The sequence below is a fragment of the Flavicella marina genome (assembly GCF_009193215.1).
In the GTDB taxonomy this organism is placed as follows: Bacteria; Bacteroidota; Bacteroidia; order Flavobacteriales; family Flavobacteriaceae; genus Flavicella; species Flavicella marina.
This window is the reverse complement of the sequence record NZ_VYVA01000001.1, coordinates 1,153,428-1,200,080: the sequence shown is the minus strand read 5'-3', so window position 1 is coordinate 1,200,080 and position 46,653 is coordinate 1,153,428. Positions and strand designations below refer to the sequence as shown.

Sequence of the window (46,653 nt, the reverse complement as noted above, 5' to 3'; positions counted from 1 at the left end):
CACAATTGATGGAGAAATACGGATTGAACGACAAAGCAATCGTTGAAGCTGTTCAAAAGGTTATCAAAAGAAAATAAAAAATACAATTGTATGATTATGAGTACCCTTTATTTAATGAAGGGTACTTTTTTTTATTTATCTTTTTATCGTTGACTCTCTTTCCATAATACTGGTCTTAACCGTCTTTGTTCTGGGATGCAGCGTTAATTCTTTATCCATTGCTTCCAACCGTTCAATCAAGAATTGCATCGCTTGTTCACCCATATAAACTCCATGCTGACTAACGGTGGTGATTTTAGGAGTAACATTTTGTGCCAATTCACCATTTGTAAAACCTATCATTGAAATATCCTTTGGCACCTGATATTTTTGTTTCTTTAGAATGGCTAAAGTTTCAATAGCGGCCGTTTCTTCAAGACAAAGTATAGCGTCTACTTTTCTACTTCCTAAAACAATCTTCAACAAAGTTTCTAAATCATCGTGTTTTCCGACTCTCAAAATCAAATTTTCATCGATCAACATTTCGTGCTCTTTTAAAGCATTTTTATAACCTTGAATCCTGAGTTTTCCAACACTCGTATGACTAATAATAGAAATTAAAGCAATGTGTTTTCTATCGTTCTCAATGAAAAAATTCGTAGCTTTTTGCGCAGCTTCCATGTCATCAACAATTACCTTATCACACAAGACCTCATCCGTAACTCTATCCATCATTACCATTCCTACCCCATATTTTTTAGCATCTTTAAAATGATCATATTTCTGTAGCTTTTGAGTTTCTTCTGCCAGTGAAACTATAAACCCATCAACAGTTCCTTTTAAAAAAAAATGAGTAGCTTCAACTTCTTTTTCATAACTATCGTGCGAAATAGAAATAATTACATGAAAACCTAATTGGTTTGCTATCTTCTCTACTCCACTAAACACTTTCGCAAAATACCTATTCAATATATTCGGCAAAATAAGTCCTATTGTTTTGGTTTTATTATTTTTCAACCCCAACGCATAAATGTTAGGTTGATAGCCCTTATCATTCGCATATTTTTGAATTTTTTCACGCGTAGCTCTTCCAATATCATGACTGTCTTTCAACGCTTTAGATACCGTTGCTATTGACACATTAAATTCTTGTGCTATTTCTTTAAGTGTAATTCTTTTATTCATAAATGATGGTGCTATTGCCGGTTCTAAAATAATCAATTCCTATCGAACTTAAGAAGTTTAACGAACAAGTTGAAAGCTGATATATCTCAGTATTACACCTAAAATGAGTTTGTAATTTAGTGCGAAACTAAAAAAACCTACTAGAAAGTTATTCAATAACTTTTATCAATACCGTCACATGAAAAACAAACAAGAGCATTCGTATCGTCAAAAACGAAAAAAATCTAAAGAATTTAAAAACAGAGAAGAATACCTAAATCACGAACTATTAATAATGCACTTCCGCAGATGGAGAATTCATTTACCTTTTAGAGATTTTAGGATAGAAATAGAAGATTTGGTACCTGCATTGGCAGCTACAATTGGTAAAGTAGTAATGGTAACCGCGATGGTTGCTGCTTTTGCCGCTCAGTTTGGATTAACTCCTGAATTTGTAGCAGAAAACGTAAGATATGAATTGCTTATCGCCGGAGGTATATTTGTAATTCTATTTTCAGCCATATTAAATCCTAAAGCAAATCTAGCCGGTACACATGGTCCAATGATACCGCTGATTCCTATCATTGCCATGGCAGGCGGGCATCCGTTGGCTTTAGGTATACTCATTGGAGTTTTCGGAATAATTCTGAGTATCACTAAAGGAGGTTCTAAATTAATGGCATTAACAGGTGTTGGTGTTCGAGGAGGCTTATTGATTTACCTTGGAGCGGTGGGACTCGTCGGACAAATAGGCAAATTTAGGTTATGGGCAGAAGCTTCTAATGCTAGTCGCGTTTCTTTTGTGGTAATTGGTCTGACCATACTCGTTTATGCTTACTTAGCAAGAATTAAAAAAAGATGGTTGGCCATCCCTCTTTGTTCGGGTATTGCAGGAATAGTAAGCTATGTAATGGGTGTACAATTCGAGTTTAGTACGGCTCCGGGTCTACCCCATATGAATCCGCTCTGGTGGTGGGGAGAAAATACAGGTTGGCAATTAGGATTACCAAATATTAATCATTTTGTGGCAGTAATTCCATTTGCGATTTTAGCAGTTGCCATGTGGTCACCCGATTATTTAGGCCATCGTGTTTTCCAAGAATTGAATTATCCTGAAGAGGCAAAAGACGTTTTGATGGATGTTGATGATACCATGACCGTTGCTTCCGTTCGTCAAATTATTGGTACGGCTTTGGGAGGTGGAAATATAGCCTCTTCTTGGGGTACATATATGATTCCCGCCGCAATTGCTAAACGTCCTATTCCAGGAGGAGCTGTTCTTACAGCCATTCTCTGTGTATTAGCAGCAATTTTTGGATATCCGATGGATTTGGCTATGTGGGAACCTGTTCTAAGAGTAGCATTAATTGTAGGCGTTTTTCTTCCTTTATTAGAAGCAGGTATGCAGATGATTCAAAAAAACAAAGATTCGTTGAGTGCTGGTACTTGTATATTTGCATGTGCCTTTGTAAATCCAGTGTTTGGTTGGGCATTGACCATGTTGCTCGACAATTTAGGGTTGATCGGGGACAGAGAACGTGCGAAAGAACTTAGTTTAAAGGAAAGACTCATTATACCAGGTGTTATGTTTCTAGTTTGTGTTGTATCTCTTGCTTTGGTCGGGCAACTACCGGGCATACCAGCACTATTATAAGAAAACTAGACTCTAATTGATAATTGACTTGCACAGCAACTTTCTGTATCTTTAAAAGAAAAACTGCTTTTCATATCTAAATCAAGAGATTGATTGGCTAATTGCTAAAAAAAGATGCTATGTTGACAAAAGTCTATGGGGCTGCCGTGTTCGGTATTGAGGCCACCACCATTATCGTTGAAGTAAATATTGACAAAGGAATCGGTTACCATTTGGTTGGGTTGCCGGACAATGCCATTCGAGAAAGTAGTTACAGAATTTCCGCTGCGTTGAACAACATCGGTTACAAATTACCCGGTAAAAAAATCACCATCAATATGGCTCCTGCAGATTTACGCAAAGAAGGATCTGCATATGACTTAACCTTAGCGATTGGAATTTTAGCAGCCTCTAATCAAATAAAATCAACATCTATCAATGAATACTTGATAATGGGAGAGCTTTCTTTAGACGGAAGTCTTCAACCCATTAAAGGAGTACTGCCTATTGCTATCAATGCAAAAAACGAAGGTTTTAAAGGAGTTATTCTTCCAAAACAAAATGCAAACGAAGCAGCAATCGTCGAAGGATTAGTTGTATATGGTGTAGAAAACATAAAAGAAGTCATTTCATTTTTTGACGCGAAATTACCCTTAACACCCCACACAATTTCTGAAACGGATGATGCCAACATCAATGCTGAAAATCTCGAATTTGATTTTGCAGATGTCAAAGGACAAGAATCCATCAAACGATGTATGGAAATTGCAGCCGCTGGTGGGCATAATATTATACTAATCGGACCTCCAGGTTCTGGTAAAACTATGCTGGCGAAAAGATTACCTGGTATTTTACCTCCGATGTCACTAAGTGAAGCTCTTGAAACGACAAAAATCCATTCAGTAGTTGGTCGTATCAAAGAGAATTACGGATTGATGCGTGAACGCCCATTTCGGTCTCCGCACCATACCATATCAGATGTCGCTTTGGTAGGCGGTGGTCAATATCCACAACCAGGTGAAATCTCAATGTCACATAATGGAGTGCTTTTTTTAGATGAACTACCAGAATTCAAACGCAGTGTTTTAGAAGTAATGAGACAACCTTTGGAAGATCGTGAAGTAACCATTTCACGTGCAAAATTTACAATTACCTACCCGAGTAGTTTTATGTTAGTAGCAAGTATGAACCCAAGTCCGAGTGGTTTTTTTAACGACTCTGATAGTCCCATGACTTCTTCACCTCACGAAATGCAACGATATTTAGGAAAAATATCAGGACCGCTATTGGACAGAATTGACATACATATAGAGGTTACTCCTGTTCCTTTTGAAAAACTATCTGAAGAACGAACAGGAGAAAAAAGTTCTGTAATTAAACAACGAGTTATAAAAGCAAGAGAAATACAAACCATACGATTTAACGCTACCTCGAAAACACATTACAATGCGCAAATGAGTGTAAAACAAATACAAAAGCACTGCGTATTAGACACCACATCAAAACTAATGTTGAAAACAGCCATGGAAAAATTGAATTTATCGGCTAGAGCTTATGACAGAATTTTAAAAGTAAGCAGGACCATAGCCGATTTAGAGAATTCTAAAACTATAGAACCCCATCATATTTCTGAAGCGATACAATATAGAAGTTTGGATAGAGAGGGTTGGTTGGGTTAACGTTGGTTCTTTTTTAAATATACGTTATAGATTAGTCCTATCATAATCATTACAACTCCCAACAGGGTCCATAAATTATAAATCTCACCAAACCACATTGCACCAATAGCAATCATAAATACAACCTCTAAATACTTTAAAGGAGCAATAACAATTGTCTCGTCTGACTGAAATGCTTTGGTTAAATAGAGCTGTCCAACATAACCAAATACACCCAAGCTTAACAAAAGCAACCATTCTTCTGGATTTGGACTTTTCCAAATGTTTATGGACATGAGACCACCAAAAGTAAAAGCCATCACCATAAAATAATTAACAATTACCAAGGGATGCTCTGTATTTCCCATTTTTCGGATCAGCACAAATATCAATCCAAGAGAAATAGCCGACATCAAGATAAACAATAAACCAACCGTATTGACATCACCGCCAAAACCTTTGATCACCAAAACTCCAGAAAATGCAACAAAAAACAAAAACCATTGGATGGGTTTTATTTTTTCCTTCAAGAATAAAAAAGCAAATATGGCTGCAAATATAGGTGAAGAATATCTCAAGGAAACGGATGTTCCTAAGGCCAAATAATTCAAAGATTGAAAAAAGCAAGTAAGCGATACGACACCAGCTACTCCTCTTAAGAGCAATAGTTTTTTATTATTCCCTAACATAGAAACTTTGGCTTTTATCAAAAGAGGTATTGTAAAAAATAGCGTTCCTATAGATCTAAAAAAAAGTAATTGGTATGCACTAAAATCATTCAAATATTTCACAAGTGTATTCATCAATGAAAATGCAATAACACTAAATATCATGTATAAGATTGGTTTTGTATTCTTCATCAAGGAACTATTTGAAATTTACTCACATAAAAATTCAAAAATAACATTAAAAAACGACCTGTATACACTGAAGCCTAGATAATTAAAAAGCAAATAATCCAACAATGATTGTAAAGAATTATTAAAATATTGAACCTCATCATATATCTGAAATCATACAACCTAGCTTTTTAGATATAGATGATTGATTGGTTTTACATACAAGATTTGGATAAAATAGTTTCGAAACTATTTTATCCTAAAAAAGATCAAAATCATATACAGAAAATCACTAATTAATTTAAATTTGTGAAAAAAAAATGAAAATAAGAACACTCTTACTAGCCTTGTTTACTGCAGCATTCTCATTTGCACAAAATACCGAAACAGTTACCACTACTACAACCACAACTACTAGAACTTACCAACTAAACCAAGATGAATTTGGATTCGCTAAAGACAATATCTATATTTCCGGAGGTGTGAGTTTCAACTCAATAAACTCTGGGTCAGATGAATCAAATAAAGACACTTTTGAATTAACAACTAAATTCGGTGGTTTTCTCTCTGATAATTTTTCACTTGGTTTAAATATATTAGTTAGCAGTGCTCCTTTTACAATATATGCAACTTACTACACCCTGAAAACTTTTGAAATAGGATTGCTTTCTAGATACTATTTTAATAAAAAAAGTAAGTTTTCAATCTATTTGGAAGGCTTAGTTAACAAAAATTTTTCTACTCTAGAATATGAAACAATTGACTACTATTCTTCAAGTTATGGGACTACGAAAACTACAAAAAATGAAGCTGAAGGCTATAGAATTGCTTTTTCTCCAGGAATAAATTACTTTCTAAACAAACATTTTGCGCTTGAAGCGAGTTGGGGAATATTGAGCTATGAAACAAGCAAATCAGATGAAGAAAATGCTGAATCAAGAAGCGCTTTTTCTGTTGGACTTGGTTTCGAAAACATCAATTTCTCACTTTTGTACAAGTTTTAAACTAATTTTTCACACTGCTATTCTTCGTCATCTTTTTGATATTTTATTGTTAGCTATAGAACGTTGTCTTGAACATTTAAAACGTTTTATTTCTACAGATCTTTTTTTCAAATGTTTACTACTAACCCCACTATGTACTCTCTTTCTCCATCTTTTAAAACTGCTTTCTTTTAAATAAGAACGCATTATTTTAACCACATCTTTTTCTGGAAGTTCGAACTGAATATAAATAGCTTCAAATGGAGTTCTATCCTCCCAAGCCATTTCAATAATTCTATCAAATTCCCTATCTGTTAGTTTATACACTTCCTGTAAACTCATATGTTTTTGAACTTTAGCATAAAGATAATTATTATGTTTAATACTAATGATATTTTATTAAACAAATTGATTTGACAGAAATATGAAATCATTTAAGGCGCAATATTTTTATGAAAACAAAAAAATAATAAGGCTTGTAATTTTTAATCAAAAATCTTAACTTAGGAAGGTTACAGCCTTGTAATAAATAGTATGAACTCTTAAATTTATTTGCCTATGTTACCATATAGATCTGAAATTAGAAACTCACCCAAAGAACAAACGATAAAAATATATTTAAGCGATACGTCATTGGATCAACAATTAAAGACTTTAATAGAGAAAATCGATGGGGTACGTATCGTTGAAGTCCAAGAAAGTTTAAGCAGGAATAGAGTAGAAGAAAACCTTACGGTGTTTAGAAAGGAAGCTATTTCAATAAATATTTTAAAAGAAAAAATCGACGACTTTTTAGAAAGTTATTTTGAACGTGTGGATATTTAAAAAAATTAGTACCCCATAAAAAAAGCACTCATAAATAATGAGTGCTTTTTTATTGCTATCTTATAATTATTATTTTATTGCTCAATTTCTATATCTAAATTTTTAGAATCTTCAAGCATCATTTCCTCAACACTTTGCTCTTCATGCTCATCAGGATTCGTAATTACAAACTCAATTCTTCTATTTTCTTGATGCTCGGCTTCAGAACACTGAACACCATCTTTACACTTATTAATAGGTTGCGTTTCTCCATATCCTTGAGAACTAATTCTATTAGCGTCAATACCACTTTGTATGATTCCTAACCTAAGAACAGCAGCTCTCCTATCAGACAACGTTAAATTGTATTCAGCCCTACCTCTACTGTCGGTATGAGCCTTAATATGCACCTTAATGTGAGGATATTTTCTCATTAATTGAACTACCCTCTTCGCAGCATTGAAAGAATCTGCCCTAATATTCGTTTTATCAAAATCATAATAAATAGGGTCTACACGAAGCATCATTTCTCCCCGTGTAATTATAATATCAGAAGGTGTTAAAAACAAATCTGCAACTATAGTATCATTATTGTTTTCTGTCGTCATAATGACATACTCAACATCTTCGTATTGTTCTTTTTCTGCCAAAACTTTATAATTCGTAATACATTCAACCGAGAATTGATATTCTCCATTTTCATTAGATACGACACTATCCAATTTCAAATTATTTGCATCGAGTAAATAAACCTTTACACTATCTAAAATTTTACTCGCCACTTGAGATTGATACATACTATCTTGTGCTTTATTAACTACCAAAGTCGTATCAATAGCTGACGCTTTTCCTTCACTATAAACTATAGTCTTATCCAACTCCTCATGGTCTTTGGTAAAAAGCTTCACCGTTGTAATGGTATCAACTTTAGTTTCTAATTCATAGGTTACACCTGCAATAATTTGATCACACTCAAATTCAAAAGTATAAATATCATCATCTCCTTTACCTCCAGGTCTATTAGATGAAAAGTAACCTTTGTTTTTAGTTTTATTAAATGCAATACCAAAATCATCACTGTAACTATTTAAAGGCCTAGCTAAATTTACAACAGATTTGGTAGGTAGAAAATCAACCAAATCTACCACAAAAATATCTAAACCTCCTTGTCCCATTTGATATCCATCACTAGAAAAATACAACTCATTCTTCCATACATACGGGAACATCTCTTTTCCTTTTGTATTCACATTTGGACCTAAATTTTTTGGCGTTCCATAACTTCCATCTAGATTGATATCCACCACATACAAATCCGTCTTTCCATAACCTCCAGGCATATCAGATACAAAATATAACTTGGTCTCATCATCACTCAACGAAGGATGACCCGTCTGATAATTCCTATTATTAAATGGCATTTCAAAAACTTCCCACTCTCCTACAGAATCTTTTTCCGCTCGATACAATTCGATCAAATTTCTTCCTAAAGTATCAGTAACATATTTGTTTTTGTAATAATTACTTCTAGAAAAATAAATGGTGTTTTCATCTTTTGAAAATACCAAATCAGCATCATGATACTTTGTATTTACTTTCTCTGAAAACCGAGCTACAGAATCAAAAGTCCCCTCTTTAGTCAATTTTGCTTTGTATAACTCCAAATAAGGTTGATTATTCCCACTCCATTTACGTTGCTTTATCGATCTATCTCTTCTCGAAGAAGAAAATAACACCAAAGAATCTGAAAAATGAATCATCCCAAAATCTTGATTCTTAGAATTTATATTTATGTTTTTTACAACACATTCTTGTTTCTGTCCCATTGAGCTCACAGAAACCATAATCAATAATAAAATAAAAATATTTTTTTTAAACATAGATGATTTTTTTAAAAGAATCTAGGGCTTTTCATATTACGTTTGCTGAATCCATATGTTAATATCAATTCGTGCGAACCAGAGTTATAAACTCCAAAACTACTTATTGAATAATCATAGGCATATCCAACCCTAAGTCTTTGAGAAGCTTGTAAACCAACCATTGCAGAAATTGAATCATCAATTCTGTAAGACAAGCCCAACTCTAAAACGGATTGCACCATTGCATTAAGTGATAAATCCACAGAAATAGGAGCGCCTGATGTTCCCTTAATCATCGTAGATGGTTTTAACTTAAATTCATCCGTGATTTCGAGTACATATCCCGAAGTCAAAAATATTGGCATCTTTTCTGAAGCCACACTTACTGTTCCACTATCGTCCCCTAAATGCTTTGTTTCTAAAAAATTTGGTGCAGACAATCCAACATAAAATTTATCTGTATAATAATATACACCAGCTCCAAAATTTGGTGATATTTGGTTTACCGGCACATTTAAAGGATCACCAGGAGTTACAGTAGACAACAAACCAATATCTAAAAAAGTTGCACCTGCTTTAATTCCAAATGCCAATCTACCTTCTTCTCCTGTAAAAACAGTAAAAGAAAAATCCCCATACACATTGTTTTCTTTCACAGGTCCTATCTCATCATGAATGACTGAAAAACCAAGACCTACCGCTCTACCTACCGGAGCATCCAACGACAACGTCGCTGTTCGTGCACCACCTTTTACACCTACCCATTGTGTACGACCTAATAAAGTTAGTGTTGGGATACCTCTTGATCCAGCATATGCGGGATTCACAACAGTCATATTGTACATATACTGGGTATAATGAGGGTCTTGCTGCGCAATAGAATCTAGACTACTTAACAGCAGAACACTAAAAATTAAAATTCTAAACTTTCCCATATATGATTATCTTCTTAAATACACCCAACCTGTTTGTGGAGCTCTATCATTATTATTAAATTCTATTGTGTAAAAATAAGTCCCATCAGGTACATCCCCTGAACCTAAATTAACACCACCATCTGAATATCCATCCCACCATTTGGCTGTCGAATTTGGATCTCCATTGTGTTTATATGCAAATACCTTGTTACCCCAACGGTTCACTATCACTATTTTAAAATCAGGATACAATACCGATAAATTGGTAATCTCAAATGTATCATTCAGACCATCTCCATTGGGAGTAAACTCTTCAGGAATAAAGAAACCTACCTTCACATCAACTTCAACAGTGTCTTGATCATCTTCATCAGGGTTATCATTTCCTGGTATTGAGTCAATATCTTGTTCATTACATGCTTCAACTTGCGCTGTATTGTCCCAATCACCTGTAGATTTAACTTTTACAACAATCGTCAAGTCCTCCTCAACACCAACTTGAAGGGTGCCAACATCCCAAATTCCAGAAGCATCATCATAACTACCTAAAGTAGCACTAGAAGAAACATACACATAACCACTTGGCAGAATATCTTCAACTTCCACACCCGTTGCTTCACTCGGTCCCCTATTGATTAATCTTACTAAAAACTCAATCTCTTCACCGGCCAACGGTTTGTTATCGCTAACTTCTTTTTTCAGTTCTAAATCAACTAATGAAACTGGAGCTACCAAAACACAACTTGTATTATCAGAAGCATCTGAATCCGTATTTGAAGACCCTATAATGGTAACACAATTTTCGTAATCACCTAACGCATTCACTGTTGCTGTAATTGTTAAAATTTCAATACTTGTTTTTGCAAGGGTATTAATTGTCCAAACACCAGTTCCAGAATCATATATACCAGCAGTAGCTTTGTATGCTACATAATTGAAACCTGTCGGCAATACTTCTGACAACTGAACTGTTGTTGCATCTAACTGACCGTAATTCGTAACTTGTATTTTAAATGTTATTTCATCACCAACATTTGGAGTCAGTTTATTGTTAACAACAGATTTTTCAACTCCCAAATTAAGCGATGATATATATGATATTCCGACACATGCATAATCATCTTCAGACGGATTGCCATTTCCAGGTGTCGAGTCTAGATCTGTTTCATTCATCGCTGTAATCTCAGCACAATTTTCATGGTCTCCAGTACCTAACACCAACACATCAATAGTCAATATTACGGTACTACTTGGAAGCACCTCTCCTACATTCCAAATACCTGTGTTATAATCATAAGTTCCCGTCGTTGAATTGTACTTTAAGAATTTATATCCTGAAGGTAATAAATCAGTTACTTCAACACCAGTAGCAAGAGATTTTCCTTCATTGGTTACACGCAACTCAAAAGTTTTTTGATTTCCGATAGCGGCAATATCAGTCCCATCAATAAATGTTTTCGTCAAGCTTAAATCCACATCCCTTACTGGTATCACAGTTACACTACCAATATTATTCGTTGTATTTAAATCGTGTTGATCAGCCGTAAGATTAGAAGTTGTATTTACAATAACATTTCCAACGGTTCCTACTCTTACGATGGCTTCAATATTCAACGTTTTTGTTTCTCCGTTTGCCAAATTACCAATTGACCAAACTCCAGATCCACTGTTATACATACCCGAACTATCATCACTCAGATACCTTAAATCAGCAGGTAAATTATCTGTAATGCTAACATTTGTTGCGTTATTAGGACCATCATTCGTTACAGAAATCGTATAATTTATCGTACTCAATTCAACCGGACTTGAATTATCAACAATTTTTGAAACCCTTAAATCAGCAGCTGAAACAATAATTGTAGCCTCAGTATCATCAGGGGTGTTGTTATTATCCAATTGATCTTGCGTATTACTAATCGTATTGGTATACATTTTCCCTGATGCCCCTGGATCTACTAAAACTCTCAACAACAAGGTATAAGTATCTCCGGCATTCAAGTTACCTACATACCAATTTGGAGCAGTCCATATTCCTTCTGTAGGTACTCCTGACACATATGACAATCCTGCTGGTAGCATATCTGTTACGACTACATTGGTCGCATCAATTGTACCATTATTCGTTACCCTAATTGTATAGATAATATGATCTCCCTCATTCGGAGTTGCATTATTTACTTCTTTTGAAAGAACGATATCCGTTTCATTATCCACATAAATAGATGCCTCTAAAACATCACCCACTGAACTTGGATCTGCTTGATCTCCACTAGCAGCTGTTGTTTTGTTTACGATAGTCGATCCCGCTGTACTAGCATCGACTACCGCACTAATTGTAAGAGTCTTAGAAGCTCCATTCAATAAATCCCCTATGGTCCAAACTCCGGAACCTACATTGTAAGCTCCTCCACCATTATCACTAGAATATGTTACTCCATTCGGCAAATTATCTACTAGACTTACACCCGTTGCATCATTTGCTCCATTATTGGTAACCGTTATGGTATATACGATAGTATCATTCTCATCAGGTGTCGTGTTGTCAACTGACTTGACTGTAACTATATCTGTTGAAGAAACAACAATCGACTCTTCTGCATCATCAGGAGTTGTATTCGTATCTAACTGATCTTGTGTATTGCTAATCGTATTAGTCAAGATCTGTCCTGCTGTACCTGATCCAACGTTCACCTGTAGCAATAACGTTTCTGTAGCTCCCACCTCAATAGAATTCAGCGACCAATTTGGATAAGCCCAAGTACCAGAAGTTGTTGTTCCTGCTACATAAATTAAACCTGTAGGCAACATATCTGTAACGACTACATTGGTTGCTCTAATACTACCATTATTTGTCACCTTAACACTATACAAAATAGAATCTCCTTCATCCGGTGTATTGTTGTTTACCGTTTTTTCTAAAACAATATCTGTCTCATTATCTATATGTATTGTTGCTTCAAGCTGGTCTCCATTAGTTGTTAAATCCGTTTGATCTCCAACAGCTGCAGTAGTTGTATTTGTAATAGTTTTTCCTGCGGTACCATTAGAAACTAATGCATCAATATTCAAACTAACAGAAACTCCATTTGCCAATGACCCAATCGACCAAACACCTGAACCGAAATTATAACTTCCTCCACTATCATCTGATTGATATACCACACCTTGAGGTAAATGATCAATCAAGCTAACATTGGTTGCATCACTACCACCGTTATTTGTAACTTGTATCGTGTATGTTATTACTTCTCCTTCATCAGGGGTTGTATTGTTAACTGTTTTAACTGTAACAAGATCAGCTGATGCGACAACAACCGTTTCATCTAAATCATCTGGACTGATATTTGTATCTAATTGATCTTGCGCATTGCTAATCGTATTAGTCAAGATCTGTCCTGCTGTACCTGGGTCAACATTTACTTTTAACGTTAAATATTCAATTGCTCCAGGCGCTAAAGTATTTATACTCCATATTGGAGAGTTCCAACTTCCAGCCGTTGGAGTTCCAGAAACATAACTCAGTCCTGCTGGTAATACATCTGTAATTTTTAAATTCGTTGCAGAAATACCTCCTTTGTTTTCCACTATAATTGTGTAAAACAAATCTTCTCCTTCGTTTGGTGTACTATTATTAACGGTCTTACTTAAAACAATATCCGTTTCATTCTCAACATAGACAGTTGCTGAAAGGACATCTCCATTTGTGGTTGGGTCAGCCTGGTCTGCTGTAGCCGCAGATGTCGTATTTACAATCGTAGAACCGGCTGATCCGGCATCAATAACACCCTGAATTAACAAAGTAGTCGTAGCTCCATTCGCCAACGCCCCAATATCCCAAAGTCCAGTTGCATTGTTATATTTACCACCTCCATTGTCGCTATCATAACTTACTCCATTAGGTAAAACATCTACTAAGCTAACACCTGTTGCATCACTTGTACCATTATTCGTTACTGTAATAGAATAAGTAATTGTTTGCGCTTCGGATGGCGTTGTAATGTCAACCGATTTTACAGTGATTAAATCAGTAGCTGTTACAACAATTGTTTCTTGCAAATCATCTTGAGTAATGTCAGAGTCAAATTGATCTTGCGTATTACTTACAGTATTGGTCAATATTTGTCCTGCTGTGCCAGCATCAACTGTAACAGTAACAAACAATCTTTCAGAGCTACCAGCTGCCAGTTTATTTATGCTCCATGTCTGAGCATTCCAATTTCCAGTAGTTGGAATTGCTGAGACGTATGTTAAACCAGCTGGAAGAACATCTCTAATTCGAACATTGGTTGCATCAATAACACCTTTATTTTCAACCTCAATGGTATAAATTACTGTATCTCCTTCATTTGGAGTCTGATTATTCGCAACTTTTGTTAAATAAATATCGGTTTCATTATCAATATAAATAGAAGCCTCTAAAACATCACCTATGAAAGAAGTATCTGCTTGATCTGCCAATGCTCTTGTTGTCTGATTTGTAATTGTCTTACCGGCGGTACCAGCATCAACAATTGTAGTAATATTCAATATTGCCGAACTTCCAAATGGCAACGATCCTATACTCCAAACTCCAGAAATTGGATCAAATGCACCACTACTATCATCACTTACATGTGAAACACCATTTGGTAAATGATCTACAACATACACTCCTGTGGCATTGCTCGGACCATTATTTGATACTTCAATTGTGTAAATTACTGTATCCCCTTCGTCTGGAGTAGAAACATCTACTGATTTCACCGTAATCAAATCCGAAGCAGTCACAACAATTGTCTCTTCCAAATCATCTGCTGTGGCGTTAGTATCTAATTGATCTTGCGTATTACTTATTGTATTGATTATTGACTGACCAGCGGTACCAGTGTCAACTCTCGCTCTTAGCAATAACGTTTCTGTTTCTCCAGCACTTAAAGAGTTCAAATGCCATTGAGGATTGTTCCAAACTCCTGTTGTAGGTGTACCTGAAAGATAGGTAAGCCCAACAGGTAAAAGATCTTCTACAATTAAATTTGTTGCTTGTATTGTTCCTTCATTCGAAACTCTAATCGTATAGAAAATTTCATCACCTTCATTAGGAGTTAGATTGTTAGCTACTTTTGTCAATACAATGTCCGTTTTATTTTCAACGAAAATTTGCGCAAATAAAACATCACCTGCCGTAGAAGGATCAGCCTGATCTCCAATCGCTGCGGTAGTAGTGTTAACAATGCTCGTTCCGGCTGTTCCAGCATTTACAGTGGCTACAATATTTAAACTCGCAGTATCTCCAAATGCAAGATCTCCGATACTCCAGATTTTTGTTGCATTTGAATAGGTGCCTAACCCATCGTCGCTCACATAAGTAACGCCAAAAGGAAGATGATCTATCAAGGATACACTAGTTGCATCATTCAATCCATTATTAGTAACTGTAATAGTATAAACAATAGTATCTCCTTCGTCTGGAGCTGGGTTGTCAACTGTTTTGATAGTCACTAAATCAGATGCGCCTACAATAACTGTTTCTTCAAGATCATCTAATGTATTGTTTGTGTCTAATTGATCTTGCGTATTACTAATTGTATTTGTTAAATTTTGACCTGCAGTCCCACTATCAACTATTGCATCAACAATCAACACAAGCGTTTCACCTGAAGCCAAAGTATTGATGCTCCAAATAGGATCGTTCCAGATTCCTTTCGAAGGAATTCCTGAAACATATGTCAACCCATTCGGCAGTACATCTGTTATTTTCACATTCGTAGCTGTGATTGGACCGTTGTTTGTCACTGAAATAGAATACCTAATAGTTTCACCTTCATTCGGAGAGTTGTTATTCACAACTTTCGACAATACAATATCTGTTTCATTATCAACAAAAACAGAGGCTTCAAGCATATCACCCGTTGTGTCAGGGTCAGTTTGATCAGAAACCGCAGCACTGGTTCTATTAATAATTGTACTTCCTGCTGTACTAGAATTGATGGTAGCTTCAATTTCCAATTGAGCCGAACCACCATTTGGAATTGCTCCTATTGTCCAAATACCTGAACCAGCATTATAATCTCCACCTGCATCATCTGACACATATGTAACTTCATTTGGTAAAAGATCTACTAAAGAAACATTCGTAGCATCGACAGGACCGTTATTCTCAACTTTTATCGTATAATGAATAGTTTCTCCTTCACTTGGAGTATTATTATCAACCGTTTTTACAGTTACTAAATTAGAAGAGGCAACTGTTAACGACTCACTTAAATCGTCTGGAGTTGCATCGGTATCTAATTGATCTTGTGTGTTATAAACATAATTTGTTATAATATTACCTGCGGTACCAGCATTTACTTTTGCATTCAATATCAGCGTTGCGGAAGCTCCATTTGCTAAAGATCCTATATTCCAAACCGGACTATTCCAGACTCCTTGATTTGGAACCCCAGACACCAATGTCAAATCTCTAGGAATGACATCAGTTAACTTTAAATTTGTAGCTTCAATTGGACCATTATTTGTTACTTCTATAGTGAATATCACAGTTGAACCCTCACTTGGAGTTTGATTATTTACAATCTTTGTAACTGCAATATCTGTTTCATTATCGACATAAATGACAGCCTCTAAATTGTCTCCAATAGGAGAATCTTTGGTTTGATCTCCTTTGGCTGCAGTGGTAGTATTTGTAATGGTAGTTCCACCTGTACCAGCATCAACAGTAGCTTTGATATTTAATGCTTCTGTTACTCCATTGTTTACTACCGGCAAGGTCCAAATTCCCGTAACTGGATCATAAGCACCTGAAGCATCATCACTCACATAAGTTACCCCAACCGGTAAATGATCAATTAAACTTACATTGGTAGCATTGTCTGGTCCAATATTTCGAACCGTAATGGTATAATTTATCTCATCTCCAACCTTAGGAGTAGCATTATCAACCACCTTTTGAGTAACTAAGTCGGCTGAAGCCACTAGAATCGATTCATCTAAATCATCCGCAGTGTTATTGTTATCGAACTGATCTTGCGTATTGCTTATGGTATTCGTCAACACCATTCCATCTGCCGTATCACTCACAAGAACTTCTAAAATTAAAGTTTCTTGTTCACCGACACTTAACGCACTCATTTTCCATTCCGAATTTGAATAAACACCTGAACTAGGAATACTTGATAACAAAGTCAAACCTGAAGGCAAGACATCAGTAATAACAATATTTGTAGCTTCGATTGGTCCTTTGTTTTCAACAACAATGGTATAATTTATTTTGTCTCCTCCATTTGGATTAGCGTTGTCAACCACTTTTGACAACACAATATCAGTTTCATTATCAACATAGATAATCGCATTTAAAACATCACCAACCGTCGACGTGTCGGTTTGATCACCTATTGCTGCTGTAGCAATATTTTCCACTGAACTTCCTGCAGTTCCATTATCAACAGATGCATGTATATTGATATTTGCTGTAGACCCATTTGCCAAATAACCTATATACCAAACTCCAGTTGCTGGATCATAAAAACCGCTTCTATCATCACTTATATAAGTTACACCATTTGGTAGTTTATCTATTACTGTAACATTTGTTGCAGCATTCGGTCCGTTATTCGTCACAACCAAAGAGTAGGTAACTATATCTCCCTCTTGAGGAGTATCGTTATTTACTGTTTTCACAGTTACTAGATCAACAGCCGAAACAACAACAGATTCATTATCGTCATCTGGAGTTGCATTGTTGTCTAATTGATCTTGTGTATTGCTAATTGTGTTTGTTAAAGTCTGTCCAGAAGTTCCTGTAGCAACAACAACCTGAACTAGCAAGGTTTCAGTCACTCCTGCGCCCAATGTTGTGAGAGTCCAAGTAGGAAAGTTCCATACACCTTCAGTTGCAACCCCTGAGACATATACCAAACCTGGATCTAAAACATCCGTAATCACAAGGTTTGTAGCATCAATTATTCCATTATTCGTTACTTCGATAGTGTATATAATCGCATCTCCTTCATTTGGCAATGAATTGTTCACTTTTTTCGATAATACGATATCTGTAGCATTATCAATATGAATGTCAGCTGAAAGAACATCTCCAGTATCTGTAGGATCCGTTTGATCTCCTACTGCTGCAGTTGTTGTATTTGTAACAACTGAACCTGCTGTTGAAGCATTTACAGTTGCTTTTATATTTAAACTAGTAGAGTTACCATTTGCCAAGTTCCCAATTATCCAAATTCCAGAACCGCTGTTGTAATCACCTCCTGAATCGTCAGAGACATAGGTTACTCCTGAAGGTAAATTGTCAACCAGACCAATTCCAGTTGCATCACTCCCTCCATTATTTGTAACTTCGATTGTATAGGTTATCTCGTCTCCTTCACTAGGTGCATTATCACTCACAGTTTTTACCGTAACCAAATCTGAAGAGGTTACAACCACCGTTTCTTCCATATCATCAGGAGTAACGTTACTATCGTATTGGTCTTGGGTATTTGAAACTGTGTTCGTAAGCGTTTTTCCTGCCGTTCCAGATTCAACATGAACTTGCAATGTCAATTCTTCAGTACCACCAGGTACGATCTGTGCCATCGACCAATTAGGTTCTATCCAAGTTCCTTCTGAAGGGTTTCCAGTAATATGTGTCAGGCCTGCCGGCAACATATCTGTTACAACTATGTTTGTAATATTTACGACACCTTTGTTCTCAGCTCTGATGGTATAAGTTACAATATCACCTTCATTTGGTGTAGGATTGTCTACAGTTTTGGTAATAACCACATCTGTTTCACTATCTACAACAACCTCTGCTTCTAAATCATCTCCATTGGTAGTTGGATCTGCTTGATCTCCTGTGGCAGCCGTAGTTGTATTCACTATTTTTTGGCCTTGTGTTCCTGAATCAATTTTTACAAAGATTTTAATCTCTGCTGATTTTCCATTTTCTATATCACCAATCGTCCATAATCCGTTTCCAGAATTATAAGTACCTCCTGAATTATCACTTACATAAATAACTCCAGCAGGCAGCACATCCACTAAAGAAACATTAGTTGCCAAATCAGGTCCATTATTTGCAACTTTTAATGTATACCAAATCGTCTCACCCTCAACAACCAAAGGTTTATTCACCGTTTTTGTCGTCACCAAATCAGAACTCGCCACGACAATAGTGGCTGTATCATCGTCTAAAGTGATGTTTTGATCTACCTGGTCTTGTGTATTTGAAATAACATTTGTGAGAGTCTGACCCGATGTCCCTGCATCTACTTGTACTTCTAAAATCAATTCTTCAGTTGCTCCAGGAAGCATCGTACCGATATTCCAAGTAGGTGGTGTCCAAACTGAAACAGTACCAATACCACTGATATATGTCAATCCTGCAGGTAAATTATCTGTGATAACTACATTCGTAATTTCGCTAATCGAGTTGTTGGTTACTTTTATCGTATAAAATATGATATCTCCTTCGTTTGGATTTGCATTCGAAACTTCTTTAGACAATACAACATCTGCGATTACAGACGGTGTTAAGGTTACAGAATCGCTATCATTTGTTGGGTCTGCATCTATTTCATTTACTTTTTCTAAACTCGCAGTGTTTTTGTATTCATCTGCACCCCCATTCGGATTGTTAACTACTGCTTTATAGTTTAATACCAATTGTTTTCCAGGAGCGATCATCAAATTACTCCAAATGATAGAATTTCCACCAGAATTATAAACACCTCCATTGTCAACAGAACCAGAAACCAAACTTACCCCCGAAGGCAATAAATCTTTTATTTCAACTCCTGTGGCTGTATTAATTCCATGATTTGTTAGCGTAACAGAATACGATACGGTAGACCCAACAACAGGGCTTGGAATATCGACATTCTTATCTACACCCACATCGGTAACCCCAACGACAGTAATTAAAACGGCATCCTCTTTTTGAGGACAAATTCCCAATCTCACCGTCCAATTGAATTCATAAACCCCAGGCACAACTCCTGTTATTTGAGTTTTAGGATCATTTTTATCTATAATGATTGGTGTTGAAGGTCCACTTTTAAATTGCCATTCACCTACTGCTGGTGACACATCATTGGCATCCATAAAAATATTATCAAATTGAGGTACAATCTGATCCGGACCAGCATCTAATACTCCCACGGCTGTATCATCATAAATAATTATCTCAACAGTATCTGTTGTGTTACAACCACCACTCGTGATGGTCCATCTAAATACATACGTACCAGCAATCATACCACTCACAGCTGTTTCAGAGTTGAATTGATTTGCAATAACGGCGGTATTAGGACCGGAATCCTGTGTCCATTGTCCTGAGCCAAAACTAATTGAATTTCCAAACAACGTACTACTCGTAACATCACATAATTCCTGGTCGGAACCTGCATTTGCATCACTAGCCGGTGGCGCAGTAAATTCTAAAATAACCTGATCTGATATATCTGAACAAACAGGATTTCCATTAGAAACTGTCCATGTAAACACATAATTTCCGATTGGCAAATTAAATGGATCATTAATTGTCAATGTCGATTTCGGGTCATTAGGACTATCAATAATAATTCCTGTTCCTAAAGATGGATCCGTTGTCAACGTCCAAGTACCTATTCCGTTTGTCGGAGTTGCAGCATCTAATTGAGGTAAAACTTGACAAGCTGCTGTACCACCAGTTTGATCTGGACCTGCATCTGCACCTAATGGAGGATCATACACGTTGATTCTAACAACATCTTTCAATTCTGTACATGGTAAACTTCCTACGTTCCACTCATAAACATACAACCCTTCTACTAAATTACTAATTACTGCAGCCTTGTCAGTACTGCTCGAAATTGTTGGAGTATTAGGTCCAGTTACTAAAATCCATTCTCCAGGCTCACCAATTGCCGCCATCGTAACTGAAGTATTGGTATCTGTACAAATACTTTGATCAGGCCCGGCATTCGGTGCATCTGGTAATTTTGTGTTTTTTATTTCTAATTCATCAGAACTTGTGCAAGAAACACTCGAAGAATTCGCTGTAAAAGTAAATACATAGGTATCTGAAATTGTTGGGTCTAATTCTACTATTGCCGTTTGATCTGAAGTAGTGGTAATAGATATAACAGCAGTATTAATTGGAGCTGTCTGAGTCCACACTCCCATTGCACCAGGATTCGCTTCAAGTAATACTTGAGAAGCGGCACATAAATCTTGATCTTTTCCATCTAAATTAATTTCAGCAGCAACGATAAAAGTAGTTGTCGCCTCTGAATTAGGGCAATTAATTCCATTACTACTTGTCCATTTAAAAGTATATTCCCCAGACACTAAGTTTGAAACCGCTGAAACAGGGTCATGAATATCTGCAATATTTGGATTATTTGGCCCTGCAACCACAGACCATGTTCCAACCCCTTCGGTAATAACATTTCCTGTAAGTACTGCTGTTGACCCATTACAAATATCAGAAATAGGACCTGCCGTTGCGGTAGTTGGTCCTGTACTTATTGAGAACTTCATCTCATCAGAAGCCGATTCACAAGTACCTTTTGAAACTACCCAATTAAACGCATAATTTCCATCTAATAAATTCGTAAAAATTGCTGTAGGGCTGTTGATATTATCTACAGTCCAACCAGCATTTCCAGAAGTCTGCTCCCATTTACCAACAAGTCCTGTTGCCGGTACATTCGCTGCCATTACCACTTGATCGCCACAAATTGTTTGATCTGGACCTGCGTCTAAATTTTGCCCAGCATTTGGAGCGACTGTTATCGTAGTTGTATCTTCTGTCTGAGCACTACACAGTAGTGTCGATACTGTCCATTTAAATTCATAATCCCCATCAGCTGTCATACCAGAAACATCAGCAGTGAAATCGCCAGTCTTTAAGATAGTTGGAGTAGCTGGACCTGAAACGAAGGTCCATTCACCAGTACCTCTAAAAGGAGATTCTGTTTCAATAGCCGTAAGTACTCCAATTGAAACATTAGAAGCCACACATTGATCTGGACCCGCATCTGCTATGGAAGGAGAATTCAAAGAATCTGTTGTCAGCACCACATCATCAGCATCATCACCACACTTTAAGGTACTAATAGTCCAAGTAAATGTATAGGCTTGATTTGATTTTAAACCTGAGACAATAGCATCTGGTACTGTATCGTCAACAAAAGAAACGCCGTCACTTGGAGTTACTGTCCATTTACCTGTTTGACCCGCCTCTAGAGCATTACCACTAAGCACATGCGTTCCTGCACAAATCGATTCACTTAAGCCAGCATCCGCAACAGGAGGCATTGCATAAGTCACATACGTATCTGAAAAAGAATCTTGTGCATTCGGACCTCCAGAAACTAAATATCTAAAAACATATTCCCCTGGAATCAATCCGGTAACTTCTGGATTGGGGATATTAACATCTGAGAAAATAGCTGTATTTGGCCCACTAACTTGTGACCAAGTCGCAGTTCCTACAGAAATAGGGTTACCTGCTAATGTAGTTGACGTCTGACCACAATTCAATACGGAATTTGAACCTGCATTCCCATCAGTAGGAGTAAGAGAAACTACAATATTGATTTGATCAGATGCCACATTACAATCTGTTAAAACCTCTCCTGAAGCATCTCTTACCAAGCGTAAAGTATAAGTTCCTTCACCTGCCAATAAATCTAAAGTTAAAGGGGAACTACCAGCTCCTTTTAACGAAACAAGTCCAGAAGGATCGGGAGCAGCGATTATTTCATACCTCGTTCTATTTCCACCAGATTGCATAAAAGGAACTACAGCCCTAGTTTGATCTTGATTCAAAATCATATCATTGCCATTGTTGACTATGATAGAAACATTTGGAGAACTAAAGTGGATTTTACCTTCATCTTTCGAACTACAATTCGGATTGATTGGCCCTCCTATTATCTTATATTCAAAAGTATAGGTTTTATTATGCGAGCCATCTAAATTTATTACCTGTGTTGTTGGGCTATTCGGACTTAAAATAGAACCCGCTGGAAGGGTTGGACCACTCACCTGTGTCCACTCTACAGTTTCTCCTGCATACGTAGGAGGCTCTCCTTTTAAAATAGCTGTTGTAATATTTGGATCACAAAAACGTTGATTCCCATTAAGTATTCTAGCATCTGTTATATCTTGTGTAGCAGCAGGCACAATAATCGTAACTTCATCTCTACCAGAAGCACATGGCCCATGGACTGTCCATCTAAAAACATAAGTTCCTTCGATCAATCCAGAAACTCGAGTTTTTTCATCATTTTCGTCTGCGATATTCGGAACATTTGGCCCTGATACAAAAGACCAAACACCAATTTGAGAACCTGTTCCATCACCTCCTATGGATCCATCTAAATTTGTTGCAGTGGAAGTAGTATAACATTGTGACAATGTCTTATCATTTCCTGCTATTGCGATTGGCTCACCACCAAAATTAGTAACAGATATTTCATCATAGGTACTACATAGCGTAGTTGTGTTTTCAATAGTCCAACGCAAAGTCGTGGTACCTATCGATGCATTGGAAAGCGTTATTCCGGAAGTAGGAGAAGACGAATCCGTCAAAGTTACTCCTGCATTATTTCCTCCTTCAATCGTCCATTTACCAACTACATCAACCAAACTTGCATCAACTGGAGTTGCGTTTAAGGTATATGACCCTGGACATCCCTCAATATCAGATCCAGCAACTGCATCAGGAATTTCATTGACAACTATTGTAACTGTTTGCGGGTTTGCGTCAACTGTATCTCCACATACGGCAGTCAACATAAAAGTATATGTATTTCCTCCTAAAGTACCTATTACATCAGTTACCTCATTTGTCGGATTTTCAATGATTACAGAGGGCCCACCTGTCTGAATCCAAAGCGAAGAGTCTATCGCTCCCCCTAAGACCCCTTCAAGAGTAAGAGTTTCTGTTTCACAAATAGTTCTATCGATCCCAGCATTGACCGTGCAGTTCTGTGCACTTACGGTTGATGAAAAACTTACAACAATAAATAATATCGACAATAATTGTAGTTTCAAATACTTGAAACTTTTGTATTGGTTCTTGGTACCCCCTACCATAAAATTCTTTTAATTGATCAATTTTTAACGAAGATATGCTTTTATAAAAAAATTAACAAGTTATTAACAATCTATCAACACTTTCTACATCTTTTATTACAATTATATAACATTTGTTAAAACAGCAACCAATAAAACCTACATATAGCAAAAAAAACGCCTTGAGAAACTCAAGGCGTTTTTTAGGTAAAATCTTCGCTTCACACTTCGACAAGCTCAGTGTCCGAAAATTTAATATCTGTAGTATTCAGGTTTAAATGGCCCTTCAACTTTTACATCAATATAATCAGCTTGTTCTTGGCTTAATTCATCCAACTCAACTCCGATTTTAGCCAAATGCAAACGTGCTACTTTTTCATCCAAATGTTTAGGCAACATGTAAACATCATTTTTATAATTTTCTCCATTCAACCACAACTCTAATTGTGCTAAAGTTTGGTTTGTAAATGAATTACTCATAACAAAACTAGGATGACCTGTGGCACAACCTAAGTTTACCAAACGCCCTTCTGCTAGTACCAAGAATTCTTTACCATCAATTGTATATTGATCTACCTGAGGTTTGATTTCTACTTTTGAATCTCCATGATTACCGTTCAACCATGCCATATCAATTTCATTATCAAAATGACCAATATTACAAACAATAGCTTTGTCTTTTAAGGCTTCGAAGTGACGACCAACTATAATATCTTTATTTCCTGTTGTAGTAATTACAATATCAGCACGAGAAATAGCATTGTCCATTTTACGAACTTCGTATCCGTCCATCGCTGCTTGCAATGCGCATATTGGGTCGATCTCTGTAACAATAACTCTTGCTCCGGCTCCAGCTAAAGAAGCAGCAGTACCTTTACCAACATCACCATAACCAGCAACAACGGCAACTTTTCCTGCCATCATTACATCGGTTGCTCTACGAATTGCATCTACTGCAGATTCTTTACAACCATATTTATTATCAAATTTAGACTTCGTTACAGAGTCGTTTACATTGATAGCAGGCATTGGCAAGGTTCCTGCCTTTACTCTGTCATACAACCTATGAACTCCTGTAGTAGTTTCTTCAGACAATCCTTTAATTCCTGGAACCAATTCTGGGTAACGATCTAACACCATATTTGTTAAATCACCACCGTCATCTAAAATTAAGTTCAACGGTTTTTTCTCTTCTCCAAAAAATAACGTTTGTTCGATACACCAATCAAACTCTTCTTCAGACAATCCTTTCCAAGCATATACAGATATTCCTGCAGCAGCTATAGCAGCAGCAGCTTGATCTTGCGTAGAAAAAATATTACAAGAACTCCAAGTTACTTCAGCACCTAAATCAACTAATGTTTCGATTAACACAGCTGTTTGAATCGTCATATGCAAACAACCTGCAATACGAGCACCTGCCAAAGGCTTTTGACCTTTGTATTCTTCTCTCAAACTCATCAACCCAGGCATTTCTGCTTCAGCCAAATGAATTTCTTTACGACCCCAGTCTGCTAGACTAATGTCTTTTACTTTAAATTTTGTGTATGTTGACGTTTCTGAACTCATAGTTCTTATATTTGTGAATTAGGATGCAAAATTACAAAATACCTTTGACAATATAAATGCCTTTAGCCAAAACAATTATCGTTGACAAAAACACTAAGGTTCTTGTCTGGAAAATAACTGAAACCTTACAGGAGTTACAAAATGTTTTTTTATGCGAACATAGTTTAAAGCGTGTCAATAGCATGCGTTCTGAAATGCATCAAAAAGGTTTTCTAAGTGTACGTCATTTGCTACAAATAGCAGGATATTCTGATGAGGATCTCTATTATTCTGAATCAGGAAAACCCAACTTAAGAGACGGTCAACATATTTCAATAAGCCATTCTTTTACCTTTTCTACAATTATCATCAGCAACAAAACAGTGGGAATTGACATTGAAAAAAACAGAGACAAAATTAAGCGAATCGCTCATAAATTTGTAGGTCAAGAAAATAGTTTTTTGAAAGACACCAATCTCGTAGAGCAATTAACCGTTTTATGGGGAGCGAAAGAAAGTTTGTATAAAATCCACCCAAAAGGTGGTCTATTATTTATAGAACATTTGCCCATAGATGCTTTCGAATTAAAAGACAAACAAACAATTGGGTGGATAAAAAAAGACCCTTGGAACGAATCTTTTATTATTTATTTTGAAATCATTGAAGACTTTACCTTGGTATACGCTTTACCGTTAGAATAACTTATGCAACATTCAGTTTTACATACTATTTACGAGGCTAAAAAAGCGAATAAAAAGTTATTAGCACTACTATTAGACCCAGACAAATTAGACATTCATAAGCTCGAAAATTTAGTTTCAAAAATAAATCAATCAAAAGCTGATTATATATTTATTGGAGGCAGTACTGTTGCAGAAGGAGCTACTGAAAAACTAGTTATTTCATTGAAGAGTTATATCAATATTCCAATCGTATTATTTCCTGGTGATTATTCGCAATTGACACCTAAAGTAGATGCTGTTTTATTTTTAACCTTGTTGTCAGGTAGAAATCCTGAATACTTGATCGAACAACAGGTAAAGTCCATTCCATTTTTTAAAACAAACGCTACAGAAAGTATTGCAACCGGGTATATTTTAATCGATGGAGACACAACCACTTCAACGCAAAAAGTGAGCAATACAAAACCCATCTCTCAACAAAACAGTTCGTTAATCGAACATACCGCGATTGCTGGAGAAATGAAAGGTAATAAATTGATTTACTTAGAGGCTGGTAGTGGGGCTAAAACCCCGGTCCATTCAGAAATAATCAAAACCGTTTCTGAAAATTGCACTATCCCGATTATTGTAGGAGGTGGTTTGAGAACTATAGCAGCCATTAAAAGTGCCTATTCAAACGGTGCGGATATGGTTGTAATCGGAACTGCTTTTGAAGAAGATGTTGATTTTTTTGAAAAATTATGGACCACAAACTAATCCTTACTGAATTAAAACTTAAAGGTATTCGAAGTAGTGGTGCCGGCGGTCAAAACGTGAACAAAGTTGCTACCAAAATAGAATTGACTTTTAACATAGGAAACTCTCTTGCGCTTTCTGATTCTGAAAAAGAATTATTACTTAAAAAACTACAGCATAGAATTTCAAAAGACACCTTTTTGATTTTGCAATGTGATGAAAGTAGAAGTCAATTAAAAAACAAAAAAATAATTATCGCTCGATTTCTTGAGTTAATATTTGAAGCGTTAAAAAAACCGAAAATAAGAAGAAGCACGAAACCAACTAAAAGTAGCATCCAGAAAAGACTCGATACCAAAAAATTGCAAAGCGACAAAAAAGCGCATCGCAAAAAGTTTCGATTTTAAATTAAGCGCGATAGATTTCTCTTGGATAATCTAAACTCTTGACATTTTCCTTTTTCAATTCTCTTAAAACATCTTTTGCGATCCACCGAGCACTATCAGAAGTTTCTGCCGCTATTTCATCGGCAACACGCATAACTTTTTCCCTCAAATCACTATTTCTCTTTCCGATATTTCGCAATGCCCAACTCACAGCTTTCTTTACATAAATTCTATCATCTTGTGCTTCATGAATTAACACTGGAAAGAACGATTCAAAAACCGCATTTTCAGCATTTTTATCTGCAAAACCATATACCGCCATTAAAACAATTCCAGCGCGTTTTACAAACTCCTCTTCTCGATCGCTCCAAGCAAAGGCTTTTTCTATAGCATAAGGACTGAATTTAAATAGCTCCATACAAAACGAATCACATATTTCCCAAGTATCAAAAGTTTCAACCCAGGTATCCATCATTTTTTCGGTTACTTCTTTGGGTTTGCAAATTTTACTGCAGAGAATGCGAGCTTCGTAAATTTCGGTATCGAAAAGAGCAATTCCAAGCTCTGTATTTTTCCCAATTTCTTTGGCAAGTAATTTTAAATCTTTCTGATAAATTCCCAAAGTTTTGCTAGCAGTTTGCACTCCAAATTTTTTCGCTTTAAAAACTACTTTTTCTGGATTCGATAACGCTTCTAACCTATTTAAAACTTCTTCTTTTGTCATCTTAATGATCTCCATATTCTATATCATCCATCTTGCCTTTAAACACTCGATGTTGCACAACAAAATATAAAACAACTAAAATTATTCCGATAAAAAACCAATTCAATCCAACCCACAAACCATAGCCTTCAGTGATCGTATTGAACACCGTTAAAGATTTATTTATTGCATTTGTGGAAGGCAACAATACCGGATACATTGCAGCTGCTGTAGTCGTAAAACCACCAAACAAAAACAAGGTTGAACATAAAAATCCAAACAATTCGTTTTTAAAATTTCGAACCCAAAACAAGCCTAGTAAACCTAGCGTAGTAAGTATCGGAAAAATAAACAACCAAACGTGCTCGGTATAATTATCAAAAATATTCGGCTGCACGATATCTAGCGTTGAAATCGACAAAATCAAAAAGAATACCAGTCCAAAATTCAAACGAAAAATTATTTTTTTTAATTGTTCATTTATGGAAGACTTTGTTTTTAGGATGACCCAATTTGCACCGTGAATGGTCAATGAGATGACTGCAATTATACCTAACAATAAAGTAAACCAATCAATAACCCCTAGCCGTTCTGCTAAAGGATCTAAACTACTATTCCACAAAGGCAGAAAGAAATATGTTGCTTCGTATGCTGACACTCCGTTTTCTACACCACCTAAATTCACACCGCGTACTACGTTTCCAAGTGCTAACCCGAAAAACAAGGCTAACAACAAACTAGAAATTCCAAATGCCTTGTCCCATACTGCATGCCACATCGAATGATGTATTTGTTCTCTGAGTTCTAGACCGATGGCTCTAAAAATCAACAACCATAGAATCATCATTAATGGCAAATAAAAACCACTAAAAGCAGAAGCATACAAAAGTGGAAACGCAAAAAATAACAAACCACCTGCGGCAATCAACCAAACTTCATTGGCATCCCAAAAAGGACCTATACTTTTGGTGATTAATTTTTTATCTTCTTCTTTCTTTGCAAAAAACAAATGCACAATACCAGCACCGAAGTCGTAACCATCGAATACGACATATACAGCTAACATTACGATCAATACACTATACCAAAATAATTCCATTTTTTAAGATTTTAGCGTTTCAGGTCCTTTATGTACAAGCTTACCTACCAGTAATAAAAACAACAATCCGAGCAATAGATACAAGCCTATAAAACCTAAAAAAGTAAACAAGGTATTACCAGACGAGACTGTTGGTGAGGCTCCGGCTGTGGTACGCATTAAATCGTACACCAACCAAGGTTGCCTGCCTAATTCTGCCGTATACCAACCTGTGATATTTGCGATATACGGAAAAGGCACAGCAAATAAAATCGCCCACAATATCCATTTGGTTTTCACCAAAATCCCTCTCCAAAGTAAAAAAGCTGCCAAGGCCATTAGCCCAATAAAAATGGTACCCAAACCTACCATAATATGGTATGAATAATACAAACCAGGTACATTGGTTGGCCAATCTTTTTTATCAAATTCATTCAAGCCTTTTACCTCTGCGTTCCAATCTTGATATGTTAAAAAGCTCAACACATTTGGCACAGCAAATTTATTATCAAGTCGCTGTTCTTTCATATTCGGTTGGCCTATCAAAACAATTTCGGCTCCTCCTTCTTCTGTATGAAAAATACCTTCCATAGCGGCAAAAGATGCCGGTTGGTATTTAGCTACATTTTTTGCATTCATGTCGCCTGTAGGGAATGCTACTATAAAAGCAGCTATCAAACCAAAAACCACTCCGGTTTTCAAAAACAACACTCCAAATTCTTTATGTTTTTTACTCAATACATAGAAAGCACCGATGCTGGCTACTACAAAAGCAGCAGTGACCAACGAAGCCGCTTGATTGTGCAAATACGCGGGCAACAACCAAGGATTTGTAAACAATTCAGAAAAATGCGTTAACACAAACTTTCCGTTCTCTAATATCTCATATCCTACAGGGTGCTGCATCCAAGCATTCGTCGCAAGAATAAACCAACCACTCATCCATGAGCCTAAAAAGACTAAAAACCCCGTAAGAAAATGAAGCTTGTGACCAAGTAATTTTTCTCCAAATAAAAAGAGTCCAAGAAACGAAGATTCTAAAAAGAATGAAAACATTCCTTCCATCGCCAAGGTTTGACCTACAACGCCACCTGTTAATTCAGAAAATTTTGCCCAATTCGTTCCGAACTGAAACTCCATCGGAATTCCGGTAACCACTCCCATAGAGAAATTTATGGCAAAAATCTTCATCCAGAATTTTGCCGCTTGATTGTATGCTAGGTTATCGGTTCGTAAAAATTTCCATTTGAAATAAACAATTATCAGGGACAATCCCATGGTTAATTGTGGAAATAAATAGTGGAAAGTAATCGTAAATGCAAATTGCATTCGATCGTAAAAAAGCATGTCTTCCATACCAGAAAATTTTACTTCAAAGGTAAGGAAAACTAAAGAGCAAAATATGCAATAAGATGCTCTTTTTTATGTTAATAATCGGTAACATGACTCCAGTTTTCACCGGATTTTATTCGATACAATTGCATCTCTGAAACACCGAACTGTTTAGCGATCATTTTCATTCTTGTTCTTCGATTAGGATCGTTAATTTTTCTTTTGATCAAACGAACTTTAGCCTCTGTTAATTTAGCGCGTTGCAATCTTGGTTTTCTGTTTAAATGTGCAGGACCAGAAAACTGATGCAATTCTTTTTCTCTCTTTGTAGCCCACTTTAAATTTTCAACACGATTGTCTAATTTGTCATAATTCAAATGAATCACATACTCTTCGCCTTCTTTTCTTTCAAGAAAGTGTTCTGCAACTAATTTATGCAAATAACGTCCCGATTTTTTACCGGTTGAATTCTGATAAGCGTTTACTGCAGGATACCCGTTGGTAGGAGTTGTTTTTAAGAAAGCTGTTTTTCCGTTTTCGTCAACAGATATAACCCTTCCTTGACTAGAAATTCTATTTTTCTTTTTAGTATGCAGCCCTTCTTCTAATTGAAGATCTTTCCATTCTTCATAAGTACTTTCATTGTTCATCTTTGATCTGTTTTATTAGTTAAAAACATATCTTTTTCACAGCAAGCTTTTTTTGATTTGATCTAAGGGGCAGTAGACAACTCTAAAATAATAAAATATTTAGAATCTTTTAAAAGAATCAACAACTAATGACAAGAACAGTCTGAGTCACATGCATTCTTCGCCTTCCCTTTAAAAATGTATTTTCTCAAAAGAAAGACAATGGCAGCTCCTAAGAGCAGATATGTGATTACTTCTTGCATTTAGTTCTTTAATATTACAAAGGTAAGAAATGCTGCAAAATATGCCAAAGCACCCATTCCGAACAATTGTATAAGCGGCCATTTCCATGACTTTGTTTCTCTTTTAACAATTGCTAAAGTTCCCATACATTGCATCGCAAAAGCATAAAAAACCAACAACGACATTCCAGCAGGCACATTGAATCGTTTTTCTTTTGTTATAGGATTTATCTCGGCTGCCATACGTTCTTTTATGGTTCCTTCGTCATCAGAACCTACACTGTAAATGGTAGATAAAGTCCCTACAAACACCTCTCTTGCTGCAAATGAACTGATCAAGGCAATTCCGATTTTCCAATCGTATCCCAATGGTTCAATAACTGGTTCGATGGTTTTACCCATCATTCCTATGTAAGAATTTTCTAATTTGAAAGCTGCAATTTCATCTTCTAAATCTTCCTTACTACTTTGTGAGGTTTCAGAAACGATTTCTTCTGCATTATTAAAATCACTCGATCCGTTTGAAGCTAAAAACCATAAAACTATTGAAATCGCTAAGATGATTTTCCCGGCCCCTAATACAAATGCTTTGGTTTTTTCTAACACATCAAAAGCAATGTTTTTTAAGGATGGTAATTTATAATTTGGCATTTCGACAATAAAAAAGTTTTTACTGTCGACCTTCAACACTTTGTTTAAAATATATGCCGAAAGAATCGCAGAACCAAACCCCAAAACATACAATCCCATCAACACCAATCCTTGCAAACTAAAAATACCGAACACTCTTGTCTCTGGAATAATCAACGCAATGATGATAGCATAAACCGGCAATCGAGCTGAACAGGTTGTAAATGGCGTTACCAAAATAGTAATCAATCTATCTTTCCATCCTCCTATATTTCGCGTCGCCATAATGGCAGGAATAGCGCAGGCAGTACCAGATATTAGAGGAATAACACTCTTTCCGCTCATACCAAATCGACGCATAATTTTATCCATCAAAAATACCACACGGCTCATATAACCTGTCTCTTCAAGAATTGCAACAAACAAAAACAAAATGGCTATTTGTGGAATAAAAATTACGATTCCACCGATTCCAGGAATAATTCCTTCGGATATCAAATTAAACAGCATGCCATCTGGAAGTGCCTCTTTTGACCATTCACTTAAATTAGAAAAAGCTTCATCAATAAAATCCATTGGTACAGATGCCCAATCAAAAACAGATTGAAACATCAGTAATAAAATACTAGCGAAAAACACATATCCAAAAACTTTATGCGTAAGAACTTTGTCTAATTTACTTCTTAAATCTGTCCCTTTTGTTCTATCAACACTATACGTTTTTTTCAAAACTTCATTGATATATTGATAACGGTATATCGTTTCTTTGTGTTGGTATTTTTTTAATTTCTCTTGATCAACTTTAAATTTGTCAATGATATGCTTCGATGCTTCAGAAATAAAGCTGACATGATTTTTTTGAGTAATTAGCAACCATGACTTATACAACGAAAAACCACGCAAACTTGCCTGAATATCATCAAAATATGCTTGATCTATTTTTTCAGAAATCTGAAAAAGGGGTTTTGTATCATACGACTTATATTCTGAAATCGCATTCTTAATAGCGTCAATACCTTCTTTTTTTCTGGCGCTTACTAAAACAATTTTTGTTTTTAGGATACGTTCTAATTTTTCAACGTCAAGAGAAATACCTTTACGTTCCATTTGATCAGACATATTGACAACCAAAATAGCCGGAATTTTAAGGTCTTTTACCTGAGTGAATAGCAATAAATTTCGCTTGATGTTTTCAACCTCAGCAACCACAACAACCACATCTGGATATTCTGAATTCTCAGTATCTAATAAGGTTTCTAAAACAATACTTTCATCTAAAGAAGTTGGATTGATACTATAAGTACCAGGCAAATCGGTAATCGTTGCACTACTACCATCTAATAATTTGCACGAACCTTGTTTTTTATCTACAGTAATCCCAGGATAATTCCCCACTTTTTGGGTAAGACCCGTCAACTGGTTAAAAATAGAAGTTTTACCAGTATTAGGATTCCCAACAAGAGCTACATTTATTTTTTTAGAGTTCATCACACAAACGTTTTGCCAAAATTATTTTTTCGGCAGTTTCTCTTCGAATCGCAAAGTGACTCCCATTTACCTGAATATACAATGGGTCTTTTAAAGGAGAAAACTGAATCAATGTAACTTCTTTACCTGGAATACAACCCATCTCCATCAAAGGCAAAGGAATTTCTACAAAAGATAATTCTTCAATAATACCTTTTTCACCTATTTCTAAATCTGCTACAGTGTGCTCCAATTCAATTTTGTTTTTTGACCCTATTTTTTTCAAAGTAGAGTGCAAAGATATTAAATTAGAATCGTTCTAAAGAAACTTATTCCTCTTTTTTAAGTAAGTAAATATCTGCTATTATACGCTCAATTTCTTTTAAATCTGTACCATCATAAAAACCTCGAATGCGCTTTTTTTTATCAATTAATACAAATTGTTCGGTATGAATAAAATCTTGTGCACCGCCATCTCCCTCATCCAAAACAGCAAAATAACTCTTACGGGCTAGGTTATAAATTTGTTTTTTTTCACCTGTTACTATATGCCATTTTGCATCATCAACACCTTTATTTACAGCATATTCTTTCAAGATTGGCACACTGTCCATTTCAGGTGTTACAGAATGTGATAGCAACAAAACAGAGGTGTCATTCATAAATTCTTTTTGAATGATCGCCATATTATTTGTCATGATGGGGCAAATAGTACCACAACGCGTGAAGAAAAAATCTGCAACGTAAATTTTATTTTTATACACCTCTTGAGTAATGGTGTCATTATTTTGATCAATCAAAGAAAAATCGCCCACCTTGTGATTTTTTCTAACATGATGCAGTGAAGCATCTACTAATTTTGGATTAACATCAACAGGATTGTATACCGGTAATTTTTTTTCAGGGGTTAGCAGTTTATAAAACGTATAAACACCCCCAACACTAAACACCAACATCAACACAATTGTTGGCAACGATTTTTTAAAAAATTTGATTTCCATATTGAGTGTCAAAATTACAACTCTCGCTTGAAGAAAAATGTAAATTATAGAAAAAATAAAGCCTTTAACATTTTTTAACTCTATCTGTGCCAATCTTTGAAAAAATCGAACAATGAGGTGTCTTTAAAAATTGTACATTTGCTTTCGATTTATACCAAAAAGCACACATGGAAGTTTTTATCAAAGCATCACAATTTTTATTGAGTTTATCACTGTTAATTGTGTTGCACGAATTGGGACACTTTATCCCAGCAAAATTATTTAAAACAAGAGTAGAAAAGTTCTACTTATTTTTCGATTATAAATTCTCTATTTTCAAGAAAAAAATTGGCGATACTGTCTATGGTATCGGATGGATTCCATTGGGTGGATATGTAAAAATATCTGGAATGATTGATGAGAGTATGGACACTGAACAATTGGCTTTGCCACCTCAACCATGGGAATTTCGTTCTAAACCAGCTTGGCAACGATTGATTATTATGCTTGGAGGTGTGATTGTAAATTTTATTTTAGGTTTCGCAATCTACATTTTAATTTTATTTACTTGGGGAGAAAACTATTTACCAAACGACAATGTAAAAGATGGTGTTTGGGTTACTGACTCTTTAGGGTATGATTTAGGACTGCAAACGGGTGATAAAATAAAAAGTATTGACGGAAACAAAGTCAAAGCATTTTCTAGTTTGCCAGGAGAGTTTGTAAACGGAACGAGCTTCGTTATTGAAAGAAATGGTGAAACCATAGAAAAAGAAGTTCCTGTAGACTTTATTTCAAAATTAATTGAAAGAGGAAAAGGACCTTTTATCAGTCCGAGAATTCCTTTTGTTGTAGGTGGATTTAGCGATACTTCCGTTAACAAAGAAAGTGGGTTAAAATCAAAAGATTTGATCTTAGCCATCAACAATACACCTATTAAATATTTTGATGAAGCTTCAGAGGTTTTAGAGAAATATAAAAATCAAGAAGTTTCTTTGTTGGTAAAACGCAAAAAAGGAGAAGAAACAGTTCAAGTAACTTTAGACGAAAACGGGAAAATTGGAGTAAGCTTAGGAACGCTTCCTGCTGAAGACATGGAACGTTTGGGGTACTACACTCTTGAAACCAAAGAATACACTCTTGCAGAGGCGATACCTGCTGGTACAGCAAAAGGCTATAAAACACTTACAGATTACATCAAACAATTGAAAAAAGTATTCAACCCAGAAACAGGTGCATACAAAGGTTTGGGTGGATTTATTTCTATCGGAAGTATTTTCCCATCAACTTGGAGTTGGCAATCGTTTTGGAGTATAACAGCATTTTTATCAATCATGTTAGGGTTTATGAATTTGTTACCAATACCTGCCTTAGATGGAGGTCATGTAGTATTTACATTGTACGAAATGATAACTGGGAGAAAACCTTCTGATAAATTCTTAGAGTACGCTCAAATCACTGGATTTGTTGTATTAATGGCCTTATTATTATTTGCCAATGCAAATGATGTAATCAAATTATTTGACTAAAACAGACCTACCCTTCGAGAAGTTCAGGTTACATTTTTAGAATAAAACACATTAAAAAGTCCCTTTGTTATTTCAAAGGGACTTTTTACTTATTCTCTAAAAAACACAAACACCATCATAGGTCTTTTAGCTTTTCTAGATTTCAAATATAGGCTCGAGAATCACTCAAGAAAGTCCAACCCAAAATAAGTACACAAAAAAAGCCCGTACAAAATGCACAGGCTTCACTATCTAAATAGTATAGAATTTAGTTTTCTTTTAACTGAGCTCTAATTTCTTTGGCTTTCGCTTTGGCTTCTTCGTTACGATCGATTTTATGCTCTGGTCTTGTCCATTTAGGATTTTCTCCTTTCGCATGTAATTGAGAGTCTTCTGCTTCTACAGATTTAGGTTGTACCTTTTTCGTAAAAGGCTTCATTGGATTCAAACCAAGTTTTGCGAACAACTTCATATCCTCATCCACATCTGGATTGGGTGTTGTCAATAATTTATCTCCGGCAAAAATTGAATTCGCCCCAGCAAAGAAACACATCGCTTGACCTTCTTGACTCATTTGCGTTCTACCCGCAGACAATCTCACTTGCGTCTCAGGCATCACAATTCTAGTAGTAGCAACCATACGAATCATCTCCCAAATCTCAACAGGCTTTTGCTCTTCTAAAGGAGTTCCTTCAACTGCTACCAATGCATTGATTGGCGTAGATTCTGGTTGCGGATTTAAAGTTGACAAGGCTACTAACATCCCTGCTCTATCTTCAATTGATTCTCCCATACCAATAATACCACCAGAACAAACGGTAACATTTGTTTTACGCACATTATCAATCGTATCCAATCTATCTTGATAACCTCTTGTAGAAATAACCTCTTTATAATACTCTTCTGAAGAATCTAAGTTATGGTTGTAAGCATACAAACCAGCTTCAGCCAAACGTTTTGCTTGATTTTCTGTAACCATACCTAAAGTACAGCAAACTTCCATATCTAACTTATTAATGGTACGAACCATTTCTAACACTTCATCAAATTCAGGTCCGTCTTTCACATTTCTCCAAGACGCTCCCATACATACTCTTGATGAACCTCCTGCTTTCGCTCTCAAAGCTTGCGCTTTTACTTGCTGTACTGGCATTAATTCATTTCCATCGATGTCGGTATGATATCTTGCTGCTTGCGGACAGTAACCACAATCTTCAGAACATCCTCCTGTTTTTATTGATAACAAAGTAGAGACCTGAACCGCATTCGGATCATGGTGTAATCTATGTATTTGAGCTGCTTCATATAACAACTCCATTAATGGTTTATTATATATATCAAGAATTTCTTCTTTTGTCCAATTATGTCTTACTTCACTCATAATTTTTCTAAATTTAAAGGTTCAAAAGTACGTAATTATATTGTCATAATTATGACTTCCATCATAATTAGCACGAAAGTTCTTATTTAGAACTTAACAAAATACTCACTGCATTTCCGCCAAATCCAACGGAGTTTACAAGGATGGTTTTTAGTTGTTTCGGTTCTTTAGAATGCTTACTAAAAGGCACGGCTACAAACTGCTGATGCTCCAACATCATCACTGCCAATTCTAAACTCAAAACACCAGATGTTCCAAGTGTATGCCCTATTTTCCATTTATTAGTTGTAAGTGCTGGTATATTTTCTCCAAAAACTTTTTGAATTGCATTGAATTCAGATGTATCTCCTTTCAGGGTTCCTGGTGCATGCATTACGATAGCATCTACTGTCGACAAATTAGCACTTTTTAAAGCCATTTTCATCGATTTTTGGAAACACTCTGCATTTGCGGATATTGAGATATTGTGTTTTAATTCTTCCGTTGCATAACCCACACCTTCTATTACTGCTAAAGCTGTTTCAGAAACACCTTTTTCTAAACACAATGCAACGGCACCTTCACCTACAACCATCGTGTTTGATTCTTTTTCAAAATCTAAAGCTCTACATGGAAAATCTGCCTGCTTATCCGAAGCATATATTTTTAAAGCACGCATTTGTGCAATTGTAAAGGCTGTGTTTGCTGCTTCACTCCCACCTACCAAAAAGGTTTTTGACATGCCTGAACGAATCCACGCAATTCCATTCAAAACCGAATGCAAAGCTGTCGAACACGTTATTGAATGACTTATATCAGGTCCTGAAGTCTGTAAATCTTGTGCAACCCATGAGGCAATATTCCCTAAAGTTGTAGTTGGAGAAGTTAATGTCGCTGTTTTTCCAAACACATCTTCTTTAAAACGATCGTAATAATTCTCAAACAACTCGGTTGCACCTCGTGAAGAACCAATATTCACTCCAAAATCGGCCTCCCAATCAACCTGAGCTATTGCTTTTCTCGAGGTTAGCATTGCCATTAAAACAGATCGATCTAAGTTTTTATATTTAGGATCAGCCTCTTTCAGTTTTTGGATTTCTTTATTTCCTTGCTCTGAAATTGCCCCTACATATGCTTCAAATTTTTCAAAATTGCCAAGCGACAAAAAACTCTTGTCATGCAAATAATTTTGCCATATTTCATCGGGTGAACTACCCAAACTAGAAATAGAGGCCATTGCTGTGATTGAAATTTTTTGATCCATGAAATAATGTCAATTTAGCGACAAATATAAGGATTAGACATATATAAAGAACCAAGAAATGATGCATAAAAAAAGAGCTACACTTTCGTGTAACTCTTTGAAAATAAACGTAGAAATAAATTACTGAATAATAATTTTTTCTGTTTTCGTTTTCCCACCTAAACTAATTCTTACAAAATACACTCCAGTTGGCATATCAGAAATGTCTATTTGTGAAGCATCCGATATAGAATTAGATGCCTTAACAATCCCTCCTATACAGTTGTAAATTGTAACATCTCCATTTTTAAGTCCAGTAACTTCTAAAACCTGAGCTGCTTTATTCTGAAACACCTTAACGTTGCTCAAAGGGGTGTTCTTTGTTGACAATACAGAGGTTAACATCACCGAAATATCATCAATATATATTTTAGCATTACTCGTTGGTAAAGTAGTAAAATTCGCATCACTCCAATACCCCGATTTTGGATCATTTTGATCAAATGCAACACTAAACTGCGTCCATGTATTTGGAGTTATTGAAGACAAATCAATAGCCAATGAATTGTACTGTCCTCCATTTTGCTGAATCGCTATTCTCATAGCTCCATCTGTCAATGCAGCATCTACATATACATACGCCGATAACGTATAGTTATCAACTGTTGCGAATTCATACTTACCTTCACCTCCTGTGTTCGACCTCCATGTCTGCAACTTAGGACTAGTCGCTGGTATCGTTGAAGAAAAATCAGCTAACATACTATAAGTTCCCGAATTCTTTTGTTCACTTGATTGTTCAAAGCCATCATCTTGTGTCCAAGCATCCACAATATTTCCTGGAGAGGTAGCTCCATTGTGAGTTCCAGCACTCGTCCAAGATACATTGGTCAATTCAAAACCAAAAGCGTCGCTGTTAAAGCCATTCACTTGCGCCAAGCTTTTTACACCAATTAAAACAGCAAATAAAAGTAATTGTAATTTCATCATATTAAATTTTAAGTTATGTCACAAAATTAAATTCAGAACTTATCGTAGATGTTTGAAATTATAAATAATTTGTACGAATACATCAATACACTCTAACCTCCAAAGACTAGAAAAAAAATTGACAATTTGATACAAAACATGTACATTTTCGTACATTCAAAAACCTCAAACACCTCATTTTTACTAGATTAAAACTACTTTACATGACAATTAAATTAATCCTTCGTAACCTTTTTGGTATTGTAACTATAACTATCTCTATGTTTTTCTTAAACAGCTGTAGCTCAAATCAAAAGCCTAAGGAGCTTAATACAATCTTCTTCTCTACTGAAATTTCTGAAGATGCAACACTCACGGTCTCTCAAAAAATATTGGAATTACAAAACAAGCCAGACTCAAAAATAATTTTTGAAAAAGGTGAGTATCATTTTTACCCGAACAAAGGCGTTGAAAAATTTGTATACATCTCTAATCATTGCGATTTAATGGTGAACACCGCTTTTCCTATAGATGGATTTAAAGGACTAACTGTTGACGGGCAAGGATCTACTTTTATTTTTCATGGAGTAATGATTCCGTTTCTTGTCAATCAAAGCGATAATATTCATGTAAAAAATTTAACTGTAGATTGGAAAAATAGTTTTCATAGCGAAGGAAAAATTGTTGCAACAAATGAAAAAAACAAATCTTTTGACATGGCAATTTCAAAAGATTTCCCATATGAAATACGCAACGAACAAATATATTTTATCAAACCTTACTATGAACATACACTTGGTCAATCCATCTTATACGATACTCTAAGAAAAGCGATTGCTTTTAACACAGAAGCATATACAGACATCACCTCAAAAGGAAAAACTAAACACCGCTTTAAAAAAGACAACATTAAATACAAATACGACCATGATGAAAGAGCTCCCGAGTACAAAGACATCGGACATGAGTATAAAATAAAAGCAGTACAATTAAAACCAGGACTTGTTAGAATTTACAACCACAGAAAGAAACTACCACCTATTGGTACTATTTTAACTATGAAAGGTGAACAAGGCGTAAACAGAGTTTCTCCTGCGTTTAGAGTTACTCACTCTACAAATTTTAACGCTACAAATGTAAATATCCATCATGCAGGAGGAATGGGAATAATTGCAGAAAACTCATCAAATTTGACCCTTGATAACTTTAACATTACTCCATCTAAAGGTAGAATGGTTTCTACCACAGCAGATGCCACCCATTTTGTTGGTTGTAGTGGAAAAGTGACTCTTAAAAATTGTACTTTCCAAAATCAGCTAGATGATGCTTTGAATGTTCATGGTACCTACCAAAAAATTGTTGACATATTAGGAAAAAATAAAATAGGCGTTAGAATGATGCATCATCAACAAAAAGGTTTTACAATTGGAAAACCAACAGAAAACATAGGTTTTGTAAGACTTGAGAATTCTTTTTTCCCATATAAAAAAAACAAAATCAAACAAATTGAGTACGTCAATAGTCGCTATCAAATCATCACTTTTCAATCTAAACTACCAAACGACCTAAAAGTAGGTGACCTCATCGAAAACTTAGATGGGTACCCTGAATTATTGGTTCAAAATTGTAACATCAGCAACAACAGAGCACGTGGCTTATTGATCTCTAATCCTGTAAAAACTATCATAGAAAATAATTTTTTTAGTACTGAAATGGAAGCCTTACTTATTCCTGTTGAAAGCGGTTATTGGTATGAATCAGGAAATGCTGTAAACTTGATTATCCGGAACAATACATTTCAAGATTGTCAACACAGTGGATTTAACCGAGGAGTAATTCGTTTTGTTACCGATGATGATAATGAAAATATTGCATTTAAAAACATTGAAATAACCGGCAACCAATTCAATCATTTTGACAACTTACTATTAGAAATTGCAAATACAGATGGATTGCTCTTCAAAAACAATACGATTACAAACTCAAACACTTTCCCTAAACTGTATCCAGAAAACCCCGCAATCAGAATAAAATCATCGAAAAACATCGTTTTTAAAAACAATAACTACCAAGGAACAGTTCCTAAAAATAAAATTATAGATGTAAAAGAAAACGACACACAAATAAGGTTTGAATAAGGCTAGTATCAAAGGGTACGAATTCCAATTCCTAAAAAAAATAAAATAGATTATATTACAGAGCATATTCCAATTAAGAATAAATTTTATAAATCGTATTGTCAAAACATCTTGAATACATTAAAAAACATCATTACTATTTTATTGATATCGGGAATCTCCTTCTCTTTGTCTGCACAAAACAACGCGATTCAGAATGTGCAAAAACTAACGATTTCTGATGGTTTAGCACACAATGGTGTAACATGTATTCTTGAAGACTCGAAAGGCTATATTTGGTTTGGAACTTATGAAGGATTGAGCTTGTACGATGGTTACGAATTTAAAACTTTTAAAAACTCAACAGACCTAAATCCTCTAACTAGCAACCGAATACGCGCGCTTTCTGAAGATGTAAATGGTGATATTTGGATTGGAACTGACGAAGGAATAACTATATACAACAGTAAAGACAATTCCTTTAAAAAAATATACTCCAACCAAAACACCAGTGGTCCAATTGTCAGAAATTTTTTCTTCAACAAAAAAAATCATCAAACGATTTGCGGTACAGAAGAAAATGGTCTTCTCATATTTGATGAAACACACGCACTCGTTGCGAAAAAAGACACTAAATCAATCCACCCATCACGTAAAATTTCATTTTTTAACGGAATTAATTTAAACGATGAAGAATATCTTTTTGCTACAAACAACGGAGTACTGTTGTACAATTCTAAAAGCAACAGTTTAAAAAAAATATTGAAGGATATTGGATATACAAGAACCATTCTAAAAATAAACAATGAAAAATTTTTAGTAGCAAAACTAAAAGGACTAGTAACTATAGATTATAACGTTTCGCAAAACTCATTTTCAGCAATAAATAATCTTGCTTTTTCTAATTCTCAAATAAGCACGTTAAGTCTTGATACTGATAGAAACTTATGGCTTGGATTTCTAAATAATGGTTTAATGAAACTTCCTACTCCGAACTTCAACCAATCGTTAAGCAAGACAAAAGCGTTAAAATTCAAAGACAACAGCAATATACTTAGATCTAGTGCCTTATATATTTCTAGCCATAATCATTGTTGGTATGGCACTTTTAACAAAGGTATTTATCGGTTTGACCTTAGACAAAATGGCTTCAATCATTGCGTAGCAGAAAACAACACAAAAAAAGGAATTCAGTCTAACCTTGTTTCTTTTTTCACAAACTACGATAAAGACAGAATACTATTAACAGAAAATATTGGAGGTATTTCTACTTTCAATACTAAAACACATACATTCGAAAATCTCCCATTCAGTATCGACAAAACTTCCCAAAAAAATGTACGAAGTATTTTCAAAGACTCGAGACAAAACATCTGGTATAGTTTTATAGGAGACACTCAATTATATCTAAGAAAAAAAGGAGTAGCCAATGCAGAAAAAATAATTTTAAACCCAATCGAAAACGTACAAATAAGAAGTTTTAATGAAGACAAATATGGCAATCTATGGATCTCTACAGCTTGGGAAGAAGTATACAAATTAACACTAGATTCGAACAACAATACCAAAAACATAGAAAAACTAAGCACCAACTTGTTTTTTAAAAATCATAAACTAGGCCCAATACGTTGTATATATCCCGACCCAAATTATGACTTTGTATGGATTGGCTCTGATTCTGAAGGTCTTTTTCGATTACAAAACACTCAAAACAGCAGTTTAAAAAATATCGAAATAGATCAGTTTTTATTTGACCCAAACAAAAACTCAATTTCAAGCAACTTTGTAACCTCAGTCTTACGAATACCAAATAACGATTTATGGATTGGCACAGAAGGTGGAGGCTTTTGTAAAGTGAATAACAGCGACAGTAAACCAACTTTTTTATCGATAACTGAAAAGGATGGGCTCTCGAACAATGTAGTTAAAAACATTCTATTTGAAGGAGAGAATGTATTATGGATTCCTACAAACATAGGATTAAGCAAATACAATATAAAAGAAAAAAAATTCAGAAATTTCCATCGTTCAGATGGTTTACCTTTTGAAGACTTTTGGTACACGGTTTCTATATTAAAAAATGGAACATTTATGCTATCTGGGGTAAATGGCTTGTGTTATTTTAAACCTTCTGAAATTTCAAACAACGAAACCTTACCCAAACTTCAATTCGACAATTTTAAAGTATATCATCAAAATTACATCCAAAATGACACGCTTGTAAAAACCGATTTCGTCTTCAAAAAGATCAATCCTTCAAAAAAAATTGAATTGACTTTTGACGAGAATATATTTTCTTTGGATGTAACAAGCTTGCATTTTTCAAATGTGAAAAATCATAAAATCAGATACAAATTACACCCATTAAATACTAATTACCTTGAAGTTTCTTCTCTGAAAAAAACTATAAATTACAACGGACTAAGGCCTGGAACCTATAAATTAACAGCACAAGCCTCAAACTCGTTGAACCAATGGACGGATCCTAAAACGTTGACAATCATTATTACTCCTCCTTTTTGGAAAACAAAAAGTGCTTATTTTTTATATATTCTATTCTCTGTAATCATTCTAATAATTATTGTAAAAGTGATTTTAAAAATACAATCACTTCGCCATAAAGTTGAGATAGAACAACTTGAAATTAAAAAAATTCAAGAATTAAATGCAGCGAAACTTTCATTTTTTTCCAATGTATCACATGAAATAAAAACACCCATAACCCTCATTTCAGAGCCTCTGAAAACTATAATTTCTCAACTTAAGGGAAACAAAGAATTGGAGATGAAACTTGGTTTGATTCAGCGTCAGACGAAAAAAATTCTACGATTGATAGATCAAGTACACGATTTTCAAAAAGGAGATGCCAATGCTTTGAAATTACATTACACTCGATTTGATTTCAATTCTTTTATCAACGAAGTAACTCAAGATTTTGAACAACTTGCTATAAATGAAAAAAAGAACTTTGAGGTCGAAACATCAGCCAAAAAAATTATTGTATCCGCAGACAGAGACAAACTCGAAAAAATATTTGACAACTTATTAAACAATGCTTTCAAATTTTCTGAGATTGGCGACAACATTCGACTAACTTATTCTTACAACGAGAAAGATTTAATAATTTCAATTTCAGATACTGGTATTGGAATTAAAGAAGAAGATTTACCTCATATTTTCGAAAGATTTTATAGATCTCAAGAAAACATAGAAGGTTCGGGCATAGGCTTAGCTTTTACCAAACAACTGATAGAAATGCACTATGGTTATATAGAAGCTTTTAGCCATGCAGATGAAGGAACAGAAATTAAATTACAACTCCCTATCGTAAAAGAAATTCTCGAAATAGAAAATATTGTAATACCAAAATTACCGAAAGAAGAAGAGGTTGTCTACCCAAAAAAATTCTTTATTGATGATGCAACGAAAAGCTTGATAAATGTCTCAAGTGAATATGCTAACTCATTATTGTTTTATGTTGAAGATGATTACGAACTACGATCATATTGCACTGAATTACTATCCACTTTTTTCAGAGTAAAATCGTTTGGAAATGGAGAGGAATGCTTAAAAGCAATGGAAGATGAATGGCCTGATATTATTGTTAGTGACATTCAGATGCCAAAAATGAATGGTTTAGAGTTGTGTATTCAAGTAAAGTCTGATTTAAAAACGAGTCATATTCCGGTAATATTACTAACAGCATTAAGTAAAATTGAAAATCATATTCAAGGGATCAGAGATGGTGCCGATGCTTACATCAAAAAACCTTTTGATGCTCAACATCTTATCGCAAACATTGAAGCATTGTTAGCAAACAGAAAACAACTTAGAGAAAGATATAAAATAGGCATTCCATTAACCAAAGAAAACAACCAAAACAACAGAAACGACAATGCCTTTTTAGAAAAACTATACAAACTGATTGACAAAAATATAGACAATCAAAATTTTGATCTGAACAGCCTAGCTAAAGAACTCTATTTAAATAGAACTCATTTTTATCAAAAAGTAAAGGTTTTAACAAACCAAACTCCTTTAGAACTATTGAGAATGTACCGATTAAAAAGAGCCGCTGATTTACTGGTTCATGAAAAACTCACAGTTAACGAAGTTTTCTTGATGACAGGTTTTAAAAGCAGACCTCATTTCTCAAAAATATTTAGAGAAAAGTATGGCGTATCTCCCGGAAAATATGCAAAATCTTTGGAGTAAATTTCTTTTGTCTTCTTTCGCTTTAGATATACATATCAGTACATAATATTTATGTTTTCGTACAACATACCGCACCGCTGTATATAGATTTGTTTCAAATTTAATTACAAACAAATCAATATTTATTATGAAAACTAAATTAATTCGTATCTCAATTTTATTAATGATCATTGGGAGTTTTTCAACATCTGCACAAATCAAATACAATGAGGAAGCTTGGGGATTTGAAATTAGTGAAGGTGTAGCCTATCGAAATGGCCAAGCTGATATCGTTACTGCATGGACGCAAGATCCTGGGTTTATTTTATCTTCAGAACACAAACACTCTGGTAATTACAGTTGTAAAATGGACTTTACCAAACAAGCTAAATCAGGAAAATTTCAAACATGGAGGTCAAATCGTGGCAACGAAGGAGACTTTGAAGTATTATCAGATGAAGCCTACTCGGTTTCAGCATGGTTGTACATTCCGTCAGGAAAACCTTCAGGAAGGCTTGCAATTACCTTGCAACAATCTAACGGAAAAGAAGTTGTAGCAAGCTTTAATTTATCAAAAGTAAAGGTTGGAGAATGGACAAAGCTAACAACCAAATTCAAAGGGAACCCTGCCGTTGGCAAAGAACTATGGAGTAGTGTGAGTTACATTCCAAGACCAAAAACTGATTTGGTTATTTACTTAGATGATGTTTCATTTTTCCAACAAAAAAAATAACATTACCGCACTAAAAAAAAGCTCATAGCAACATCAGTTTCTATGAGCTTTTTTTATGCTGTTTTTCCTTCAAAAAAACATGCTTGGTTAAGAGATCGATTTGAATTACAGCACTTCTTCTAATTCAACATCAATAAACCTAAACATCCCAGCAGGAATTGTTATTTCTATCGAAGATTCTTCTTTAGCATTGAATTTAAATTTTTCTTCAGATAAAATATCTTTTATCTGTAT

Annotated in this window: 29 protein-coding genes (1 of these 29 cut by a window edge); 11 read left to right on the top strand and 18 right to left on the bottom strand. The window is 35.2% G+C overall.

Annotation, left to right across the window (positions count from 1 at the left end):
• Positions 1-135: 135 nt before the first annotated feature.
• On the bottom strand, positions 136-1,164 hold the full coding sequence (locus F6P99_RS04765; protein ID WP_152286277.1) for a LacI family DNA-binding transcriptional regulator: 1,029 nt from the start codon (positions 1,162-1,164) through the stop codon (positions 136-138).
• A 178-nt stretch (positions 1,165-1,342) separates the two neighbouring features.
• Here F6P99_RS04765 and F6P99_RS04760 point away from each other — a divergent pair, with 178 nt between their 5' ends.
• Complete coding sequence (locus tag F6P99_RS04760; RefSeq protein WP_152286276.1) at positions 1,343-2,797, top strand: DUF3360 family protein; 1,455 nt, start codon at positions 1,343-1,345, stop codon at positions 2,795-2,797.
• Between the two features lie 119 nt (positions 2,798-2,916).
• A complete protein-coding gene (locus F6P99_RS04755; RefSeq protein WP_152286275.1) occupies positions 2,917-4,455 on the top strand; it encodes a YifB family Mg chelatase-like AAA ATPase in 1,539 nt (512 codons plus the stop codon).
• On the opposite strand, the gene F6P99_RS04750 is transcribed toward F6P99_RS04755, so the two are convergent.
• Positions 4,452-5,294: a DMT family transporter gene (locus tag F6P99_RS04750; RefSeq protein ID WP_226913018.1), complete on the bottom strand. Its 843-nt coding sequence runs from the start codon at positions 5,292-5,294 to the stop codon at positions 4,452-4,454. The two genes, F6P99_RS04755 and F6P99_RS04750, sit on opposite strands and share 4 nt — an antisense overlap.
• A gap of 299 nt (positions 5,295-5,593) precedes the next feature.
• Here F6P99_RS04750 and F6P99_RS04745 point away from each other — a divergent pair, with 299 nt between their 5' ends.
• Complete coding sequence (locus F6P99_RS04745; protein WP_152286274.1) at positions 5,594-6,277, top strand: porin family protein; 684 nt, start codon at positions 5,594-5,596, stop codon at positions 6,275-6,277.
• Positions 6,278-6,304: 27 nt separating this feature from the next.
• Here F6P99_RS04745 and F6P99_RS04740 read toward each other — a convergent pair whose 3' ends face one another.
• Positions 6,305-6,598, bottom strand: a complete 294-nt coding sequence (locus F6P99_RS04740) for a TIGR03643 family protein (RefSeq protein WP_152286273.1) — start codon at positions 6,596-6,598, stop codon at positions 6,305-6,307.
• Positions 6,599-6,814: 216 nt separating this feature from the next.
• On the opposite strand from F6P99_RS04740, the gene F6P99_RS04735 reads away from it, so the two are divergent.
• The gene (locus F6P99_RS04735; RefSeq protein ID WP_152286272.1) at positions 6,815-7,081 is read left to right on the top strand and encodes a hypothetical protein; all 267 of its coding nucleotides are present in this window, start codon (positions 6,815-6,817) and stop codon (positions 7,079-7,081) included.
• A 74-nt stretch (positions 7,082-7,155) separates the two neighbouring features.
• On the opposite strand, the gene F6P99_RS04730 is transcribed toward F6P99_RS04735, so the two are convergent.
• The 4 genes from F6P99_RS04730 to ahcY form a co-directional block, all read right to left on the bottom strand.
• Positions 7,156-8,940, bottom strand: a complete 1,785-nt coding sequence (locus F6P99_RS04730) for an OmpA family protein (protein ID WP_152286271.1) — start codon at positions 8,938-8,940, stop codon at positions 7,156-7,158.
• Positions 8,941-8,951: 11 nt separating this feature from the next.
• Positions 8,952-9,857 (bottom strand): PorP/SprF family type IX secretion system membrane protein, encoded by a 906-nt coding sequence (locus F6P99_RS04725; RefSeq protein WP_152286270.1) that lies wholly within the window; start codon positions 9,855-9,857, stop codon positions 8,952-8,954.
• A 6-nt stretch (positions 9,858-9,863) separates the two neighbouring features.
• Complete coding sequence (locus tag F6P99_RS04720) at positions 9,864-23,903, bottom strand: PKD domain-containing protein (protein ID WP_152286269.1); 14,040 nt, start codon at positions 23,901-23,903, stop codon at positions 9,864-9,866.
• Between the two features lie 231 nt (positions 23,904-24,134).
• Positions 24,135-25,451, bottom strand: a complete 1,317-nt coding sequence (ahcY, locus tag F6P99_RS04715) for an adenosylhomocysteinase (RefSeq protein ID WP_152286268.1) — start codon at positions 25,449-25,451, stop codon at positions 24,135-24,137.
• Positions 25,452-25,507: 56 nt separating this feature from the next.
• Here ahcY and F6P99_RS04710 point away from each other — a divergent pair, with 56 nt between their 5' ends.
• Genes F6P99_RS04710 through arfB form a run of 3 tightly spaced genes read left to right on the top strand, consistent with a single transcriptional unit; the run spans position 25,508 to position 27,255 of the window.
• Positions 25,508-26,131 carry a 4'-phosphopantetheinyl transferase family protein gene (locus F6P99_RS04710; protein ID WP_152286267.1) on the top strand — a complete coding sequence of 208 codons (624 nt, stop codon included), beginning with the start codon at positions 25,508-25,510 and terminating at the stop codon, positions 26,129-26,131.
• Between the two features lie 3 nt (positions 26,132-26,134).
• A complete protein-coding gene (locus tag F6P99_RS04705; RefSeq protein WP_152286266.1) occupies positions 26,135-26,869 on the top strand; it encodes a geranylgeranylglyceryl/heptaprenylglyceryl phosphate synthase in 735 nt (244 codons plus the stop codon).
• Positions 26,854-27,255, top strand: coding sequence for an alternative ribosome rescue aminoacyl-tRNA hydrolase ArfB (gene arfB / locus F6P99_RS04700; protein ID WP_152286265.1), 402 nt, complete (start codon positions 26,854-26,856; stop codon positions 27,253-27,255). Before F6P99_RS04705 ends, arfB begins: the two co-directional genes overlap by 16 nt.
• A 1-nt stretch (position 27,256) precedes the next feature.
• Here arfB and F6P99_RS04695 read toward each other — a convergent pair whose 3' ends face one another.
• From F6P99_RS04695 to F6P99_RS04660, 7 genes are all read right to left on the bottom strand, one after another.
• On the bottom strand, positions 27,257-27,973 hold the full coding sequence (locus F6P99_RS04695; RefSeq protein WP_226913017.1) for a DNA alkylation repair protein: 717 nt from the start codon (positions 27,971-27,973) through the stop codon (positions 27,257-27,259).
• Complete coding sequence (gene cydB, locus F6P99_RS04690) at positions 27,960-29,036, bottom strand: cytochrome d ubiquinol oxidase subunit II (protein ID WP_152286264.1); 1,077 nt, start codon at positions 29,034-29,036, stop codon at positions 27,960-27,962. The genes F6P99_RS04695 and cydB overlap by 14 nt, the downstream gene beginning before the upstream one ends.
• A gap of 3 nt (positions 29,037-29,039) precedes the next feature.
• Entirely contained in the window at positions 29,040-30,371 is a 1,332-nt protein-coding gene (locus tag F6P99_RS04685; protein WP_152286263.1) for a cytochrome ubiquinol oxidase subunit I, read from the bottom strand.
• A 71-nt stretch (positions 30,372-30,442) separates the two neighbouring features.
• On the bottom strand, positions 30,443-30,997 hold the full coding sequence (locus F6P99_RS04680; protein WP_152286262.1) for an HNH endonuclease: 555 nt from the start codon (positions 30,995-30,997) through the stop codon (positions 30,443-30,445).
• A 242-nt stretch (positions 30,998-31,239) separates the two neighbouring features.
• Entirely contained in the window at positions 31,240-33,336 is a 2,097-nt protein-coding gene (feoB, locus tag F6P99_RS04670) for a ferrous iron transport protein B (protein ID WP_152286260.1), read from the bottom strand.
• On the bottom strand, positions 33,326-33,568 hold the full coding sequence (locus tag F6P99_RS04665) for a FeoA family protein (protein WP_152286259.1): 243 nt from the start codon (positions 33,566-33,568) through the stop codon (positions 33,326-33,328). Before F6P99_RS04665 ends, feoB begins: the two co-directional genes overlap by 11 nt.
• Positions 33,569-33,644: 76 nt before the next feature.
• Complete coding sequence (locus tag F6P99_RS04660; RefSeq protein ID WP_152286258.1) at positions 33,645-34,316, bottom strand: SCO family protein; 672 nt, start codon at positions 34,314-34,316, stop codon at positions 33,645-33,647.
• Between the two features lie 167 nt (positions 34,317-34,483).
• On the opposite strand from F6P99_RS04660, the gene rseP reads away from it, so the two are divergent.
• Positions 34,484-35,824: an RIP metalloprotease RseP gene (gene rseP / locus F6P99_RS04655; protein WP_152286257.1), complete on the top strand. Its 1,341-nt coding sequence runs from the start codon at positions 34,484-34,486 to the stop codon at positions 35,822-35,824.
• 247 nt (positions 35,825-36,071) lie between these two features.
• Here the strand turns inward: rseP and bioB are convergent, their stop codons facing one another.
• The 3 genes from bioB to F6P99_RS04640 form a co-directional block, all read right to left on the bottom strand.
• The gene (bioB, locus tag F6P99_RS04650) at positions 36,072-37,184 is read right to left on the bottom strand and encodes a biotin synthase BioB (RefSeq protein ID WP_152286256.1); all 1,113 of its coding nucleotides are present in this window, start codon (positions 37,182-37,184) and stop codon (positions 36,072-36,074) included.
• An 82-nt stretch (positions 37,185-37,266) separates the two neighbouring features.
• Positions 37,267-38,427, bottom strand: coding sequence for a beta-ketoacyl synthase N-terminal-like domain-containing protein (locus F6P99_RS04645; RefSeq protein WP_152286255.1), 1,161 nt, complete (start codon positions 38,425-38,427; stop codon positions 37,267-37,269).
• Positions 38,428-38,547: 120 nt separating this feature from the next.
• Positions 38,548-39,396, bottom strand: a complete 849-nt coding sequence (locus tag F6P99_RS04640; protein ID WP_152286254.1) for a T9SS type A sorting domain-containing protein — start codon at positions 39,394-39,396, stop codon at positions 38,548-38,550.
• A 203-nt stretch (positions 39,397-39,599) separates the two neighbouring features.
• Between F6P99_RS04640 and F6P99_RS04635 the strand changes: the two genes are divergently transcribed.
• The 3 genes from F6P99_RS04635 (at position 39,600) to F6P99_RS04625 (ending at position 46,419) form a co-directional block, all read left to right on the top strand.
• Positions 39,600-41,513 (top strand): right-handed parallel beta-helix repeat-containing protein, encoded by a 1,914-nt coding sequence (locus tag F6P99_RS04635; RefSeq protein WP_193315991.1) that lies wholly within the window; start codon positions 39,600-39,602, stop codon positions 41,511-41,513.
• A gap of 111 nt (positions 41,514-41,624) precedes the next feature.
• The gene (locus F6P99_RS04630; protein WP_152286253.1) at positions 41,625-45,707 is read left to right on the top strand and encodes a hybrid sensor histidine kinase/response regulator transcription factor; all 4,083 of its coding nucleotides are present in this window, start codon (positions 41,625-41,627) and stop codon (positions 45,705-45,707) included.
• 127 nt (positions 45,708-45,834) lie between these two features.
• Positions 45,835-46,419 (top strand): hypothetical protein, encoded by a 585-nt coding sequence (locus tag F6P99_RS04625; protein ID WP_152286252.1) that lies wholly within the window; start codon positions 45,835-45,837, stop codon positions 46,417-46,419.
• Positions 46,420-46,524: 105 nt separating this feature from the next.
• Here the strand turns inward: F6P99_RS04625 and F6P99_RS04620 are convergent, their stop codons facing one another.
• On the bottom strand, positions 46,525-46,653 hold the 3' end of the coding sequence (locus tag F6P99_RS04620) for a PQQ-binding-like beta-propeller repeat protein (protein WP_152286251.1). 2,694 nt of this gene lie beyond the right edge of the window; only the last 129 of its 2,823 coding nucleotides appear in the window; its start codon lies beyond the right edge, outside the window; the stop codon is at positions 46,525-46,527.

Excerpts from the sequence above, each read along its gene's own strand:
- F6P99_RS04765 (WP_152286277.1), bottom strand. The coding sequence starts at position 1,164 with ATGAATAAAAGAATTACACTTAAAGAAATAGCACAAGAATTTAATGTG.
- F6P99_RS04760 (WP_152286276.1), top strand. The coding sequence starts at position 1,343 with ATGAAAAACAAACAAGAGCATTCGTATCGTCAAAAACGAAAAAAATCT.
- F6P99_RS04755 (WP_152286275.1), top strand. The coding sequence starts at position 2,917 with ATGTTGACAAAAGTCTATGGGGCTGCCGTGTTCGGTATTGAGGCCACC.
- F6P99_RS04750 (WP_226913018.1), bottom strand. The coding sequence starts at position 5,294 with ATGAAGAATACAAAACCAATCTTATACATGATATTTAGTGTTATTGCA.
- F6P99_RS04745 (WP_152286274.1), top strand. The coding sequence starts at position 5,594 with ATGAAAATAAGAACACTCTTACTAGCCTTGTTTACTGCAGCATTCTCA.
- F6P99_RS04740 (WP_152286273.1), bottom strand. The coding sequence starts at position 6,598 with ATGAGTTTACAGGAAGTGTATAAACTAACAGATAGGGAATTTGATAGA.
- F6P99_RS04735 (WP_152286272.1), top strand. The coding sequence starts at position 6,815 with ATGTTACCATATAGATCTGAAATTAGAAACTCACCCAAAGAACAAACG.
- F6P99_RS04730 (WP_152286271.1), bottom strand. The coding sequence starts at position 8,940 with ATGTTTAAAAAAAATATTTTTATTTTATTATTGATTATGGTTTCTGTG.
- F6P99_RS04725 (WP_152286270.1), bottom strand. The coding sequence starts at position 9,857 with ATGGGAAAGTTTAGAATTTTAATTTTTAGTGTTCTGCTGTTAAGTAGT.
- F6P99_RS04720 (WP_152286269.1), bottom strand. The coding sequence starts at position 23,903 with ATGGTAGGGGGTACCAAGAACCAATACAAAAGTTTCAAGTATTTGAAA.
- ahcY (WP_152286268.1), bottom strand. The coding sequence starts at position 25,451 with ATGAGTTCAGAAACGTCAACATACACAAAATTTAAAGTAAAAGACATT.
- F6P99_RS04710 (WP_152286267.1), top strand. The coding sequence starts at position 25,508 with ATGCCTTTAGCCAAAACAATTATCGTTGACAAAAACACTAAGGTTCTT.
- F6P99_RS04705 (WP_152286266.1), top strand. The coding sequence starts at position 26,135 with ATGCAACATTCAGTTTTACATACTATTTACGAGGCTAAAAAAGCGAAT.
- arfB (WP_152286265.1), top strand. The coding sequence starts at position 26,854 with ATGGACCACAAACTAATCCTTACTGAATTAAAACTTAAAGGTATTCGA.
- F6P99_RS04695 (WP_226913017.1), bottom strand. The coding sequence starts at position 27,973 with ATGGAGATCATTAAGATGACAAAAGAAGAAGTTTTAAATAGGTTAGAA.
- cydB (WP_152286264.1), bottom strand. The coding sequence starts at position 29,036 with ATGGAATTATTTTGGTATAGTGTATTGATCGTAATGTTAGCTGTATAT.
- F6P99_RS04685 (WP_152286263.1), bottom strand. The coding sequence starts at position 30,371 with ATGGAAGACATGCTTTTTTACGATCGAATGCAATTTGCATTTACGATT.
- F6P99_RS04680 (WP_152286262.1), bottom strand. The coding sequence starts at position 30,997 with ATGAACAATGAAAGTACTTATGAAGAATGGAAAGATCTTCAATTAGAA.
- feoB (WP_152286260.1), bottom strand. The coding sequence starts at position 33,336 with ATGAACTCTAAAAAAATAAATGTAGCTCTTGTTGGGAATCCTAATACT.
- F6P99_RS04660 (WP_152286258.1), bottom strand. The coding sequence starts at position 34,316 with ATGGAAATCAAATTTTTTAAAAAATCGTTGCCAACAATTGTGTTGATG.
- rseP (WP_152286257.1), top strand. The coding sequence starts at position 34,484 with ATGGAAGTTTTTATCAAAGCATCACAATTTTTATTGAGTTTATCACTG.
- bioB (WP_152286256.1), bottom strand. The coding sequence starts at position 37,184 with ATGAGTGAAGTAAGACATAATTGGACAAAAGAAGAAATTCTTGATATA.
- F6P99_RS04645 (WP_152286255.1), bottom strand. The coding sequence starts at position 38,427 with ATGGATCAAAAAATTTCAATCACAGCAATGGCCTCTATTTCTAGTTTG.
- F6P99_RS04640 (WP_152286254.1), bottom strand. The coding sequence starts at position 39,396 with ATGATGAAATTACAATTACTTTTATTTGCTGTTTTAATTGGTGTAAAA.
- F6P99_RS04635 (WP_193315991.1), top strand. The coding sequence starts at position 39,600 with ATGACAATTAAATTAATCCTTCGTAACCTTTTTGGTATTGTAACTATA.
- F6P99_RS04625 (WP_152286252.1), top strand. The coding sequence starts at position 45,835 with ATGAAAACTAAATTAATTCGTATCTCAATTTTATTAATGATCATTGGG.